Annotated in this window: 36 protein-coding genes and 1 pseudogene (2 of these 37 cut by a window edge); 18 read left to right on the top strand and 19 right to left on the bottom strand. The window is 68.9% G+C overall.

Going from position 1 to position 57671, the window contains the following annotated elements; genetic code table 11:
* Both NS4_RS06385 and dinB read right to left on the bottom strand, forming a co-directional pair.
* Positions 1-165: the 5' end (the start) of a neutral/alkaline ceramidase gene (locus NS4_RS06385; RefSeq protein WP_063058555.1), read on the bottom strand. 1941 nt of this gene lie to the left of the window's left edge; the window shows 165 of its 2106 coding nt (coding positions 1-165); it begins with the start codon at positions 163-165; the stop codon falls past the left edge of the window.
* A gap of 275 nt (positions 166-440) precedes the next feature.
* Positions 441-1730, bottom strand: coding sequence for a DNA polymerase IV (dinB, locus tag NS4_RS06380; protein ID WP_084486915.1), 1290 nt, complete (start codon positions 1728-1730; stop codon positions 441-443).
* 447 nt (positions 1731-2177) lie between these two features.
* Here dinB and NS4_RS06375 point away from each other — a divergent pair, with 447 nt between their 5' ends.
* A complete protein-coding gene (locus NS4_RS06375; RefSeq protein WP_063058554.1) occupies positions 2178-3131 on the top strand; it encodes an oxygenase MpaB family protein in 954 nt (317 codons plus the stop codon).
* Between the two features lie 151 nt (positions 3132-3282).
* Here the strand turns inward: NS4_RS06375 and NS4_RS06370 are convergent, their stop codons facing one another.
* Positions 3283-3864 carry an Rv1733c family protein gene (locus tag NS4_RS06370; RefSeq protein WP_063058553.1) on the bottom strand — a complete coding sequence of 194 codons (582 nt, stop codon included), beginning with the start codon at positions 3862-3864 and terminating at the stop codon, positions 3283-3285.
* A gap of 433 nt (positions 3865-4297) precedes the next feature.
* Here NS4_RS06370 and NS4_RS06365 point away from each other — a divergent pair, with 433 nt between their 5' ends.
* Complete coding sequence (locus tag NS4_RS06365; RefSeq protein ID WP_063058552.1) at positions 4298-5350, top strand: alpha/beta hydrolase; 1053 nt, start codon at positions 4298-4300, stop codon at positions 5348-5350.
* A gap of 209 nt (positions 5351-5559) precedes the next feature.
* Here the strand turns inward: NS4_RS06365 and NS4_RS06360 are convergent, their stop codons facing one another.
* The 8 genes from NS4_RS06360 to NS4_RS32595 all read right to left on the bottom strand — a co-directional run bounded on the left by NS4_RS06360 (position 5560) and on the right by NS4_RS32595 (position 12880).
* Positions 5560-6840: an amidohydrolase family protein gene (locus tag NS4_RS06360; RefSeq protein ID WP_169811734.1), complete on the bottom strand. Its 1281-nt coding sequence runs from the start codon at positions 6838-6840 to the stop codon at positions 5560-5562.
* Between the two features lie 95 nt (positions 6841-6935).
* Entirely contained in the window at positions 6936-7751 is an 816-nt protein-coding gene (locus NS4_RS06355; RefSeq protein WP_063058551.1) for an energy-coupling factor transporter transmembrane component T family protein, read from the bottom strand.
* Positions 7751-8311 carry an ECF transporter S component gene (locus tag NS4_RS06350; RefSeq protein WP_169811733.1) on the bottom strand — a complete coding sequence of 187 codons (561 nt, stop codon included), beginning with the start codon at positions 8309-8311 and terminating at the stop codon, positions 7751-7753. Before NS4_RS06350 ends, NS4_RS06355 begins: the two co-directional genes overlap by 1 nt.
* The gene (locus NS4_RS06345) at positions 8298-10004 is read right to left on the bottom strand and encodes an ABC transporter ATP-binding protein (protein WP_063058549.1); all 1707 of its coding nucleotides are present in this window, start codon (positions 10002-10004) and stop codon (positions 8298-8300) included. Before NS4_RS06345 ends, NS4_RS06350 begins: the two co-directional genes overlap by 14 nt.
* A complete protein-coding gene (locus tag NS4_RS06340; protein ID WP_063058548.1) occupies positions 10001-11218 on the bottom strand; it encodes an adenosylhomocysteinase in 1218 nt (405 codons plus the stop codon). Before NS4_RS06340 ends, NS4_RS06345 begins: the two co-directional genes overlap by 4 nt.
* Positions 11215-11988 (bottom strand): hypothetical protein, encoded by a 774-nt coding sequence (locus NS4_RS06335; RefSeq protein WP_063058547.1) that lies wholly within the window; start codon positions 11986-11988, stop codon positions 11215-11217. Before NS4_RS06335 ends, NS4_RS06340 begins: the two co-directional genes overlap by 4 nt.
* 116 nt (positions 11989-12104) lie before the next feature.
* The gene (locus NS4_RS06330) at positions 12105-12584 is read right to left on the bottom strand and encodes a hypothetical protein (RefSeq protein WP_063058664.1); all 480 of its coding nucleotides are present in this window, start codon (positions 12582-12584) and stop codon (positions 12105-12107) included.
* Positions 12585-12724: 140 nt separating this feature from the next.
* Complete coding sequence (locus NS4_RS32595; protein WP_169811732.1) at positions 12725-12880, bottom strand: hypothetical protein; 156 nt, start codon at positions 12878-12880, stop codon at positions 12725-12727.
* Positions 12881-13860: 980 nt separating this feature from the next.
* On the opposite strand from NS4_RS32595, the pseudogene NS4_RS06325 reads away from it, so the two are divergent.
* From NS4_RS06325 to NS4_RS06305, 5 genes and pseudogenes are all read left to right on the top strand, one after another.
* A pseudogene (locus NS4_RS06325) lies at positions 13861-15095 on the top strand (ABC transporter substrate-binding protein).
* Positions 15092-15892: an ABC transporter ATP-binding protein gene (locus NS4_RS06320; protein WP_063058546.1), complete on the top strand. Its 801-nt coding sequence runs from the start codon at positions 15092-15094 to the stop codon at positions 15890-15892. The pseudogene NS4_RS06325 and the gene NS4_RS06320 overlap by 4 nt, the downstream one beginning before the upstream one ends.
* On the top strand, positions 15889-16596 hold the full coding sequence (locus NS4_RS06315) for an ABC transporter ATP-binding protein (RefSeq protein ID WP_063058545.1): 708 nt from the start codon (positions 15889-15891) through the stop codon (positions 16594-16596). The genes NS4_RS06320 and NS4_RS06315 overlap by 4 nt, the downstream gene beginning before the upstream one ends.
* Positions 16597-16613: 17 nt before the next feature.
* The gene (locus tag NS4_RS06310) at positions 16614-17498 is read left to right on the top strand and encodes a branched-chain amino acid ABC transporter permease (RefSeq protein WP_063058663.1); all 885 of its coding nucleotides are present in this window, start codon (positions 16614-16616) and stop codon (positions 17496-17498) included.
* The gene (locus NS4_RS06305; RefSeq protein WP_084486911.1) at positions 17495-18601 is read left to right on the top strand and encodes a branched-chain amino acid ABC transporter permease; all 1107 of its coding nucleotides are present in this window, start codon (positions 17495-17497) and stop codon (positions 18599-18601) included. The genes NS4_RS06310 and NS4_RS06305 overlap by 4 nt, the downstream gene beginning before the upstream one ends.
* A 134-nt stretch (positions 18602-18735) precedes the next feature.
* Here NS4_RS06305 and NS4_RS06300 read toward each other — a convergent pair whose 3' ends face one another.
* The gene (locus NS4_RS06300) at positions 18736-20118 is read right to left on the bottom strand and encodes a lipase family protein (protein WP_084486909.1); all 1383 of its coding nucleotides are present in this window, start codon (positions 20116-20118) and stop codon (positions 18736-18738) included.
* A gap of 359 nt (positions 20119-20477) precedes the next feature.
* Between NS4_RS06300 and NS4_RS31285 the strand changes: the two genes are divergently transcribed.
* The gene (locus NS4_RS31285; RefSeq protein WP_245665126.1) at positions 20478-20690 is read left to right on the top strand and encodes a hypothetical protein; all 213 of its coding nucleotides are present in this window, start codon (positions 20478-20480) and stop codon (positions 20688-20690) included.
* A 105-nt stretch (positions 20691-20795) separates the two neighbouring features.
* On the opposite strand, the gene NS4_RS06290 is transcribed toward NS4_RS31285, so the two are convergent.
* From NS4_RS06290 to NS4_RS06275, 4 genes are all read right to left on the bottom strand, one after another.
* Positions 20796-21137 (bottom strand): ArsR/SmtB family transcription factor, encoded by a 342-nt coding sequence (locus NS4_RS06290; RefSeq protein ID WP_063058544.1) that lies wholly within the window; start codon positions 21135-21137, stop codon positions 20796-20798.
* The gene (locus NS4_RS06285) at positions 21127-21558 is read right to left on the bottom strand and encodes an SRPBCC domain-containing protein (protein ID WP_063058543.1); all 432 of its coding nucleotides are present in this window, start codon (positions 21556-21558) and stop codon (positions 21127-21129) included. Before NS4_RS06285 ends, NS4_RS06290 begins: the two co-directional genes overlap by 11 nt.
* A 189-nt stretch (positions 21559-21747) precedes the next feature.
* A complete protein-coding gene (locus NS4_RS06280; RefSeq protein ID WP_063058542.1) occupies positions 21748-22272 on the bottom strand; it encodes a hypothetical protein in 525 nt (174 codons plus the stop codon).
* Positions 22269-22694 carry a hypothetical protein gene (locus tag NS4_RS06275; RefSeq protein WP_218020311.1) on the bottom strand — a complete coding sequence of 142 codons (426 nt, stop codon included), beginning with the start codon at positions 22692-22694 and terminating at the stop codon, positions 22269-22271. The genes NS4_RS06280 and NS4_RS06275 overlap by 4 nt, the downstream gene beginning before the upstream one ends.
* A gap of 155 nt (positions 22695-22849) precedes the next feature.
* On the opposite strand from NS4_RS06275, the gene NS4_RS06270 reads away from it, so the two are divergent.
* From NS4_RS06270 to NS4_RS06225, 10 genes are all read left to right on the top strand, one after another.
* Positions 22850-24022 carry a sensor histidine kinase gene (locus tag NS4_RS06270; RefSeq protein ID WP_157105916.1) on the top strand — a complete coding sequence of 391 codons (1173 nt, stop codon included), beginning with the start codon at positions 22850-22852 and terminating at the stop codon, positions 24020-24022.
* Positions 24019-24687 carry a response regulator transcription factor gene (locus tag NS4_RS06265; protein WP_063058539.1) on the top strand — a complete coding sequence of 223 codons (669 nt, stop codon included), beginning with the start codon at positions 24019-24021 and terminating at the stop codon, positions 24685-24687. The genes NS4_RS06270 and NS4_RS06265 overlap by 4 nt, the downstream gene beginning before the upstream one ends.
* Positions 24688-25105: 418 nt before the next feature.
* Positions 25106-25324, top strand: coding sequence for a ferredoxin (locus NS4_RS06260; protein WP_063058538.1), 219 nt, complete (start codon positions 25106-25108; stop codon positions 25322-25324).
* A complete protein-coding gene (locus NS4_RS06255; RefSeq protein ID WP_063058537.1) occupies positions 25321-26712 on the top strand; it encodes an NAD(P)/FAD-dependent oxidoreductase in 1392 nt (463 codons plus the stop codon). Before NS4_RS06260 ends, NS4_RS06255 begins: the two co-directional genes overlap by 4 nt.
* 14 nt (positions 26713-26726) lie before the next feature.
* Positions 26727-28028, top strand: a complete 1302-nt coding sequence (locus NS4_RS06250; protein ID WP_063058536.1) for a cytochrome P450 — start codon at positions 26727-26729, stop codon at positions 28026-28028.
* Positions 28029-28176: 148 nt separating this feature from the next.
* Positions 28177-32892, top strand: a complete 4716-nt coding sequence (locus tag NS4_RS06245) for a cation-translocating P-type ATPase (RefSeq protein ID WP_063058535.1) — start codon at positions 28177-28179, stop codon at positions 32890-32892.
* An 84-nt stretch (positions 32893-32976) separates the two neighbouring features.
* Positions 32977-33363, top strand: a complete 387-nt coding sequence (locus NS4_RS06240; protein WP_063058534.1) for a hypothetical protein — start codon at positions 32977-32979, stop codon at positions 33361-33363.
* An 806-nt stretch (positions 33364-34169) separates the two neighbouring features.
* Positions 34170-35390, top strand: coding sequence for a cytochrome P450 family protein (locus NS4_RS06235; protein ID WP_169811731.1), 1221 nt, complete (start codon positions 34170-34172; stop codon positions 35388-35390).
* 67 nt (positions 35391-35457) lie between these two features.
* Positions 35458-36402: an AraC family transcriptional regulator gene (locus NS4_RS06230; protein WP_169811730.1), complete on the top strand. Its 945-nt coding sequence runs from the start codon at positions 35458-35460 to the stop codon at positions 36400-36402.
* Between the two features lie 269 nt (positions 36403-36671).
* Complete coding sequence (locus NS4_RS06225; protein WP_063058531.1) at positions 36672-37577, top strand: class I SAM-dependent methyltransferase; 906 nt, start codon at positions 36672-36674, stop codon at positions 37575-37577.
* Between the two features lie 48 nt (positions 37578-37625).
* Here NS4_RS06225 and NS4_RS06220 read toward each other — a convergent pair whose 3' ends face one another.
* The 3 genes from NS4_RS06220 to NS4_RS06210 form a co-directional block, all read right to left on the bottom strand.
* The gene (locus NS4_RS06220) at positions 37626-38348 is read right to left on the bottom strand and encodes a DUF6875 domain-containing protein (RefSeq protein WP_063058530.1); all 723 of its coding nucleotides are present in this window, start codon (positions 38346-38348) and stop codon (positions 37626-37628) included.
* Positions 38323-55572, bottom strand: coding sequence for a non-ribosomal peptide synthetase (locus NS4_RS06215; RefSeq protein ID WP_084486905.1), 17250 nt, complete (start codon positions 55570-55572; stop codon positions 38323-38325). Before NS4_RS06215 ends, NS4_RS06220 begins: the two co-directional genes overlap by 26 nt.
* A 595-nt stretch (positions 55573-56167) precedes the next feature.
* On the bottom strand, positions 56168-57671 hold the 3' portion of the coding sequence (locus NS4_RS06210; RefSeq protein WP_245665124.1) for an alkyl/aryl-sulfatase. 560 nt of this gene lie beyond the right edge of the window; 1504 of the gene's 2064 nt are visible here — the last part of the coding sequence; its start codon lies off the right edge, out of view; it ends in the stop codon at positions 56168-56170.

Here is a 57671-nt window from a genome sequence, read left to right as displayed (position 1 = left end):
CGCGGTGGCGGCGAGCCGCCCGCCGAGACCCGGCGCGGTCGCGGTGAGCGCGCCCAGCGCGAATGTGCCGGCGGCCGCTCCTGCCAGTACCGTGCGCCGGGGAAGCGCCGGCTGTTCGGAATCCGTGGGCCGCGCCGCGGCACGTGGTTGGGAGGTTGCCACCATCGAGATGTCCTTCCTGCTCGACTGGCAGCGAACCATACTGTTGAACAAACGTCCAGATGTGGCCCGGTCCGGGCGGGCGCCCGGTCGCGACCTCGAATGCGCGCCGCGCCCGCTGCTCTCGGCCAGGCGCGAATTGCAGTGGTGTCGCGTCGGGCCGACCGACGATCTCCTGGACCATGGAGCAGTGCGCGGTCGCGACCGGATCGGCGTGGCGCAGGTCTACCACCGAGGCCAGGCGAGCCGGCCGTCTCGTCGGCGTATCGGCTACGCACGGATCAGTCCGGGAGTAAGGGCACCGACAGACCTTCACCGTGCCGCAGCAGCGCGGCGCGGGTGATCGCCCCGGAGCCGAACCGGGTGCGCAGGGCGTCCAGGGTCGTGTCCAGCGCCGGGGTGGGCCCGTCGCCGAACGGCAGGATGAGCTGCCTTGGGTCGGCGTTCTCCAGATTCGTCAACGCCAGCCCGATCAGGGTGAGGCCGCGTGCGGTGATCAGCGGCATCGCCTCCGCCAGCAGGCCCCGGGCGGCCCGCAGGATCGTCCCGGTGTGGTCGGTGGCCGCAGGCAGGGTGTGCGACCGGGTGGCGCGGGTGAAGTCGTCGAAACGCAGGCGCAGCACCACGGTGCGGCAGCACCGTTGGGCGGCCCGTAACCGGCGGCCGAGCCGGTCGGTGAGGCCGTGTAGATATGCCTCGATCTCCGCGGGTGGGTACGGTCGGCGGCCCAGTGCGCGCTGCGCGCCGAGGGACCGTCGCCGCCGCCCCGTCTCCACCCGGCGTGGGTCGCGGGCCCAGGAGAGGGCGTGCAGATGCCGGGCCGCGGCCGTGCCGACGATCGGCCGCAGCCCCGCTTCGCCCAGCTCGGCCAACTGCCCGATCCGCTCGATACCGTGCGCATGCAGGGCGCGTTCGGTCACCGGGCCCACGCCCCACAGCCGGTGTACCGGCAACGGATGCAGGAACCCGAGCTCGTCGGCCGGCTCCACCCGCAGCAACCCTTCCGGTTTCGCGACCGCGCTGGCCACCTTGGCCAGGAATTTCGTCCCCGCGATACCGACCGAGATCGGCAGGCCGACCTCCCGCCGCACCCGTTCCCGCAGGTCTGTGGCGATGGCCCGCGGTTCGCCCGCGATGCGCCGCAGTCCCGCGACATCGAGAAATGCCTCGTCGATCGATATCCCCTCCACGATCGGGGTGATATCGGCGAAGATTTCGAACACCGACCGGCTGGCTTCGGCATAGACCGGCATCCGCGGCGGGACCACCGTCGCGTCCGGGCACAGACTCAACGCCTTGCCGATGTTCATCGGCGTCCGGACACCCACGGCCTTGGCCTCGTAGCTGGCGGCCAGTACGACGCCGCCGCCCACCAGGACCGGCCTGCCGCGCAGCCGCGGTTGATCCCGCTGCTCCACCGAGGCGTAGAAGGAATCCAGGTCCGCGTGCAGGATCGAGGCGTGATCCCGGGCGGGGATCCGCGGCTGCCGAGTGGGCCGTGGGGGCGCCGCGTTCCCCGCCGGGCCCTCATGCCTCCCTGCGTCGGGGAGGTCCCGGTCGCCTTCGAACATATGTTCACACTAACAGGGTGGCCGTTCGACTCGCGAAACGGGCGACAACACCGCGAGAACAGGAATTAGTTGCCGGCGCCACCGGTTCGCGACGGGCCGGTATGCCGAAACCTCACCGCCGATGCCCGAAACCATCTATGGCTCGGCAGATCACTGGGCTCACCGAGAACGGATTGGACAATGCTGTCGCTCGCCGTGACGAGGTGAGCGGCTGCGTTCTGTATACCCAGACTGTGTAGCCGGTTTGGTTCCAGGAGTTCGGTCCACGCACTTGTCGGTGGGTTGGTTCGGCCGTCGAGCTGAAATTTCCGGTTCCGTCCACCCACTGTTTCGCCACCGGATCCGGGCGTTCTCGGGCGGCCGCAGGCGTAGTGCTGTGAGAATTGCGGTGTTAAAATCGAGCGGAAAATCATTTCTTCTTCCTGTCCGAGGTGACGAGGTGACGAAATGACGACCCACGCGACTTCGCGCCCCGACGAGTCCGCTGATTCTCATATCCGGTCCGAAGTGCTGCAAGAGTTCCGCAAGCATTCCGGCAGTGTCCTGGCCGGCGCCTTTGCCGGCGCCGCGTTCGACGAGGTGGCGCTGGTCCCGGTCGCCGCCGCGGTGGACCGGACCGGCCGGTTCGATGAGAATTTCACTGATCGCACTGCCCGCGGTGGCGCGTCCTCGATGATCGCGCTATGGGGTGATTCCGACGACCGCCGGGCCGAATCCGAATGGCTGAAATTGCGGCATCGTGATGTGCACGGTGCCGGTTCGGCAAAATTCGGCGGGGTGGAATACAGTGCGCTGAGCCCGTATACCTGGAAGTGGGTCGCGCTCAGTGGAGTATTCATGGTGCTCAATACCTTCACCTACTGCACCGGCACGGAGATGCGTCCGGATGAGGAAGAAGCCGCCTACCAGATGCTACGCGGGACCTTCGCGGACCTCGAATTGCCCAGCGCGGCCGGTAAGTTCCCGGCGGATCTGGCCGCGGCACGCGAGTACTACGACACCATGGCGACCGGGGAACTGGCCGAGAACCCGTTTATCGTAGAGAAATTCGCCGGCCTCACCAAGTTACCGTTGCCGACATTGAGATTATCGCGGCGGGCTCGCCGAATCTTGACTCCGCTATGGCTGGTGATCCGTCCGGTGGTCGGGCATGTGATCCAGGTGTGTTCGCTGAAGGCCATGCATCCGGCGGTGCAGGAACTGACCGGTTTCGATTTGAAGCCGCGGCACGAACGGGAGTTCGCGGTCTATGTGCGGCTGCTGCAGTGGGCATGGCGCCACCTGCCCGACCGGCTGCTGTTACAACCGCTGGCCTACAACCGGTTCCAGTACGAGAAGCTCATACACGACTTGCGTGGGTTCAAGCTGGAGTCGTTCGCGGTTCCCGAATGCCGGCGCTGAACGGGCGGGGCGAGGTCGTGCCCACGGGCATCGCCGCGGTGCCGGTGACGCGCCCCTGATATGGCCGGCCGCCGTCGCTGACGCGCTTTCTCTCCGCGTCGCGGACTACTGTCCCCGTGTGCGCCAGGGCGTCGGTATGGTGCTACGTAATTCAGAACCCGGCGTGGAGTCGAGCCCACTCGATATCCCACTGCTCCATTCGACGTAACCGGAGTCGCTGGGCGGTCGCGACTGTCGGAAGGCAGCAGAGCAGAACCGGCGCACTCCAGGCGAACAGTCCGACGAGGGCCGAGTCGAACAGGACCGACGAATCGTTCGGAGGTGCCGTGGTGTGCCTACCGTCGCGCTCCACCCAGATCTCGACGATTTCACCTCGGCGATAACCGGCCGGGGCGTACACATCGCCGGTGTGCTGTGCGCCCGCGGCGAACCAGGTGGCCGGGGTCGTGGGGTACAGATCGTATTCGCTGGGGGTGGGCGCGGAGTCTCGGAGCGTCGCGGGCACGCGGTGCCGTTCGGCCGCCGCTGCGGCAGCCGACTCGCTCAGGACTCGATGGGTGTGGATTCCGACCGCTGCCGCTATCGGGATCGACGATCCGGCGACGAGGAGCACGCCGCATACGAGCCAGGCGAGGAGCCGGTCCTCGCGGCGTAGCAGCGGGCTGTGGCGCCACGGACGCAGGTTCCACAGCCGTGTCGCGGCGGTGGGGTATCCGATCGGTGGGGGGATCATTTGTTCTGTCCGGGAGAGGAATCGGGTCGTATCGCTTCCTTCCGATCATCTCAGGCTCTCTGCGGAATACCGGTGTCGGGCGCCTGTGATACACCTCATGGATCGCCGCTCGCCGCGAACCGCATCGCTCGCCGATGCCGCACTCGGAGTCGCCCCGGCGGGCGGATCGTCTCACCGTCGATACCCGCGTGGTCGCCGGTCGAGTAGCCCGGCAGCGGCATCGCCGTGGCCGGGTGCCGTGGCGCCGGGCCGGCTTCACGTGGCCGGGATCATGGGAACGGTTCGCCTCGGTACGCGGGTCCACCACTGGTTCTTCGGCGCCGGATCGGCCGGGAATGGTTGCCCCACAGCGGCGTCGGGTAGATTGCCAATCCCGACCGGCGCACCGTCTGTCGTGAGTCGAGACCTGGGGTTCGATGTGAGACGCCGACGTATGAGGCCCGCACTGCTCATCGCTGTTGCCGCTGCGCTGTTCGCCGCGTCCGTCACGGTGTTCGGCGCCGGGAACGGCTCCGCCGACAGTGGTGATCCGATCGTCGACTCCGAACAGCTGCTCGCCGAACCGGTCTCGCCGAACGGCTCGCGAATCGTCGCGAGCAGAGTCGATGGCCGCAGCCTGACCATGCTGGTCCACTCCGCGGCGATGGACGAGAACATCACCGTCCGGGTGCAGCGTCCCCGCGACGCCTCACAACCCCGGCCGGTGCTCTACCTCGTCAACGGGGCGGGCGGTGGTACCGATGCGGCGACCTGGTGGGCCAATACCGATGTCGGCGATTTCCTGGCCACCAAGGACGTCAATGTCGTGATGCCGGTCGGTGGCGCGTTCGCCTACTACACCGACTGGAAACGCGACGATCCGGTGCTCGGCCGCAACAAATGGCGCACCTTCTTCCTCGAGGAGCTGCCGCCCCTGGTCGACGGAGCACTGGGCACCAACGGGATCAATGCCATCGCCGCGAACTCGATGACCGCCACCGCGATTCTGCAGATGGCCGAGGCCGCGCCCGGCTTCTACCGGAGCGTCGCCGGGTACAGCGGATGCGCCCAGATCGCGGACCCCATCGGGCGCCAGTTCACCAAACTGGTCGTCGAACTCTACGGTGGCGGCGATGTCCGCAATATGTACGGCGAAGACGACGATCCGGCGTGGGTCGCCAACGATCCGGTGGTGAACGCCGAGGCGCTGCGCGGTACGAGGTTGTTCGTGTCGACCGGCAACGGGCTGCCCGGGCAGTGGGACACCGTCGACGGCGACTACGCGCTGCCGGGCCCCCAGGGCTTGGCCAATCAGCTCCTGGTCGGCGGCGTCATCGAGGCCGCCACCGGTTGGTGCACCCGCAATCTCCAGGACCGGCTCGTTCGGCTCGGGATCCCGGCCACCTTCGACTACGCGCCGTCGGGCACGCACTCCTGGGGTTACTGGCGTGACGCGTTCTATCGGTCCTGGCCGCTCCTCGCCGCGGGGCTCGGGATACCCGCATAGGACGCGCTGTACAGCCCGCGCCACGCAGTGACGGCAGGCCGCGCACACCACCGGGACAGCCCCGCTGCTACCGCGGGCCTGGCGACCGGCCGCGCCGGCCGGCACGACACCCGACCTCTGACGGGGACGCCACCGGGCACTCCGGTGCGAGAAGCGGTTCGAGCCCGAACGGACCCGCACCGATCCGACGGCTGTACCGACATACCGCGTCAGCGGACGCGATCGGTATGGGCAACCGCGTTCAGCGAATCGGGCGTGCCGGCACCGGCGGCCGTCGCTGTAGCGGTTCGACGCCGCGCGCGCCGGAACCGTATTTCGCCGGCCACTATCGTCGCCGCGGTCATACCGCCGCCGCCCTCGACGATCGCGGCGCATATGTCGTGTGCTCGTGCCGCATCGACGTCGATCACCGCCAGATCGGCCGACCGTCCCGGCTCCAGCCTGCCGATACGGTCGGCCAGTCCCATGGCCTCGGCGCCACCCGCGGTCACGGCGTGGAACAGCCGGCAATGTAGATCACGCTGGTGATAGCCCTGGCGACGGGCGATCCGGTACAACTCCGCGGTATCGGCCAGGACATCCAGCGAGGGGCTGGACGACAGGGAGTCCGTGCCGACAGCGATGTGGTTCCCCTCGCGGAGGTAGTCGGCCACCGGGGCGTCGTCGAGGCCGAGTACCGCATTCGAGCGAGGGCACAGGGCAACGACCGTTCCTGTGCTGCGCAGGATTTCGCGATCGTCACCGTCGACGTAGACGCCGTGCGCGATATGCGTGAACGAATCCAGCGCGCCGGCCGACGCGGCGTAGGCGATCGGACTCGTCCCGGCCCCGCCTTGGCGGAGTAGCGAGAAATCGCCATATCCGCGGTTACGCCAGAAGTCGGCCAACGGCCCCGCTGCCCGGACCACGTACTCGTATTCGGCAGGTGATTCGGCCAGATGGATATGACTGCGCTGGCGCCGGGCGCGCGAGAGCGCACTCACCTCGGCGAGTACCCGGCCGTCCAGCGAATACGGCGCGTGCGGCGAGAGTCCGACAGCGCCGTGGCTGCTCGCGGCCGCGCTGTCGAGAATCTCGACCGTTCGTTGCCGGCCGCGATCGATCCAATCGGTGTAGCGCATGCCGATCACCTCCCAGAAGGCGATACCGTGCAGGCCGCCCGCCCAGAGCACGTCGAGGGCCTCGACGTGGGTGACCACATCGCCGACCGCTGTGGTGCCGGCGCGTAGTACCGCGTCCAGGCCGCGCTCCGCGGACTGCCGCCATTCACTTCGGTTCGCGTAGTCGGCGGCGAAAACCTTCGACCAGGCCTCGAAACTGGGGTAGGAACGGGTGCCCAGACCCGACATATCGGTGTACTGCAGATGGGTGTGGGCGTTCACGAGCCCCGGAATAAGTGCTCCGGACCATTCGACGACAGTGCATCCGGCACTCAGATCCCGACGCACATCGTCGAGCCGGCCCACCTGCACGATATTCCCGTGAGCCACCGCAACGGCCCCGTGGCGGAATGCGAGATCGCTTCCGGCGAGAACCCACGGGGCGGTATGTATCGTCGGTTCCGCGGCACCCGTTGCGGCCGGTGTCACCACAACCACAGCCCCGGCATGGCTCCGCTGATATTCGCCGCCGTGGCGGCGGCCGCTACAGCGACGAATATCGCCAGCACAGTTCGGTCGGCGGTGTCGAACCGGAGGGCACGGAGCCAGGTCCGCCGACCGTTGGCGAACCCGCGTAGCTCCAGGGCGTCGGCGACGTCCTCGGCGTCGACGAACGCACCCACGGTCACTGGAACGATCAACGGCTGGAGCCGACGGATCCGCCGGATCGGATTGCGGGTCGGCGCGGGTTCGTAGCCGCGTAACCGCTGCGCGGCGATTGTTTCCCGCAGATTGGCGGAGGTGGTCGGAAGAAAGCGGAACGTCAGGTCGATCGCGTAGGCGAAGCGGGCGGGGACGCCCAGCCGGGCGAAAGCGACCGAGAGGTCTCCCGGCCGCACGGCGAAAGCCAGTGGGAAACCGGTCATCGCGATCGCCAGGAAGCGTGTCGCCATATTGAGCGTGTACGAGATGGACGCCGTCGAAATACTCACGTCGATGACCGGTATCTGGAACAGTTCGGTCGATGTGTGATCGTATTTTCTGGCGCCGACGATGATGCCGTTGATACTCGCGAAGATCAATACGAAAAAGCCGACGAAGAACCAATTGGAACGGACGGCATGAAAGGGTATCCGGGCGGACGCGTAGAAGACGAACGCGAGGACCGCCGCCGCTGCCATGAGCCGGAAATCCCGGATCTGTGTCACGAGGACAACGGTGAGGGCGGGAACGACGATCAGGACCCGCGGGTCCCTGCGGCCGAGAAAAGAATTTCCGGCGAGATAACGAACAGCCTCCACTATCGCCCCGCACGGTTCGCCAGCGGCTGCCACGCCCGGTCCAGCACGGGCACCAGGAGCAGGGACACCGTAGCCGTCGTGGCGACGGCCGGGAGGTAGGCACCGGTGAACCAGTAGACGAAAGTATGTCCGAGGAGAACCTCGGTGATGGTGAACGCCAGACCGGCCGCTACCGCGACGAAGGTCAGTCCCGCCAGGCGAACGGCCTGGAGCGATTTGCCTTTCGCCGCGGGGAGGTAGTGGGAGAGCAGGCTCGCGATCACACCTATCAGGCCGTTGGCCAGGCTCCAGTTCCAGAAGGTCAGAAAACCGAATCCTTGGATCTGATCGGTGATCGCGGTTCCCACCACACCGGTGAAGAAACCGGCAACCGGCCCGAACCTGATACCGACGAAGGGCACGAGAGCCAGCGCCGGGCGGATGGCGACATTCGCCGTGCCCGGCAGGATGAAGCTGAATATCCCGAGCGCACCGTAGAGTGCCGCGCCGACCGCTCCGAACACCACGGTTCGAGAATCGACATGCCAGGGCCGGGTGATCACATCTCTAACCGCGGTCATGCGCGGTGCTCCTCTTCGTCTGTGCGGAACTTCCCGCGGGAATGGTTTCTTCTGCCGAACGAGCCGAGCCGAGTTCTCGGGCGAGGATGTTCGGGGGCGGAATCGGACCCGGTGCCGAACGAGAGCTACGCGCGGCCCGGACATAATCGGTTTCGCGGAGTACCGCGCGCTCGGTGGCGGGGCTACCGCTGTGCCACAGCGACGTGTCGTGAACGATTTCGTACGGAGTACCGTCGGCGAGGATCCGGCCGCCCGCGACGACGAGCAGTCGGTCCGAGCGCCACAGGGCGAGGTCTATGTCGTGGGTGATCAGATAGATGCTGTCCACATCGGGCAGGGTCGAAATGGCATCGAGAAAGCGGGCCGCCGAGCGCAGGTCCTGTCCCGCGGTGGGTTCGTCGAGTATCAGGGTGCGGGGACGCAGGGTCAGTGCCAGGGCGAGCGCGAGTCTGCGTTGCTGACCGAACGACAGCGTTCGCGGAGGTCTGTTCAGAATGTCGGGCTCATCGGCCAGACCGACCATTTCCAGCACTTGCCCCGAGATCTTCTCTATTTCCCCGGCCTCCACACCCAGGTTTCGGGGGCCGAAGGCCAGTTCGTCGGCGACGGTGGCGGCGAAGAAGGCCAGCGCGGGATTCTGGAACAGGTATCCGCTCGCGGCGGCCAGCTGTGTTGCCGGGTAGCTGTCGACGGGGCGGCCGTCCAATTCCACGGCACCGGCCGATACCTCCACCAACCCCACCGCGGCGCGCAGCAGCGTCGATTTTCCCGCGCCGTTGTGCCCCAGGACGGCGATACGCTCCCCGGCCGCCAGATCGGCGGTGACGCCGTCGAAAACAGCGGTGGTCCCGTAACCCAACCGGGCGTTCGTGTACCGCACGCGCGACTCGCCGGTGGGTCGCCGGCCCGGCCGGTGCTGGGGGCCGAGGGCGTCGGCGCGCGCGATCAGGGTTTCGAACGGTAACCGCACCACCTCGGGATCGGCTGTGCGCAGAAATCCCGGGACGTCGCCGGAGTAGGTGATCCGGCCGCGATCGAGAAACACCACGCGATCCGGTTCCACCGGGAGAACCTCGTCCACCCGGTGTTCGATCACCACACCGGCGCCACCGCGATCGACATACTCGCGCAGGGCACGCAGGACCTGTACTGCCGCATCGGGGTCCAGATTGGCCAGCGGCTCGTCCACGATGATGACGCGCGGCTCCAGTACGAGAATGCCGGCGAACGCGACAAGTTGCAGTTGGCCGCCGGATAATTCGTGTGTTCCCGCGGCGAGCAGCTCCGCGGACAAACCGAGTGTTTCCGCGACCCGTTGTACGCGTGCTCGTATCTCGCCCGGATCCAGCCGGCGGTTCTCCGGCCCGAAAGCGATATCGGCGGTCACCGAATGGCCCACCACCTGTTTCGCCGGATCCTGGAGTACCGTGCCCACGGTTTCGGAGATCTGCCCGACGCTCAGCGTCGAGGCGGGCGTACCGGCCACGGTGACCGCACCGGTGACCTCGGCGTTGTAGGCACGGGGGACCAAACCGTTGATCACGCGCATCAAGGTGCTCTTGCCGCATCCGGACGGGCCGGTGATCAAGACCAACTCGCCCGGATCGATCCGGAAACTCACTCCGTACAGCGCGGGTACCGCGGACGAGGAGTATGTGACGGTGACATCGTCGAGAGCGATCAGCGCGGTCATCGAACCGCCTCCTCGGTGTCTATCCGGACCCCCGCGCCGCGGAGCTTGGCGTGGGCCACCCGGGCATCGACCGAGGCCGGGAGCGCATGGACCTCGGCGGCGAGTCCGCCGCCTTCGATGGCCAGGTATTCGACCGCCAGTAACTGGACACCGAACGAGAGATCCATTATCTCGATCGGATTGCCCTCACCCGCCGTGCAGTTGATGCAACCACCGTTGTCGAGGACGAGGACGGTGCGTCCGTTGGGCAGGGATACTTCATCGATGCGATCGCCGGTGCGCCGCGTCGACGCCCCCGCCTCGAATGCGGCCTCGAGGGCTATTTCCTGGTCGACACCGCCGGCCACCGCGACCGCCGCGCCATCCGGGAGCGCCGAGAGATGCTCGACATCCACGGTATGGGCGAAGCCGGTCGCGGAGATCAGTATGTCGGCGTCGGCCGCGGCCTCCACAAGCGGCGCGACCCGATAGCCGGCGTGCAGCGCCTCGAGTGCCCGGATCGGGTCGATCTCGGCCACGGTGGTCCGCGCGCCGAGGGCGCGCGCCGAACGCGCCACACCGCGTCCCACGTAGCCGTAGCCCGCAACAACGACCGATTTTCCGGTCAGCACCGTGCCTAGGAGATCGGCGATGGTGAGAACTGTCGACTGCCCGGTGCCGTGATCGTTGTCGAACAGGGTTTTGCTGCGTGCGTCATTGGCCGCGACCACCGGAAACCGCAACCGTCCCGCTTCGGCCATCGCTCGCAGGGGGCGCAGACCACTGGTTGTCTCTTCGGACGCGCCACGGAGGGCCGCGAGGACATCGTCGGATGCCGAATGCGCCAGGCGGATCGAGCGCGCGCCGTCGTCGACGAGTATGTGCTGGCGGCGCTCGAGGAACTCGGTCCGGAGGAGCTGCTCGGTCGCGGCGGATGCGTCGGATCGAGCGAAAACGGCGATACCCGCCCGGTCCAGGGCGGCTGCCACATCGTCACGAGTGTTCACCGCGCGACACACCACCGACACATCGGCGCCGGCCTCGGCCAACCGCACTGCCAGGTTGGCGGTTTTGGGTTCCAGGACCAGCGATAACCCCACCCGTAGCCCGGCGAGGGTCCGTGCGCGAAGGAGTTCGTCGGCGAGAGTTTCGGTCACCGGCATGAACCGACGTGCCCAGTCGATCTTCTCTTGCCCGTGCCGCCACGCACCGGGCGTCTGTACGGCCGAGTTCATGCCAGCAACACCTCCGCCAAGGCGACGTCGGCGTCGCCCGGCTCCAGGGCGGACCGTAATACCGCGTAGAGAGCCCTGATATCCGCGCCGACACTGCCCAGGGCGGCGGGCGACGGCCGCGGCACCACGAAGATGGGCCGCGCCCCGGATAATTCGGTCAGACCCCGCACCGTACCGACCGTTTCACCGACAGCGGTGTAACCGTCCGTAGGCCCCGGAGCGGTGGCATCGACGGCCACGAGCGGTCGTTGCGTCGGCGTGATCGCCTCTCGAACCAACGGGGGGTGATTTCGTCCGGTGGCCAGGACGATATCGATACCGCTCGAGACGATTTCCCCGTCCGTGACGGTCCATACCGGAACGCCGTGACGGCCCGCGATATCGATCAGTCCGACGGGGTCCTGGGCAGCGACTTCGAGCCGACCGCCGAAGCGCGCGATCGCACTCGCCAGCGCATCGGCGAGAGTGCCGGTACCCAGCAGCAGAATGCGGGTGCCGGGCAGCAGTAGGTTCGTCTCCCGGGCAAGGGAACTCAGTATCAGATCGGCCCAGGCCCACGTTTCGAACCGGCCGAGCACCACAGAGAAAGCGAAGATCTCGTTCCCGACGGGAAACTCCTCCGTATGTCCGGGTGCGGTCGGCGCACCCGAGTGCGTCAGTTGGGACCACAGCGCCTCGATCGAGGCCGCGGTGGAGGCATCGACCGAGGCAGCGGCGACCGGATATCGCAAACGTTCGGCAAGCTCCTTGCGGTCTGCGAGGCGCGTCACTGCCCGGTGGAGACTTGGGGCACGAAATCGGTTTCCTGGCACAAGGATTCGTTATATCCCTCGGTGAAAACCTGAAGCGATGGTTAAGCTCAGGTTGACCGGAACCGTACGGCCGGTCATTCGTATGCTCGGCGGGCGGCCGCGACGCCGTCGTCGTAGCTGTCGACGACGGTTCCGCTGCCCGGTTCGTATCTCGAGCCGAGACGATCGGGGTCGTAGGTCATGAAGACGACGTCGGGCCGCCCCCCGTTGTACCGGCTGTAGGTGTCGTAATCCCACCCCTCCGGCGCATAGCGGTCGTCCCATGGCAAGCGTGCGACCGGCTTGAAGCCACAAAAGGAGTACAGGTCGGGTAGTACGGTGTCGAAACAGTTGAGGATCCGTCCGCCCAGGGACACGCGAAGGCCCAGCAGAGCGCTCGATACATGTGGGTGTGCACCGTCCTTGTGTGCCCACAGTGACAACAGTTCGTCACCCCGTAGCGCGCCACCGGCCTTCCCGTCGTCGGTGACGAACAGCCGCATATTGCGGTATTCCTCCAGACTGTGCACATTGACCGAGGCGGAATAGCGACTGCTGTCCTTCAGCGCCTGCATCTGACTACGGAAATAATCGGCATCGGCGGGATCCAATTCGTACAGCTTCGGCGTGCTCCGGCCGTGTTCACGAAGAAATGCGGCGTAATCATCCGGGAGGGTGTGTTCCGCAATGGGACGGATCTCGCGGTCGCCGAAATTCAGAACCCGTAGAACTTCGCCATGTGAATCGCCTCGTCCGTCCAGCGCTCCTCGATCAGCCGGCGTTCCGGCTCCGGGAGATCCGGTTTCCAGCCCAGGGTTCTCCAGAACTCCTCGCGCTCCGGTCGCGCCAGTTCCGGAATCGGGTCGTTCATGTGAAATCCCCTTACTCGCGTTCGAGTCCGTATCATCGGCAATATGATTTACCCCGCCGCGGACTTTACCACTGGTGTCCTTTGTCGCTTTGCTCGCGCCCGCTCCGATGCTTCGGGCGGCGTCGACCATTCGCTGGAGTAGCGCCTTACGCAGACCATCAAGAGGGTTGTCCACCTTAGCCTTTCGCTCGCGCCGCCGTCTTCTTCCGACGTTGTGGCGTCCGTTTTCCGGCGCCGCGAGAAGCAGGAACTGCGCAATTCGACGCCGACAGTGCGGGTTTTCGCTCCGTGTCATCGATCGGGGCGCAAGTAGTCAGAAACAGTCTTCGCTGTTACGACATAAAGGCGGCGGGAGCGTCGGGTTCCGCATGGTCGAAGGCAGGCAACAGGTAGTCATTGTTCTTTCTGGGCGCAGGATGGGTTGCTGTCACGTGAATACTGCACGCTCGGGATTTTGCAGTTCGACTTCGTCCCCCGAAACGCAATGATCATCATAGGGTCGAGTCCGGTGTTGGTCGCAGATAACAATCAGTCCGAGCCAAATGGAACATTCTCGGCCCACGCCGCGCGCGGAACTCCGATTCCGTGGGGAATGCGGACGGTCTGCCCGGGAGCGTGCCGACCGGGGAGTGGGCGCCGATGCCGCGGCCGGGCTGGATCTCGGTGCTCTCCGGCGCGGTCGCCGCCGGACCGGCCGTTGAGGGGCGCCATTGTTCTGTTCGGCCTGATAGGTCCGGTGGCGATCGCCCGGGTGGTTGACAGGTCTCGTGTTGCCGGTCACACTTCCACAAGTTGACATGACTGTCACGTCAGAAAACGGAAGTGCCGAGGAGGCAGCATGACCGCATCCGTAACCGATAGGTGCGAACCGGGGATCGATCCGCGCGCCTGATCACGACCCGTTCCGATCCCTCGCCGCCGCAACCCACGCTGCGGCGACCTCTCCTGCTTTCCGCCCCCTTCGCACCCTGGGAACGACCATGAAACGTACTCTCGCCGTGGGCCTGACAGCTCTGTGCGCCACCGCCGCCCTCACCGCCTGCTCGGGTCGCGACACCGCGACCGCGTCGGGCGATTGCGATCCCGGCATCACCGATACCGAGATCAGGTTCGGTACCAGCCTCATGCAATCCGTCGCCGGTGCGCAGGCCACCGCGGCGACCGCGCTGTTCGACGAGATCAACGCCGCGGGCGGAGTCGCGATGGGCGACGGCAAATCCCGCGAGATCGTGTACACCGCGATGGACGACGGCTACGACCCCGCGCGCACCGTCGGCAATGTGCGGTCACTGGTCGAGCAGGACCAGGTGTTCGCCATCCAGAATCTGATCGGTACCGCCTCGACCCTCGCCGTCGTCGATTACCTGACCCAGAAGAACGTGCCGCTGGTGTTCCCGATGACCGGTACCGACGAACTCCTCACCACGCACGACAAGCGCCCCGTCGTCGCCGGAGCGGTGAATCCGCAGACCGGATGGGAGGTCTCGGAACGAGCCCGACAGATCCGGCGCGACCATCCGCAGGCGAAGATCGCGGTGCTCTACCCGAACGACAGCCTCGGTGTCGGGAGCCTCGACGCACTGAAGTCCGCCCTCGAAGTAGTGGGACCCGGATCGTCGCCGAGCAGTCGTACGAGCAGACGACGCCGTCGGTGGACTCGCAGATCGTCAACCTCGCGAGTTCCGGCGCCGACGTCTTCGTCAACTTCGCGACCGCGAGCTTCGTGACCCAGTCGCTGAAGAAGGCGAACGAGCTGAGCTGGAAGCCCGACACCTACATCTACTCGGGCGCGACCGACACCAACTTCGTGCTCGCGCCGGCCGGTCCCGGAGCCGCGGAAGGTATCCACTCCTTCTACTGGATCTACGACGTCAGCAGCACCGAGCACGACGCCCATCCGGGCGTGCAGAACTGGCGCGCGTTCGCCGAGCGCAACGCGGGCAAGGTGAAAACCACCGACACCATCGCGGCCACCGGCTACAACACCGCGCAGCTGCTCGTCACCGCTCTCGAACGAATGAAGGGTTGCACGCGCGCCGACCTCCTCGACGCGGTCGGGAACATGCGGGGTGTCACCACCGACCTGTCCATCGAAGGCGTCACCTTCGACACCACGCCGGACTACCCGTACGTGATCACCTCCATGGCACCGATGACATTCCGCGACGGCAGCTGGCACTACGACGCTGTGGTCACGCGCGGCACCGAGGGATGACGACCGTGCCCGACGCAGCTGCCGCCGGAGCGGTACCCGCACTGCGCGTCGAGGAGGTGCGCCTGCGCTTCGGGGGCGTCGTCGCGCTCGACGGGCCCTCCTTCACGATCGAGCCCGGCCGCATCGTCGGGCTCATCGGCCCCAACGGTGCCGGCAAGACGACACTGTTCAACTGCATCAGCCGGCTCTACCAACCGGATTCGGGACGTATCACCTTCGGCGATACCGATCTGCTGGCCCTGCCCGCGGCCGGGATCGCCGACGCCGGGATCGCGCGCACCTTCCAGAACATCGGGCTGTTCCCGACGATGTCGGTGGTGGAGAACGTGCTCACCGGTGCGTACTCGCGCACCCGGGCCGGGTTCGTCCGCACCGCCCTCGGCCTGCCGGCGACCCGGCGGGAGGAGCGTCGCGAACGCGAACAGGCGTGGTCGCTGCTCGATTCGATGCAACTCGCCCACGTCGGACTGGAGCCGGCGGGAAACCTGCCCTACGGCACCCTCAAACGGATCGAGCTCGCCCGGGCACTGATGCAGCAACCGAGGCTGCTCATGCTCGACGAACCGGCGAACGGGCTCATCCACGAGGAGGTGCTCGAACTCGCCGCCACGGTCCGCGCCCTGTGTGACGAACGGGGATTCTCGGTGCTGCTCGTCGAGCACCACATGGCCATGGTGATGTCGATCTCGGACCGGGTGGTGGTGCTCAACTTCGGTCAGAAGGTCACCGAGGGCGAACCCGCCGAGGTGGCAACGCATCCCGAGGTTGTCGAAGCGTACCTGGGAGGTGCGGCGTGAACCTGCTCGACGTCGAGGGGCTGCATGCTCGCTACGGCAGCGCGGAAGTACTGCACGGCATCGACTTCGCGGTGCCCGCCGGTGAGGTGACGGTGGTGCTCGGCGCGAACGGGGCCGGGAAGACCACGATCTTGCGGTCGATCTGCGCGATGGTGCACACCACCGGGCGGATCGTGTTCGACGGGCGCGATATCTCCGGACTGCGCACGGATCGGATCGCTCGCCTCGGCGTCGCGCACGTGCCGCAGGGACGTGGAACATTCGGCGACCTGACCGTTGAGGAGAACCTGCGGATCGGCGGATACACGACCTCCACCGCGGCCACCGAGCGGGCGATCGATCAGTGGTACGACTTCTTCCCGCGGCTGCGGGAGCGGCGGCGCCGGCCCGCGGCCGGGCTCAGCGGCGGCGAGCAGCAGATGCTCGCCATCGCCCGCGCCCTGGTGGCCGGCCCGCGGCTGCTGCTGCTGGACGAGCCTTCGCTCGGATTGGCGCCCCGCATCACCCAGGAGGTGTTCCGGGCGCTCGCCCGGATCAACGAGGACACCGGCACCACGATTCTCGTCGTCGAGCAGAACGCCCACCTCGCACTCGATATCGGCACGTCGGCGGTACTCGTCGACGCCGGTCGCGTCGTCGCCCAGCGCCCGGCGGAGAGCCTCGCCCGCGACGAATCGGTGCGGCGCGCCTACCTCGGTTATTGACCACAGGAGATCTGTTCATGCAAGTGTTCGCGCAACAAGTGGTGGACGGGCTGACGTGGGGCGCGCTGTACGCCGCGTTCGCGCTCAGCATCGTCCTGGTCTACCGGGCGTCCGGGATCGTCAACTTCGCCCAGGGCGAGATGGCCATGTTCTCGGCGTTCTTCGCGTGGCAGTTCCACCAGTGGGGTGCCCCGCTGTACCTTGCGATTCCGGGTGCGATGGTGGTGGCATTCCTCGCCGGCGCCGCGACCGAGCGAGTGCTGATCCGGCCGCTCGCCGGGTCGCCGGATCATATGCCGCTGGTCATCATCACGCTCGGGCTGATGCTCGTGCTCAACAGTGCCGCCGGCTGGATCTGGGGAGTGCAGAGCAGGGAATTCCCGGCGATGGTGTCGGGGCCGGTGATCACGCTGGGCCCGGTCGTGATGTCCCGGCAGTCCGTGGTGATCGTCGGCGCGGTCGTGGTGATCGCCGCCCTGCTGTTCGTGCTGTTCCAGCGGACGCGGGTGGGGCTGGCCATGCGGGCGGCCGCCGGTAACCCGGACTCCGCGCAATTGATCGGCGTGCCGGTCGGCCGGATGTTGATGATCGGCTGGGGGCTGGCCGCCGCCATCGGCGCGCTCGCCGCGTCCCTGGCGGCGCCGCAGCTGTTCCTGCAGCCGAATATGCTCGTGGCGTCGCTGATCTACTCGCTCGCGGCCGCGGTCCTGGGCGGGCTCGACAGCCCGGTCGGTGCGATCGTCGGTGGCCTGTGCGTGGGGGTGGCCGAAAACCTCGCCGGTACCTATATCTCCTGGATCGGCCACGATTTCAAGCAGGCGGTCGCGCTCGTCCTCATTCTCGGTGTGCTGTTGCTGAAGCCGGAAGGTTTGTTCGGCGTCCGGAAGGTGGCACGGGTATGAGGATCTTCGAGCTACTCCGCCGCCCCCGTGCCGAACTCGACGCGCCGGTGTGGCTCTCGCGCGCGACCATGATCCTGGTCGTGCTCGTCGCCGCGGTGGCGCCGCTGGTGTCCGCGCCGTATGTGAACTTCGATCGCTCGATGGTGCTGGTGTACATCGTCGTCGGGCTCGGACTGAACCTGCTGACCGGCAACACCGGCCAGATCTCCCTGGGCCACGGCTTCTTCTTCGCCCTCGGCGCGTACCTGAGCGCCGTGCTGGTGGAAAACCACCGGGTGCCGTATCTGCTACTGATCCCGATCGCGTTCATGGTCGGCTATGTCGTGGGCTATCTGTTCGGCCTGCCGGCACTGCGGTTGCACGGACTCCAGCTGGCGCTCGCCACACTGGGCCTCGCGCTGGTGACGCCCGCGGTGATCAAGCGGTTCGAACACGTCACCGACGGGCAGGCGGGTATCAACATCTTCGGCGCCGAGGCCCCCGAGTTCACCGGACTGGCCCGGGATCAGTGGGTCTACTATCTCTGCCTGGTCGTGGCGCTCGTCGCGTACCTGGTGGTGCGTCGCCTCGCCGCCGGCCGGATCGGGCGTTCGCTGATCGCGATCCGGGACTACGAAGCGGTCGCCACCACCCTCGGTGTACCCGCGACCCGCACCAAAACAACGATTTTCGCGTTCAGCGCCGCGCTCGCCGGGGTGGGAGGTGTGCTCTACAGCTTCGTGGTCCAGTATGTGGGCCCGGAAGCGTTCGGACTGCCGCTCGCGATCGCCTTCATCACGATGATCGTCGTCGGCGGACTCGGCACGGTGCCCGGTGTGGTGTTCGGCGCCTTCTTCGTCGTGTACGTCCCGCAGTGGACCGCCGACATCAACCAGTCGGCCGCCGGAATCACCTACGGCGTGGCGCTGATCCTGTTCATCTTCGTCCTGCCCTACTGGGTGATCAGCCTCGTGCGGCGGGCACTCGGGCCGGTGGTCGCACGCATCCCGGGCCGCCGGCAGGGCGGCCCGGACACAGCGGGCCCCGCGCGACCGGCCGCCCCGGACGGCCGCATCCGGGTCCACGTCGCGGAATCCGCCGCCCCGGGTCGGCGAACGTCATGAGCGAGCTCGCTTCGTCGGCCGCCCGCTCGGTTCCACGCCCGAATCGGCAGTGGACCGAAATGCGCTGTCGGGAGAGCCGCGCCCGCCACCGGCGCGGCTCTCCCGGGCGAAACACCCTGGCGTCGAGAACTGTTCTAGGTGCACTCGTCCGGTGCGGGCTCGCCGCGTAGACGCGCATCGAGCCAATCGAACGCCCCGGGGAATCCCGTGGTCAGACCGCTCACGTGTTCGCCCGGCTCGCTGCGGAAGACCGCGGGGACACCGCGGTCGCACTGTGTGCGATACAGCTGCCGTGCCCCCTCGAGCGGAATCCAGAGGTCGTGGGCGGCGTGGTAGATGTACAGCGGCACCGCCGACGTCCGGTCGCTGAGATCCGTGCGCGCGAAGATTTCGTCGGCGACGGCGCTGTCGAGCGGGTGGGGGATATTCGCGGCGATTTCGAGCGGTATTCCGACCACACCCAGCGGGCCGAGTGCCTCACCGCACACATTGTTGATCGGCGATGTGGCCACCCACTGGGCCAGATGGTTCATGTTGGCGAGTATCTCGGGGTGCTCGCGGGCGTAGGCGAGTACGACCGCCAGCAGCACCCCGGAGGCGAACTTGCCGTCGAAACTGTTCGCGACGACCCTGTTGTCGGTGACGAGGCCGCCCATCGACGCGCCCACCACCGCATCGGCCAGTTCCGGCGCGTACTCGTCGAGCAGCATGGCCGCCGCGTAGGAGGCGATCGCGCCGCCGGAGTATCCGGTCAGCGCGAACCGGCTGGCACCGAACTCGGATCCGGGCAGCGAGCGCACGGCGCGAATGCTGTCGAGGATGACATGTGCGGCGACATTCGGTTCCGCATAGGCCATGAACGGGCCTTCGTGATCGGGAATCAGCACCGCGTACCCACGGTTCACCGCCGACGCGGTCGTCGGTGTCAGCGCGTCGATGGCACTGCTGCTGGTGCCGTCCTCCCCGTGCGCCATCGCATAGCCGGGCGTACATCGCAGGCCGAGGGAATTGATCGGCTTGTTGTCCACCAGGACCGGCCGGCTGCCGGAACCTGTCCACGCCGCCGCCGGAACCACCAGGGTGGCCGTGCCGAAGGAGGGCGCACCCGCCGCGGCCGTCGATCGGAACTTCAGCAGCACGGCACGGCCCACCGGCGCCTCGATCCGCGGCGCGGCGATCGCGGTGATGTCACGCTGTTCGATCACCGCACCGGCGGCCGGCCGGTCCAATCCGGCCGGCCATGTGTCGAAGATCGGGTCACCCGTCCGCGGAGACTGCACCGCGTGCCACAGTGCTGCCAGTTGCGGCGGCAGATCGCCGATGGGCGGCGGGGGTGCGGCGGGCAGTGCCGGCGGGGGAAGGGCATCGTCGATACCGCGCTGCAGGCCGGAGGGGGCCGGCGGGGTCGGCACCTCCTCGGCGACCGCGGACGGCTGTCCCGCAAGGATCAGGCAGCATGCCGTGGTCACACCCGTCAGCGCCCGCGCGAGACCTGTTCGCGCACGGACCCAATTCATAGAGCTACCTCTCGAGATCGGTGAATATGCCTTCGGGTCATCGCCGTCGAAGACACGCAGAAACCCGCCGTGTGCCCGCAGTTCGTGTCGGTGAAATGCGTTGGTGTGCACGTCGGTCGGGTGACTCGAGGATATATGTTCCGGCTGGTGGCCCCGTCATCGAGCATCAGGTTCGGACTTTTCACCACGGTCTCGCGATGTCGTGTGATCCGCCACAACCACCTCGGTAGGACGGCCGGACCGGTGGGCGGATCAGTCCGGGAGTACTGGCCGGGTCTGTGGAACGGGTGCCAGGAAGCGAGGATCTGCAGGCGCTCGGCCGACGGGGAGCCGGGTTCTGCGGTGTAGATCATGAGGATGTGCCCGGGTTCTGCGGTGATGGCGAGTTCTTCGTAGGCGACGGCGGGCCCGCCCCGGTACGCCGCTTCCTGCCCGATCTGATCGAACTCATCATGCGCGGTGGGATCGACCCCGGCGCGGTGTTCGACCTCCCTCTGCCCCTCGAGGAGGCCGCCGAGGGCTACCGCGCCATGGACCGGTGCCGCGCCACCAAGGTCCTGCTCACCCTCTGACCTGCCATCCGGGCCGGCGTCGTCGCGGCCGCCGGATACGCGACCCGCGATGCGTCTCCGGTGAGCGCGACCTCGGCAGCACAGCCGAAGGCCCCACTGCGTGCGTTACGCATCGTTCCCACTGTCCAGGTGTCTGCGTAATGCGTCGAGTGGGCCGTCCCAGTCCCGCGCCATCGCCGCCAGGAACCGCTGTGCCACTTGCATGGGTGCGGAATCGAGGCGGTACCGGATGCGCCGCCGCTCCCCGGGTTCGGCGATCACCAGGCCCGCATCCGAAAGCAGAGCAAGGTGTTTGGCGATCGCCTGCCGAGTGATGGGCAGTCGGTCGGCGAGATCGGTCGCGGTGGCCGGGCCGCCCGCGGCGAGGGCGGCGAGGATCGATCGCCTGCTCGGGTCGGCGAGTGCGACGAAGACCTGTTCTGCGGTGGTTTCCTGGTCAGGCTGCATCGAGATACTGGACGAGTTCGGCGAGTTCGCTGGTCCAGCCGTCGGTATTGCCACCGAAGGCGATCCGGTGCTCGTCCTCGGGGAGTTGCGCGAAACCTGTCTCCACCACGGTGAGCCGCGTGCCCGAGTCGTCGGGTTCGAGGGTGAACTCGACATAGGTGCGTCGCGGGTCGTCCTCGGGCAATCCGTAGATCTGCCAGGTGAAACCGAAGACGCTCGGCTCCTCCACCCGCTCCACCCGCAGATTCGCGGTGTGCCCACCCTCCCATGTCATCCGCGCCGCGCCACCGGGACGCAGGTCGATCGTCGCCGTGTTGCCGAACCAGGAAGCGAGCCCCTCGGCGGTGGTGATCGCGGCCCAGATCTTGGCGGGCGGGTGTGCGAGTTCGATAGTGCGGACGATCTGATCGGGGAATCCCATGGCGTACTCCTTTATCGCAACCGATTGATTGCCATAGACAGTATTGCAACTAATCGGTTGCGTCAAGAGTGGCGCGGTCTCACGGGGCCATCCAGTACGCGAGGGCGCCCGGGGCTCTCGATACCCCGCCGTGCGCACCGTGCGGAGCCGCCGGACCGCTGCGACCGGCCGGCGGGCGCAGCGGTGTGTTCAGGCGGACACAGTCCCGGCAAGAAGGTGCGCGGTCAGCCGTGCTCGGTAGCATTCCAGCGCGGCGAGTACCGCGAACACCGCCGCCAGCCCGGCCGCGGCGATCCGGAAATACTGACCGACCTCGAATTCGGTTGCGGCCCGTTCGATCTCGGCGAGTGTGTGTTCGTTGCGGCCGTCGAACAGGATTGTGGCGCGGGGCCACAGGTAGCTCACCGAGAGCAGGAACTGGCCACTGACCAGAGCGGCCAGTGAGCAGGCGAGCCACCGGCGGGCGATGCGATACCGGACCGTGACCGCGCCGGCGATCAATGCGGTGCCCAGCATCGCGGCGCCGAGCGGACGCATGACATCACCGACCGCGACGACGCTCATGAATTCCTGGCTCAGCTCGAGCGATGCGGGCACATCACGGAAGATATTGGGATACAGCAACCATGTCTCGGCCGCGGTGGCGGCGAAGACGAAGAACGCGACGACGGCGTAGCCACCGAGAACCACCGCCGCAACAGTGAAGCGCTTCACGGTGTCCCCCCGGTGTTATCGCGGCGGGCTCGCCGGATCATCAGCGCGACCGCGCCGGCGATCAGCCCCCAGACGGCGTTCACGATCAGTATCGGAACGATGGTGAGGGGCCGGGAGAGGGGACCTTCGAGATGGCCGAGCAGGAGTGGGGAGAGGACCGCGCTGAGCACGATGGACAGCACTCCGTAGGTCAACCCGGCGTACAGGAGCGTTGTCAGGGGGTCCCGCACGCGGGTGAGCACGGCGGCGGCTGTCCAGACGACGGTGACGGCGATCGTCGCCGCGATCGGTGCCGCGGGCGAGAGGTCGAGACCGGCCCGGTCTTCGACGATGCGGATCGCGGGACGGACGAGCGCGAAGGCGCCGAGGCCGAGCGCCAGGGGCCAGTCGGCGGTTTTCGGGGAAGCGATACGGGCGTTCACGCCCTCGACGTTATGGATCGCGCCGGGCCCCGGGCATCCGTCCGGGCGCTCGACTCATCTCGCGTTCCCGCGACAGCCGGGTACGTCGAGAGGCGACAGGCGTTGTCGCCTCCGGACCCATGCGGCGCTCGGCCGGGTCTTCGTAGGATCGTGTCATGAGGGTCTGGGCCGACTTTCGTGGCGACACTGTGCGGCGGTGGTCGCACGACGCCCTGCTCGGGGCCGCTGTCGCGGGCGCGCTCGCATTGGTGATCTCGCTCGGCCGCGACGGTTACCGGACTCCGGAGGCGCCGGCGTATCTGTTCGCGATCGCTTTCGGCGCCCTCATGCTAGTGCGCCGCCGCGCTCCGCACACCATGCTGGTCGCCACGGTGCTCGGCACTTTCGGCTACTACACCCTCGACTATCCGCCGATCGGCGTGGCGGTGCCGCTGGTCGCCGCGCTCTTCGCCACGGCCGACGCGGGTTCGGCGTGGTGGGCCGGGGTGGCCGGGACGCTGGTCTTCGCTGTCGCACTGGCCTTCCGCATCCACGAGGGCGAATCCGCGGCGTACCTGATCGGGTACGAAGGTGTGGCGAACGCGGCCCTCATCATGACCGCGATCGCGCTCGGCTGTGCCGTGCGCTCACGACGGGACCGGCTGGCGCAGCAGGCGGAGATCATGCGGTTGCTCGCGGAACAGTCTGCGCGGCAGACCGAATCGCGCATCCGGGACGAACGGACCGACCTGTCGCGGGATCTGCACGATTCGGTCGGTCACGCGATGTCGGTGATTTCGCTGCAGGCCGGGGTGGCCGCCGAGGCCGTGGGCCACGACGACGAAGCGGCGCGGCTGGCGATCGGCCATATCGCGGATACGAGCAGGCAATCGCTGCGCGATGTCGGGTCGATGGTCCGGCTGCTGCGCGGCGAAGAGGAGGGGCCGGCGCGCGTGCTGTCGCTGGCCGAGGTACCCGATCTGATCCGGACCGCCCGCGACGTGGGTATCGATACGAAGTGCGTACTTCCGGCGGTGCCGGACCGGCTGCCGCCACAGCTCGACGCGACCGCGTATCGCGTGGTGCAGGAGGCGCTCACCAATGTGATCTGCCACGCCCGGGCCACGCGGGCCGATGTCGCTGTCGAAATCGAAGATGCCGTACTGCGGGTCACGATCAGGGACAACGGCACAGTCGCGGCAGAGGCACCGGCCGGCGGCGGCCGCGGTCACGGGCTGGCCGGAATGCGGGAACGGGTACGGCTGCTCGGCGGTACCCTCACCGCCGGTCCGGACACCGACTCCGGCTTCTGTGTCGAGGCCCGCATCCCGATCGAGGTGAGCCGATGATCCGCGTGGTGGTCGTCGACGATCAGGAACTCGTACGCACCGGTCTACGGGCGCTGGCCGAACGGGACGGCGATATCGGCATCGTCGCCGAGGCGGCGACGGGCACGGACGGAGTGGCCGCGGTGCGCCACCACCGGCCCGATGTGGTGCTGATGGATATCCGAATGCCCGTATCGGACGGCATCCGGGCCACCCGGCAGATCGCCGCCGATACCGCGCTGCACGGTGTGCGAGTGGTGATGCTGACGACCTTCGACGAGGACGACAATATCGTCGCGGCGATCCGGGCGGGCGCCGTCGGCTATCTGCTCAAGGATATCGGTCCCGCCGAACTGCGCGCCGCGATCCGCACCGTTGCCGCCGGTGACTCACTGCTCTCCCCGTCGATCACCCGCACCCTCGTCGACCGTGTGGCCCGGGATCTCGGCGCGACCCGTCCCGAGCTCATCGCCGGGCTGACCGAACGGGAACGAGAGGTACTCGCGCGCGTCGGTATGGGGGAGAGCAACAGCGAGATCGGTGCGAGTCTGCATCTGAGCCCGGCCACGGCCCGCACCTATGTGAGCCGTCTGCTGGCGGCGCTGGGCGCCCGGGATCGCGCACAGCTCGTCGTCCTCGCCTACGAGTCCGGGCTGCTCACCCCCGGAAAGTATCCGGCCCGCTGAACCGGCGAGCTCCGGTACCGGCCGGTCGCCGCCCACGTCGCGAGGGCTACGCCACCAGCGCTCGGCCGGCTCCTCGTCGCAGCGGCGTCGCGGGTGGTCCGGCCCGCCGCCGCGCCGTCGCGTGTTGTCTCCTTCCCGCATCACCGCGGTGTGCACCTGCGATCGGGACAACTGGAAAGGCGGCATCGAACAGCGCGGTGTGTGGGAGACTGTAGACAGCGGGTGGTTGCCGGTCGGCGGATCGACAGGGCCGCGGTATCGGGTGTTCGAACGCTCGGTGAGGTGTCCATCCGGCACTGATATTCGGGCGTGACCGTCCACCGGACGTGCACGTCGTTTCGGCGGGCGTGCGCATTTCCTACCGCCCGCGGCGTTTCCGAGGGCCATATCGGGACACGGCTCGGATGAGAGCTCGATCATGCGCATCGTCGTCGACCTGAACCGGTGCCAGGGGTACGCGCAATGTGTTCCGCTGGCGCCGGAGGTATTCGAACTGCTGGGTGAAGAGGCGCTGTCCTACGATCCCAACCCGGATGACGCGCAGCGTCTCCGCGTACTGCGGGCGGCCGCGGCGTGCCCGGTACAGGCGATCCTGGTGGAAAGCTACACCCCCGGCGGGCAGGGGCCGGCGCCGTGAGCGCCGCGTCGCTGGTCACCGACCTGGTCAGGGCGTTTCGGGCCGAGGGTCGCATTGTGATCGTGGGGGCCTCACTGGCCGGGCTCCGCGCCGCGGAGGCTTTGCGGGAGCGAGGTTTCCGCGGGCCGTTGACCCTCATCGGTGACGAACCGCACCAGCCCTACGACCGGCCGCCGTTGTCCAAACAAGTCCTCGGGGGCCGGGTCCGCGCCGATCACACCGAACTGCCCCGGATGCGTGCTGTCGATGCCGACTGGCGGCTGGGTGTGGCCGCGACCGGCCTGGACCGGGTGAACCGGCAGGTCCTGCTGGCCACCGGAGACACGGTGCCCTACGACCGGCTGCTGATCGCCACCGGCGTCCGGGCACGGCCTTGGCCGGACCCGGACGAGGGCGCGCTGCAGGGGGTATTCACCCTGCGCACTTGCGATGACGCGGCCCGATTACAGGCGGCGTTGCGTGAGGGCCCGAAGCGGGTGCTCGTCGTCGGCTCGGGATTCGTCGGCTCGGAGATCGCCTCGGTGTGCTGTGCGCTGGGGCTTCCGGTGACCGTCACCGAACGCGGCGGCGGCCCGCTGGCCGGACCGCTGGGCGGGGTCGTCGCCGATATCACCGGGCGGATGCAGCGCGACGCAGGCGTCGACCTCCGTACCGGAGTATCGGTGCAGGCGCTGGACGGCGACGCCGACGGGCAGGTGCGCTGTGCCCGGCTGTCGGACGGGACCACGGTGGAAGCCGATGTGGTGGTGGCGTCGCTGGGGTCGATCCGCAATGTCGAATGGCTGGCGGGGGCCCGGTTGGCCGCCGGTTTCTGGGGAGTCGGTTGCGACGCGGGCTGTCGGGCCTTCGATATCAACGGGGTGGTGACCGACAACATCTTCGTCGCCGGGGACGTCGCGCGCCAGCCACATGTTTTGTACGAGTACCAGTTCATCTCGATGGAACACTGGGACAACGCCGTGTGCGGCGCACAGGTCGCGGCGAACAATATGCTCAGCCTCGAGACCGAGCGGCGACCGCATCTGCCGCTGCCCTCATACTGGTCGGCCCAATTCGGAGTCAACATCAAGGGAGTCGGGGTGTGCTCCTTCGCCGATGAGATCGTGTTCACCCAGGGTTGTCCCGGCGACTATCGTTTCGCCGCGGTCTACGGCCACCGGGGCCGGACCGTCGGGGCGGTGACCTTCGATCACGGTAAGTGGCTGCAGTACTACGCGGCGATGATCGAACGCTCAGCGCCCTTCCCGCCGCCGGCACCGGGCTACGACCGGGCCTCCGACCCGATCCCGGTACCGGCCCGCTTCCCCGATCCGCGCGTGCCGACCGAAATCCCCGATGTGGTGCTGACCGGCCACGACCCCACCTCCCGGTGCGCCGAGTTCCATTGACCAAGGGAGCAGGCATGACTGCCGCAACTGCCTGGGCAGAGGCGATGAGATACGAACACCGCGCCGACCCGTATCCGTTTTTCGACCAACTGCGCCGGACCCCGGTCGCGCGAGTGGCCGACGATCAGTACGTGGTGACCGGCTATTGGGAAGTGCTGGCCCTGGCGCACGACCCCAGGGTCAGCTCCGATATCTCCCGCAGCCCCCTGGGCGCTGCCCTCGCGGCGGGCCCCGGTCCGGAGCCCGGCGCCCGGGACGAGCCGGCGTACGACCAGGTACCGAGCATCATCGTGACCGATCCCCCCGAGCACGGTCGGGCGCGCCGCCAGGTGATGCGCCACTTCGGGCCACCGCACGCACCCGATGTCATCCCGGGCGCGGAACCCGGCATCGTCGGGCTGTGCAACGAACTGCTCGACGGTATCGCCGCCGGTGGCCGGACCCGGCTGGACGTGGTCGACGACTACGCCTACCCGGTGCCGGTGACGGTGATCTGCGAGATCCTCGGGATCCCGATCGCCGACGAGCCCACCTTCCATGTCTGGATCCACGACATGCTGACCGGTACGGATCTGGGTCCGGACGCATCCACCGCCGAAGGCAGAATTCGCGCCGAAAAGGCGCGCGCCGGCCGTGTCGCGCTCACGCGATATCTGACCGATCTGATCGAGCGCATGCGGCGCGAGCCCCGGCCGGGTCTGTTGTCCGCGATGATCCACGACGACGGCCCCGGCGGTCCCATGCCCATCGAGCGGGTGTTGTCCAACGCGAGGTTGCTGCTCGTCGCCGGCCACGACTCGACGGTCAACACGATCTCCAACTGTGTGCTGACCCTGCTGCGCAATCCGGGGGCCTACGAGCGTGTACGCAGCCGGCCGGAGCTGATCCCGCGCGCGATCGAAGAGGTCCAGCGGTTACAGGCGGCCGTGCAGTTCTTCCCCAGCCGCAGCACCACCGCCGATATCGATATCGCCGGCATCACCATCCCGAAGGGGGCCGCGGTGCACCTGGTCTACGCTGCCGCCAACCGCGACCCGGCCCGCTTCGCCGACCCGGACCGCTTCGATATGCAACGCCCCGACAACGAGCACTTCGGTTGGGGCAGCGGCATCCACACCTGTATCGGCGGTCCGCTCGCCCGACTCGAGGTCAACCTCGCACTGGAAACTCTCGTACGCCGCATGGTCGCTCCCGGCCTGGTCGTCGATCCGCCGCCATACCGGCGCAGCCAGATCTTCCGCGGACCCCGGCACCTGCTCGTCCACTTCGACCACATCACCGACCGGAACGGTTCGGGGCCGCGGCCCGGGGGGTGAGACGACTCGGCGCCGATCAGTGATCCGCGCGCTGTGCGCACAGTTGGGTTCCGATACCGCAACGTGCGGCGCGCGCCACCTGGACGGCCCTTTCCCCCGCCTACACTCGCCCGAATGCATCGACCGATCACTCGGGAAGCCTGAGCGCATGCGGGGAATCGATCTCGGTGGGTTCGCGCGGCTCGCGGCAGGGGCGATGGCGTCGACCGTCCGTATCGGATCCGCTACGGCGCTGGTCGCGCCGGCGCTCGTGGGTCCGGCGGTCGGGCCGGTCCGCGATTGGGCCCGCGTGGTACTCGGCGGTCCACCGCGCGGTGGCACGGACGAGGCGGGTGTCGCGCCGGTGTGGGCGTCCGGACGCAGACTGCACATCGATCTCGACCGGGTCCTGCCGGGGGCGAACGGCGCCGAGGACGCCGCGGAGCTCGAACGGCTCGTCGCCGCCGGGCCCGGTGTCGTGTCCGCGCACGTCGAGGACATACTCGGGCGATTGGTGATCGAACTGGCGGAGGCCGCTGATCCGGACGAGATCCGCCGGATGATCCGCCCCGCCACCGGCCTGCCGAGTGCCGGGCAGGAGCCGAGAGCGCAATACCGCGGGCCGGCAACCGATCCCGGGGACCCCATGGCGGTCGCCGTTCCGGTGGTGGCCGCGGTGGCCGATGTCCTGGCGATCGGTACCTCGGTGATCGGATGGCTGGGCCGGTTTCCCCGGGCGCCGCGGGCCGCCCGGGCCGCCGCGGCGGTGATCAACCATCAGCCGCGGATCGTCGCACTGCTGGAGTCCAAGCTCGGACGAGCCGGCACCGATCTGCTGACGACCATGTTCTCCGCCACCGCGCACGGGCTCGGTCTGGCGCCCGCCGCGCCACTGCTGGATCTCGTCGCGCGAACCGCCCAGATCTCCGAGGCGCTGGCGCGCCGGCGGGCCTGGTGCGAGCGTGAACCCGGGCTCGCGGCCGCCACCCGGCCGCGCGGCCCGGCTCCCGCCGCGCTCTTCGCGGCGGAGCAGGCCGGCGCGGATCTCCGCCCCGCGGCCGAGGACACGGTCGCCACCGGGGCGACCGGCCCGGTCGAGGAGTACGCCGATCAAGCCGCGAACGGATCGCTCGTGGCGGCCGCGGGCACCCTGCTCGGGGGCGGTACGGCCGACGATATCGCCGATACGCTGCTGGCCGGCATTCCGAAGGCGGCGCATATGGGCCGGGAGGCCTACGCTCTCGTGCTCGGCCGGGGATTGGCCAAGGCGGGCTCATTGGTGCTGGACCCGGGGGTGCTGCGTCGACTCGACCAGGTCCGGGTGGTTGTCATCGACGGCGCGGCACTGCGTGGCGAAACCAGGGCCGTGCTCGAGGTCGAGGTCTCGGCGCCGGGGTGGCGACGGGGACGGATCTTCGAGATCGCCGATGCCCTGCTGCACGGTGAGCATATCCCCGCGTCCGCCGACGAGACCGGTTTCGACACCGCCGGCCTGCGGTGGCACGAACCTGCGGGTTCCACGGTGCCGGGGACCGACCGTGCCGACCTGCTGGCCGACGGCGCGGTGGTCGCCACCGTGACGATCGGGTGGGAGCTCGACCCCTGCGCCGTTCCGCTGATCGAGACCGCCCGGCGTACCGGTGCGCGGGTGGTGCTGCGCAATGTGGCCGGCACCGAGGAACTGGGCGCCTCCGTCACCGCCGCCTACGACCCGGGTACCGGTCTGCTCGACCTCGTCCGGGAACTGCGTGCCGACCGTGGCCCGGTGCTGCTGATCTCGTCGTTGCATCCGGACGCCGACGCGGTGGATACCCTGGCCGCCCTGGCGCTCGCCGATATCGGCGTCGCCGTCGACGATCGCGCGGCAGCGGCACCGTGGACCGCCGACCTCGTCACCGGCGCGGACCTCGCCGACGCTGTCCGGGTGCTCGCGGCGGTCGTGGCCGCGCGCCCGGCGGTCGACACCGCGGTGCGCCTGGCCAAGGCGGGTAGCACTCTGGCGGGCCTGCTCGTGGTGACCGGGGAAACCGGCCGGCGGAGCCGGCTCGGGCCGGGACGGTGGCTGGCTCCGGTCGACGCCGCGGGTGCGACCGCCTGGATCCTGTGCGGGCTGGCCGCGCAGCGGGTGGTGCGGTCACCGGACCCGCCCCCGCAACCGCTCACCCCCTGGCACGCACTCGATCCCGCGATCGTGTACGCGCGAGTCCTCCGTGGCCGTCGGGCACCGATTCCGAACCCCGCGCCGGGTTGGCGCCGGAGGGTCTCCGTCCTGTCGCACAGCGTGGTGGGCGAACGACTGCGCGTCCCCACAGCACTGCTGGGCCGGCTGGCCGGGGCGGCACGCCGGGAACTGAGCGATCCGCTCACTCCGGTCCTCGCCATCGGGGCCGCGGCCGCCGCGATCCTGGGCAGCAATGTGGATGCGCTGCTGGTCGCGGGCGTGATGAGCGTCAACGCGCTGGTCAGCGGTATCCAGCGGCTACGCGCCGAGGACGCCGCGGCGGCCCTGTTCGCCGAACAGGAACAGGCCGTCCGCCGGGTCGTCGTTCCGAAAGCGGCCACGGAGAACCGATTGGAAGCGGCGCGGACCTCCGACCGGTTCAGTGTCGTCCCCGCGACCCGGCTGCGGCCCGGTGATGTTCTCGAGCTGCGGGCGCCGGATGTGGTGCCGGCCGATGCCCGGCTGCTGGTCGCCGACGATCTCGAGGTCGACGAGTCGTCGATGACCGGCGAGTCGGTGCCGGTGCTCAAACATGTCGAACCGGTGGCAGGCCACGCCGCGGAACGCGCCAGCATGCTGTTCCAGGGCAGCACGATAGTCGCCGGGCGGGCCCGCGCGATCGTCGTGGCCACCGGTCCGGCCACGGTGGCCAATCGCGCGATCTCCACGGTGTCCGGCGTGGCACCGGCGACCGGGGTCCAGGGCAGGCTGCGCGATCTCACCGGCCGGGTGCTGCCGCTCACGCTGGCCGGCGGCGCGGTGGTCACCGGTTTGTCGCTGGTGCGTCGTGGACCGCTGCGCCGGGCGGTGGCCGACGGGGTGGCAATCGCGGTGGCAGCCGTTCCGGAAGGGCTACCGCTGGTGGCGACCATGGCCCAGCTGGCAGCCGCCCGCCGGTTGTCGAAACTGGGGGTGCTGGTCCGGGCGCCCCGGGCACTGGAGGCCATCGGCCGGGTCGACACCGTCTGCTTCGACAAGACGGGCACGTTGACACTGAACCGGCTCGCCGTCGTGACGGCGGTGCCACCGGATTTCTTGCCGGGTGCCGGCTATCCGGAGATCACCGACCCGGCGGCGGCCGCGGTGGTGCGGGCCGCCGGGCGGGCGTGCCCCCGTCCGCACACGGGGGAGGGGCATACCCATGCCACGGACGAGGCAGTCCTCACCGCGGCCGCCCGCTTGCCGGAGAACGGTCCCGAGCCGACCGTGATCGCGGAGCTGCCCTTCGAATCGTGCCGCGGCTACGCGGCGGCCGTCATCGTCGATGGCGACGGCGGACCGGGCACCTCGGCCCGGTTGGTGCTCAAGGGCGCCCCGGAGGTGATCGTGCCACGCTGCCGGTTCGACAGCGGATCCTCCGGCCGGGACGCAGCGGATGCGCTCGTCCACCACCTGGCGGATCAGGGCCTGCGGGTGCTCGCCGTCGCCGAGTGCGAACTCGACTCGATCGGGAACGGGACGCGTTTCGATCAGGACCGGATCGAGGAACTGGCGACCGATCTGACCATCGCGGGGTACGTCGGTCTCGCCGATACCGTCCGCGATTCGGCGCGCCCCCTCCTGCAGCAGTTGGCCACCGCTCACTGCGCCGTCGCGCTGATCACCGGGGATCACCCCGTCACCGCCCGCGCCATCGCACGCCAACTCGGTTTCCCGGCCGACGCCCGGGTCGTCACCGGCGCCGAACTGGCCGCCGCAGACGAGAACGGCCGCGCCGAACTGGCGGCCTCGGCGCAGGTTTTCGCGCGGGTCGGCCCGGAGCAGAAGGTGCAGGTGATCGCGGCCCTGCAACAGTGCGGGCGGGTGGTCGCCATGGTCGGCGACGGCGCCAACGACGCCGCCGCGATCCGGATGGCCGATGCCGGTATCGGGGTGACCGGGCGCGGTTCCTCGCCCGCCCGCGAGGCCGCCGATATGGTTCTGACCGGCGAGAACCTCACCGCCCTGCTCGACGCTCTCGTCGAAGGCCGCAATATGTGGATCGGTGTCCGCGATGCCCTGACCCTGTTGCTCGGCGGCAATGCGGGCGAAGTGGTGTTCACCATCCTCGGCACCGCACTCGGCCGCGGCGGCGCCCCGGTCAGTACCCGGCAACTCCTGCTGGTCAACCTGCTCACGGATATGTTCCCGGCGCTCGCCATCGCTGTGTCACCGCCGAGTCCCGCGGCCGCGGCGGGGACGGCCGCGTCCGGTACGGGCTATCCGGATGCGGTTCTGTCCACACCCGCTCCTTCGCTCGGCCGCCCATTGGTCGAGGCGATAGTCCGTCGTGGTGCGGCGACCGCCGCCGCGGCGACCGCCGCGTGGGCGATCGGTCGATGGACGCCGGGTACCCGGCGGCGGTCCGCGACCATGGGGTTGACGGCACTGGTCGGCGCCCAACTCGCCCAGACGCTGGTACTGCGGCACGATGATCCGCTTGTGGTGGCCACGGCGGTCGGTAGTGCGGCCGTGCTCGTGGCCGTCGTCGAGATACCCGGCGTCAGCCAGTTCTTCGGGTGCACGCCGCTGGGGCCGGTGGCCTGGGCCGGTGTGCTCACGGCGGTCACCGCCGCCACCGCGATGGTCGTGCTCTCCCCGGCGTGGTTCGCCCGGCGCACCGAGGAGTTGATCGATCGTGTCGATCGGTTGCCTTCCGCCCCACCGGAGCGCGATCATCGATGACGTTCACGCTCGCTGTCACACCTCTCCGGCGCGCGCCGGGGAGGCCGGAACCGGTAGTTCTCGACGACGAGAGGATCGTGTCCCGTGCCCTCACAAGGTAAAACGAACAGTACCGGCCGGGCCGCCGCGGCCGACGCCGGCGGATCGACCAGCGAGAAGACCTCCGGGTCCCGGGAGAAACCGCCCGGGCAGCCCACCACCGAGGCCGCACCCGCGGCCACACTGGCCCTGCCCTTCTTCGACGCAAAGGTCGCGATTCCCGGCCAGGGCATCAAGATGAAGGCGGGGCCGGTCGAGCTGTCCCTGCCCACCCGCTATCTCTACTACGGCGGGCTCGGTGCGCTCACCATCGCGGGAGCGGTCGAGTGGCCCATCGCCGGTGCGCTCGCGGCGACCGGATTCATCGTCGGCCGTTTGCGGAAACCCGCCTCGCGGCCCGAGACCGTGGGCGCCGGCGCGGCCGCGACATAGCGGCGACCCGCGTGGCGCGCCACGTCGAGTCTTCCGCGAGGTCACCGCGGCGGTGCCGGGCGTCCCGGTGTCGGTGCCGGCCGATATCTCCGCCGGGGTCGAGCCGGTCGTGATCACCGAACGGCACCGATCCATCGGTACGGCAGAGTTGTCGAGGAAACGGCACTTCGTGCCTCATGCCTTGTCGAGGCGTGGAAAAAGCACCTCCTGGGCGATCAGGTGCAGGGCGGCCGCGACGGGGATGGCCACCAACGCGCCGACCAGTCCGAGCAGTGCCCCGCCGATCAGGACCGCGAGCAGCGTGCTCAGGGGGGACCTTCACCGACCTCCCTATGATCTCGAGGACGAGTAGGCAGCGGCCGTCCTCGCTCGCGTCCGGTACGCGACGCGGGCTCTATCAGCAGTAGCTCGACACGGTCGACCGCGGCCACATGTGGAGCATAGAGCCGCACTACATCGCCGAACAGGGTCGGTCCCGCGATGATCTCCCGGCCGGGAGACCGCTCGTCCGGCCGGTGACGGCGTCCTGACCGGCCCCGGACCGAACCCTCGGCCGGACGAGGCGGTGGGTGGTAACGGCCGGGAGCCGGTGCTCGCACAGCCGGTGGCGCGCTCACTCGTGTTCCGTTGCGGGTAGCCGGCCCGGCCCGGGCGGTATCCATCTCGGCGGCAGGTATTTCGGGTTATCGACCACCTTCTTCGGGTTCGGGGCACAGTCGGGCCGCGCGGTCGTCGGCCGGGGCGCCGGAGCGCGATACTCCTCGGCGAGTATCCGGTGACCTCCGGGCCTGTCGAAAGGAATGCACGTGTCGACCACACTTCCCGCTTTCCCCGCTGCGAACGAGAATCCGCTCGAGACGTGCCGTCGGTTGCGCGAGACCGCGCCCGTCGTCGAGGTCGAATTCCCCGGCGGCGTACCCGGCTACCTGGCGCTGACCTACGCGGCCGTACGCGAAGTCCTCGCCGGTGACAACACCACGTTCGCCCGGGATCCCAAGCATTGGCCCGCCCTGCACAACGGAGCGATTCCCCAGGACTGGCCGTTGCGCGCGGTGGTCCAGGGCGAACATCTGTCCACCAAGGACGGCGGTGACCATCGCCGGCTGCGCGGTTTGATCGGTAAGGCGTTCACGCCGGGCCGGGTGCTGGCGCTGGAGCCGCGGATCCAGGCGATCATCGATGAACTCCTCGACGGGGTGATCGCCGCCGGCGACGGGGTCGATCTGGTGCCCGCCTTCACCGAAGCGCTGCCGATGGCGGTGATCTGCGAACTGTTCGGTGTCCCCGAACAGGATCGCGGCCGTTTGCGTGGCTGGACGGCAACTCTGCTGGCGCACAACAGTTCTCCGGAGGAGGCCTTCGCGGCGCAGAACGGGCTGCAGGCCTATCTGTACGACCTGGTCGAGCGCAAGGAGCGGGAACCGGGGACCGATCTCACCTCGGGTCTGGTACAGGCGCGGGAGCGCGACGACAGGCTCACCACCGAGGAGTTGGTGGCGGTCCTGTGGATCATGCTCGTCGCAGGTCACGAGACCACCGTTCACATGCTGGGGTATGCGATTCTCGCGCTGGCCCGGGATCCCGAGCAGCTCCGCCTGGCGAAAGCGGGTGATCGGTGGGCCGATGTCGTGGAAGAGACAGTGCGCTACCGCCATTCGGTGATGATGACCAGTTGGCGGTTCACCCTGACAGATGTGACCATTGCGGGTGTGGCGATTCCGAAGGGCAACGCGGTGGGCGTGGTGTACCAGGCGTGCGGAATCGATCCCGCGGAGTACGGCGAAACGGCCGACCGGTTCGATATCACCCGTGCCCAGCGGGCCGGGCATCTGGGCTTCGGGCATGGTCCGCGCTACTGCATCGGTGCGGGGCTCGCCCGGCTCGAGGGGCGGCTGGCGCTGGCATCGCTGTATCGGCGGCTGCCGGATCTGCGACTCGCCATCGACCCGGACGAGGTACCCTACACCCCATCGTTTTTCACCATCGGGCCGCTGTCCATACCGGTCTCGCTCGGCGAGCCGCGGTGACCGCAGCCCACCGGCCGGCCGGTCCCGCCGGAGCATTGTCGAGGACGGGACTGTGGAGTTCTACAGTGTGACTGCGCGGAGTTCGGCATCGTGGACCACCATCGCCGACAACCTGATGCCGATGGACCACGAGTACCACGAACCCGACCGGTGGAGCGCGACGATGTCGGTGCAGGAGAGCGCCGGCTACCGGCTACTGCGCTGGGATCAACGCGGGTCGCGGACCTCGAGCCGGACCCGGCCACATATCCGCCGGGTCGCGGGCGACGATTTCTACTGGGTCGTCGTTCCCGAGCAAGGAACCTACACGGTCCGGTACCGAGACGGCAGTGTCACCGGTGCCGGTCCCGGTCGGGGCGCCGTCACCATACTCGATACGGTGTGTCATCTCCACATCCCGCGATCGTCCGCCTACGCGTTCCAGGTGTCGCGCGAGGAAATAGAAGACCGCACAGGTTCTTTCGTGACGCGCAACGCGGAGCTCGATATGTCCTCGGGGCTCGGCCGGATCACCCGGACGCTCATCCGCAGCACCCACGCGGAGCAGGCGGCGCTGTCGGAGGGCGAGTTCGACGCGGTGTGCCGTCGTATCGGGGAACTGCTGTGCATGCTGTCGGTCGGTGAGGTGAGCCCGCAGCGGGGCCAGCACGGTGAGGTGACCGAACAGGTGCGGCGATATGTGCGCACCCATATCGGCCACCGGGACGTCCGACTGCCCGCCGTCGCCGCGGCGCTGGGTTGGTCGCCCCGCCAGGTGCGCGCCATCCTGGCCCGCAGTGGGATCACCTTCCGTGATCTGCGGCGCGAAGAGGCCCTGCGTGCCGCGTGCTCGTTCCTCTCGGATCCCGCCTGCTCCGAGGTGCCGATCGGTGATCTGGCCGCCCGGTGCGGGTTCAACGCCTCGTGGTTCTCCACCGCGTTCAAAGAGGCGACGGGAGAGACGCCGCGGGAGTACCGGCAGCGCCGGCGCGGCGAACTCACCGCGCGGGCCGTCGGCGACAAGGGTCGATGATCGTCTGCTGTCCTGGAGCTATCCAGCGCCCCGCGGGCCGGGCATCGCGCCCGGCCCCGAACAGCGCGCGACGTTCCTGGCCGGGGCGTGCCGGGCCACGCCGTCGTATTCCCGGCCGGACGGCCGGACCTCCTTTCCGGACGTAGAATCGTCGGTGGCCGGTCTCATCCGCCCGCGGTTCCGCTTCGGGCCCGCGGCAGAAATGATGTGCTCTTCTCGCGCGTAATTCGTCGTGTCCGTATCCACCGATTCGATCGGGAGGTTTCGTCGTGCGCACCGAAGGAGATAGGTGGGATATCGTCACCGGTGTAGGGCTCACCGCGTTGGGGGTGGCGACATTCCGAGCGCTGGAATCGGCTCTGCCGGATCCGCTCATTCGCGACGATTACGCGGAATTGTTCGTCCGCGCCGCCGGTGAGCCACACTTCCTGGACATACTGGCGGATCCGCCGACCCTTGCCGGTGCCCCGCTCGTACCGGGATTCATGGGGTTGCGGACCAAATTCTTCGACGATTTCTTCCTGTCGGCCGCCGAGAGCGGAATCGCACAGGTGGTGATACTCGCCGCCGGGTTGGACGCACGAGCCTATCGGCTCGAGTGGCCCCCTCGAACCGTGGTCTACGAGATCGATCAACCCGAAGTGCTCGAGTTCAAGAACCGGGTGCTGGCCGAACACGGGGCGATACCGCGCGCCGAACGCCGTACGGTGGCCGTGGACCTGCGCGCCGACTGGCCGGCCGCGCTGACGGCAGCCGGAGCGGATCCCGCCGCGCCCACGGCATGGTCGGCCGAAGGGCTGCTGCCGTACCTGCCCGGGGCGGCTCAGGACGCACTGTTCACGCATATCGGTGGACTGAGCGCGGCCGGTAGCCGGATCGCGGTGGAGAGCGTCCCTGCCGGGTCGGCGAGCGGCAATTTCGCCCGCATCGAAACGAAGTATCTCGACAAGAATCCGTTCGGCGATATCGACCCGGCCGAACTGTTCTACTCCGACGACAGGGCCGACCCGCAACAGTGGCTGAGCGGGCACGGCTGGTCGGTGCAGGCCGCGGCACCCGCCGATCTGGCCGCCACCTATGGTCTGGTGCTTCCCGATCTCCCCGAAGAGCTCGAGCAGCACTTGGAACAACCGCGGTACCTTTCCGCAGTGTGGAACGGGGCGCGGCCGGTGTAGTGGGGGTGCCGGCCGCGCATAGGCCGGCGGTGCGGACGGGCCCGGTGATCACGGCGGCCGCGGCGCACCGTTGTGCGCGCCGACCGGTTTCGAGGTGAGCGGATCGGCTTCCGGGACAGCGGGGTCGTGCACGAGCCGGTCGGCCATGGCCGAAGTGATGAATTCGGGAATGGCCGGGGCGAAGATCCGGAGGTATATGTCGATCCATTCATGGCTGGTGTCGAGGAAAAGGAAGTCGGTGGACACCATGTGTCGGACGGCGAGCAGGGGGAGTGGCGAATCGAGGGCCGGGAAAGCCGGATTGTGCAGCCCGGCGACAGTGCAGCCCGGATAGAACTGCCCGAGCATCAGGCCCTCGTGTACGAAACGGGTCTTCTGGTCGCGTTGGACGGCCTCGATACCGGTGTAATCGGTGAGATCGGGGAAGACCGCGAGGATGGCTTTGAAGCGGGCGTCCGGCTCTTTCGTGGGCTGCAGGGTGGGGAACAGTTCGTAGAGATCGTCGACGATGCCGGCGATACGTTCGATATCGATCCGGGGACCGTCGAAGAACGCCGCCCAGATGAACCGGCGCTCGACGGCGTGGCTCATATACGGACAGACGGGGCCGTGGCGGCCGAGGTCCGGATGAGGTCGGCACAGGTAATCGATGGTCCACCGCCGGAGTTCGGTGGTGCGGGGGTGTTCGATGGCGGCGCTCACCGGATCGGGCGCGAACAGGCTGGCGGGTTCGATTCCGGAGCGTCTACCTATGGCTCGGTCGGTGGTCATGATCGGTGTCCTTGCTGGTGTCGGGGCCGGGCGACGAAGAAGTCCGGACGGAGTGGAAGTGCTGGGTCAGGACCAGTCCGATTGCGCGCAGTGCGTCAGGGGCGGTCATCTGTTCGTGCCGGATCGGAATACGGTGTTCGGTGATCCGGCCGGTGATGTGGTCGGTCCACGCGAGTGCCGGTGCGACGCCGTCGTTCGTGTCTTCCGGCGCGGCGCTGAAATAGATCAGGTCACCGTCGAAGAGGCCGGGCCGATGGTGCCAGGTCAGGTCGACCAGCCGGGTGTAGTCGCGGTGCAGTCGGATGAGGTGCTCTTCGGTCAGGAGGGTGCCGAGTCCCCCGTGCCGGTGCAGCAGTTCGGCCGCGGCCGCCATCGTGAGTTCGGCGGAGTCCGGCTCGGCGGCGCCGGCCTCGGTCAACATCTCTCCGATGGTCGGCGTGGGCGCGCGGACGCTGTCGGCGGTGACGACGCGGGTGTCCATCATGGCCAGCGTCGCCACCTGCTCGCCGTCCCGGCGCAACCGGACGGCGATCGCGTGGGCGATGGTGCCGCCGAGCGAATAGCCGAGCAGGTGATACGGACCGTGTGGCTGGACGGCCCTGATCTCCCGGACATAGCGGGCCGCGAGCCGGTCCAGGGTGGCGAACTGCGTATCGGGTTCGGTGAGCGCCGGAGATTGCAGCCCGAAGACGGGGCCCTCGGAATCGAGATAGTGCACCAGCCCGCTGAAGCCCCAGGCCAGGCCGATGGCGGGGTGTACACAGAACAGCGGGGGGCCGTGCCCGGTGCCGCGCAGCGCAAGCAATACCGCGAGCGCGTTCTCGGGTGCCGGCTCGTCGTCGTCACCGCGGTGGCGGAGCTCGATGCGACGGGCCAGCGCCTGTGGAGTCGGATCGGTGAACACCCAGTGCAGCGGCACGTCGGCAGCGGTCGTTTCGCTCAATCGCGCCGCCAGCCGAGCCGCCTCCAATGAGTTGCCGCCGAGGTCGAAGAAGTTGTCGTCGGCACCGGCCCGTTCCCGCTCGAGGATGCCGGCGAAGGCCTCGCACACCGTGGCCTCGAGTGGCGTGTCCGGCGGCCGGTACACCGCGGACGGCCGGGCGGGCGCGGGGAGTGCCCGGTAGTCCAGCTTGCCGGTGGCGGTGAGCGGGAGCCGGTCGAGGGCGATCACGGCGGCCGGGATCATGTGGGTGGGCAGCCGCGTCGCGAGATAGTTGGTCAGGGCCGGGATATCCGGTGTGGTGCCGGGGTCGGGAACGACGTATCCGACGAGCCTGCCGGTGCCGTCACCCCGGTCGTGGACCGTGACGGCGGCCTGGGCGATATCCGTGCCGCTACGCAGGGCGGCCTCGACCTCACCGGGTTCGACGCGATTGCCCGCGATCTCGAGCTGCCGGTCGCTACGACCCACGTACCGCAGTGACCCGTCGGCATTCCAGGCGACCAGGTCGCCGGTCCGGTACATCCGGGTGCCGGGCGGTCCGTACGGATCCGGGACGAAGCAGGCGGCAGTGGTGGCAGGGCGCCGGTGGTAATCCCGGGCGAGACCCGGTCCGGACAGGTACAGTTCGCCGACCGCTCCGGTCGGCACTGGACGCAGGCCGCGATCGAGCACGACGGCGGTGAAGCCCCGTATCGGGCCGCCGATCGGAAGGGGAGCCGCCGGCGCGGTGCGCAGCGGCGCGGCGGCGCAGCTCATGATCGTGGTCTCGGTGGCCCCGTAGGTGTTGATCAGGGTATGACCCGTGGTCCATCGGGCTGCCAGCTCGGGTGGGCACGTCTCCCCGCCGAGAACCAGGGTCTCGAGCGTGCCGAGCGTGCCGGGGTCCAGCGAGGCGAGCACGGTCGGCGTGAGCGCCGCATGGGTGATGTGTCCGGCCTCGATCGCCGCGGCCAGTTCGGCGCCCGCGACCACTCGGGCGGGTGCGAGGACCGCGGTGGCTCCCGCGGCGGCGGCGCCGAGCCATTCCAGAATCGAGACATCGAAACCGGGGGAGGCGGCGGCCAGTACCCGGGCCGCGGAGGTGAGACCGAACCGCTCCCGGGCTTCGGCGGCCAGATTCGCAATGCCGGCATGGGTGACCACCACGCCTTTCGGGGTTCCGGTGGAGCCCGAGGTGTAGATCAGATACGCCGGGTGCTGCGGGCGCAGCGCTGTCGTGCGCTCGGAATCGGTGATCGCGGCCGGTGATGCCGCGGCTGTCGCCGTCGCGAAGGCCGGGCTGTCGAGGGTGAGCCATTCGATCGTGTCCGGCAGCCGGTGCCGCACGTCGGCCGAGGTGAGCCCGGTGGCGGCGCCGGAATCGGTGAGGATCCGGGTGATCCGGTCGTCCGGATCGGCGGGGTCGAGTTGTACGAACGCGCCGCCGGTTTTCGCGACTGCCCATACGGCGACGACGGCGTCCACCGAACGCGGCAGCACCAATGCCACGAACGACTCCGGCCCGACTCCGATGTCCAGCAGTTCCCGTGCCCATCGGTTCGAGAGCTCGTCGAGTTCGCGATAGGTCAGGGATACGCCGTCGCCGGCCACTGCTTCGGCGCCGGGTGCCATCGCCGAGGTGAGCACCCGCGGTAGCACCGACGGCGCCGCACCGGTCCGGCCCCGGACGGGGACCAGGGCGGCCTCCTCGGCCGGCGACAGCAGCCGGAGCCGGGTGAGTGGTAGGTCGACACATTCTGCGACGGCGTGCAGTACTCGCAGTACTCGGTCGGCGAGTGCTTCGATCCGCTCCGCGGGGATGAGTTCGGGGAGGTACTCGAAGCCCAGGCGCAGCCGGGTGCCGTGTTCGACGATCAGGCCGAGCGGATAGTGCGCGGCGTCGTGTCCGTGGATGCCCAGGACACGCAACCCGGCGATATCGGCGGATTCGGACAGCCCGGTCCGGTCGATCGGGTAGGACTCGAAGACGGTCACGGTATCGAAGATCGCGCCCGGGCCTGCCACATCCTGGATCCGGGCGAGCCCGAGGTGGTGATGGTCGAGCAACGCGGTCTGCTCGGTCCGGATACGCCGCAGCAGCCGGGCGAGGGTGTCCTCGGGGACGAGGCGTACCCGCACGGGCACCGTGTCGACGAACAACCCGACCATCGATTCGATGCCCTCGAGCTGCGGAGGTCGGCCGGAAACGGTGGCGCCGAACACCACGTCCTCGCGGCCGGTCTCGGTCGCGAGCACTATCGCCCAGGCGGCTTGGACGATGGTGTTGAGCGTGATCTCCTGTTGCCGGGCCACCGCGACCAGTGCCGCGGTGCGGTCTTCGCTCAGCTCCCGGTGGACCTCGCTCCCGGCCGCGGTCTGCCGGCGGCCGCGGTCGGCGGGCGCCAGCAGGGTCGGCTCGACCGCGCCGTCGAAGGCCCGGGCCCACGCGTCGGCCGCCGCGTCCCGGTCCTGTGCCCGCAACCAGGACAGATAGTCGCGGTAGGGGCGTACCGGGGCCGGTAGCAGGGCGGGATCGCCGTCGCCGACGTAGAGCTGCAGCAGTTCCCGGATCAGTAGAGGTGTAGACCAGCCGTCGATCAGGATGTGGTGCATGCTCACCAGCAGTCGATACCGCTGCGGGGCGAGGTCGATCAGCGTCAGTCGCAGCAGTGGCGGGGTGGCCGGGTCGAAGCCGGCGCGGCGGTCGGCCGCTGTGATCTGTTCGAGTTCGATCGCCGCCTCATCCTGTCCCGGCAGCCCGATCCGGGTGAAGGGTACGTCGACGTGCCGGTGCACCACCTGGACCGGCACCCCGGCGCTGTCGCGGTCGAAGGCGGTCCGCAGGTTCGGATGCCGCCCGAGGAGATCCCGCACGGCGCGCCGGAGACGATCCGCGTCGACGGATCCGCCGAGCTCCAGGCAGAGCTGCACCACGTAGGCGTCGAGGTCGCCGGCCGCCAGCTGGGCGTGGAAAAGCAACCCCGCCTGCAAGGGGGTGAGTGGCCAGATATCGCTCAGTCCCGGCTGCCGGGCCTCCAGCCGGTCGATCGCGGCCTGATCCAGGTCGAGGAGATCGAGGTCGGACGGGGTGAGTCCGCCGCTGCCCGGCCGGGCCGCGTGCGCGGCCAGTGCGGTCACCGCGTCGCGCCACAGTTCCATGAGCTCGGTGACTTCGACCGGGTCGAGAATGCCGGTGGGGTACTCCCAGGCGGCGGTGAGCGCCGGCCCGGCGGGTGTGTTCGTGGTGGCCGCGTTGATCCCGAGCAGGGCGGCTACGGGTGCGTCCGGATTCTGCGCGCCGCCGGCGGCTCTCGCCCCGGCCGGCATCCACTCGGCGCCCTGTACTGCCGCGGGCAGTGTGTCGAATCGGCCGAGATAGTTGAAGCTCACCTGCGGGGTGGGCAGTGCCTGCAGCACCCGGACGGTATCGCTGTCGAGATAGCGCAGCAATCCGAAGCCGATTCCGTGGCGGGGCACCTGCCTGAGCTGTTCTTTGACCGACTTGACCGCCGCTGCGGCGGCGGCTCCGGCGGCGAACGCATCGTCGATATCGATACCGGCCAGGTCGAGCCGCACCGGATAGGTGGTGGTGAACCACCCGACAGTGCGGGTGAGGTCGGCCCCGGGAAGTACGGTGTCGTGGCGGCCGTGGCTCTCCAGGGTGAGCAGTGCGTCGGTGCCGACGACGCCGCGGCGGTGCCGCCACCGGGTCAGTGCCAGCGCGAGCCCGGTCAGGAGCGCATCGTCGACGTTTCCGTGGAAGGCCCCGGGAAGCGTGGTGAGCACATCGTGGGTGATCGCGGGGGACAGCGTGATCTGGGCGGTGGCGAGTGTGGCCTGCACATCCACGGCCGGGTCGATCGACCGGTGGCCCAGCGGTGGATCCCCGGGGCCCAATGTGGAGCGCCACCAGTCGAGTTCGCTGTGATCACCGGCGGCGGTGTGCAGGGCGTCCGCCCAGCGGCGCATCGAGGTACCGACGGGCGCGAGGCGCGGCCGTTGCCCGGCCCGCACCTGGGCCCAGGCGGCGGCGAGGTCCGGGACGAGGATCTGCCACGACACGCTGTCGACCACCAGGTGGTGTGCGACGACGAGCAACCGGCCCGGCCGGCCTGCCGGATCCAGCCAGACCAACTGCAGCACCACGCCCGCGGCGGGATCGAGGCGGCCGGCCGCCGCGTCCGCCTCGGCCTCGGTGAGCGCGGCGACCTCGCTGCTGCCGAGGTCGGAGTCCACCGGCACGTGCCGGATGAGTGCGGCGGCCGATACCGCGGCCGGTTCCACGCGCAGCGCCCAGCCCGACGGGTGACCCGGTTCGCGGTACAGCCGGGCCCGCAGGATGTCGTGGTGATCGAGTACCGCCTGGACGGTGGCGCCGATACCGGCGGCGTCGATACCGGCCGGCAGGGTCAGCTCGACCCATTGGCAGAAGCGGTCGAAGCTGCCGCGTTCGAACATCCAGCACATGATCGGGGTGAGTGGCACCGGGCCCACGCCCCCACCCGGGAGCTCGGCCGGAAGCGCCGGTGCCGTGGCACCGCTGTCGGGCACCGCGACCCGGGCCAGCCCGGCGACCGTGCGGTGGTCGAACACCGCGCCCGCCGAGAACACCAGTCCCGCCGCCCTGGCGCGGGTCACCAGCTGGATGGCCATGATGCTGTCGCCGCCGAGCGCGAAGAACGAATCGTCTGCACCGACCTCGTCGAGTCCGAGTACCTCCTCGAACAGTCGCGCCAGCGTCTTCTCCGCCCCGGTGACCGGGGCCCGGGATACGGTCCGGGCCGCGGCGAAGTCCGGCGCGGGGAGCGCGGCGCGGTCGAGTTTGCCGGTCGCGGTCAGCGGTAGCGCGTCGAGCACCATCGCGTGCGCGGGCACCATATGGGAGGCCAACCGCTCGCCGGCATGAGCGAGAGTCGCCGCCGGATCTATCTCGGCGCCGGGTTCGGGGACCAGATATCCGATCAACCGGTCTCCGGTGGCGGGGTCACGGTGTACGGCCGTCGCGGCGCGGGCCACGCCCGGACAGGCCCGCAGCACCGATTCGACCTCGCCGAGTTCGATGCGGAACCCACGGATCTTCACCTGCGAATCCGCCCGGCCGACATACTCGAGTGCCAGGCTCCCATCGGGGTTTCGCGCCCATTTCACCAGGTCGCCGGTCCGGTACATCCGCTGCCCCGGTTCCGCGAACGGGTCGGCGACGAACCGCGCCGCGGTGGTACCCGTCCGGTTGCGATAGCCGCGGGCCAGTCCCGGACCGGACAGGTACAACTCGCCCACGATCCCGACCGGCACCGGGCGCAGCCAGGTGTCGAGGACGACCTGCCCGACCCCGCGGATCGGCCCGCCGATCGTCACCGCCGTGTCCGCCCCGAGTGGCGCGGTGGCATCGGTTTCGACCGTGGCCTCCGCGGGACCGTAGGTGTTGACCAGGGTCCGGCCGGGTGCCCATTGCGACACCAGTTCCGGCGGCGGCACCTCGCCGCCCAGCGCGACGGTGTGCAGACACTCCAGCCCGGCCGGGTCGATCGTGCCCAGCACCGTGGGGGTGAGCGCGGCATGGGACACGCGCTCGCGGCGCAGAATACGGGACAGTTCGGCGCCGCCGTAGGCGTCGGGGGGTGCTATCACGAGCTGTCCGCCCGAAGCGAACGCGCAAAGCTGTTCGAGGACCGCCGCGTCGAAACTCGGCGAGGCCGCATGCAGAACTCGGGTGGCCGGCCCGATACCGAAACGCGACTGTTGTTCGGCGACCAGATTCGCCAAGCCTCGATGCGATACGACCACACCCTTGGGCACCCCGGTCGAGCCGGACGTGTAGATCACATACGCCACCTGATCGGCCCGCACCGGCAGTGTTCGCTCCGCATCGGTCACCTGCGTCGCCGTCGTGGCCGCGACTTCCGCGGCCGTCGCCGGTTCGTCGAGGACCAGCCGGCGTACCCGGCCGGGCAGCCGATCCTGCCACTGGCCCGAGGTGATCCCCACCGCGACACCGGAATCGGTGAGCATGTGTTCGATCCGGCCCGCGGGGTAGGCGGGGTCGACCGGAACGAACGCAGCCCCCGTTTTGGCCACCGCCCAGATCGCCAGCACCGACTCGACCGACCGTGGCAATGCCACCGCGACACCGGTCTCCGGTCCGGCGCCCCGGGCGATCAGGCACCGTGCGAGCCGATTCGATTCCGCGTCGAGTTCGCGGTAGGTCCACCGGCGATCTCCGCACACCACCGCGACCGCCTCCGGGTCCCGGCCGGCGGCCAGCAGGTCCGGGAGGACTCGCTCGGTCACCGCCGGATCACCCGATACCGAGAGCAGCTCCCGGTACTCCGCCGGGAAGAGCAGATCCAGCCGGCCCAGCGGCCGATCCGGTTCTGCGACAGCGAGGTCCAGTACGCGCAGTATCCGGTGCAGTATCGCGGTCGCCGCGTCGTGGTCGAAGAGTCCGGGCAGATACTTGACGCGCAGGTGTAGCCGGGTATCGAGATGGGCGACCACGCCCAGCGGATAGTGGGCGGCGTCGGTACCGGTCACGTCGGCGACCCGCAGGCCGGCGATATCGGTTTCCGCGGTCACCCCGCCGCGGTCGACCGGATAGGACTCGAACACCGTCATCGTGTCGAACACCGCCCCCGGCCCGGCGGCATGTTCGATATCGGTCAGGCCCACGTGGTGGTGATCGAGCAGACCCGCCTGCTCCGCCTGGATCCGTTCCAGCAGGTGTCCCGCGCTCTCGGCGGGGTCGAGCCGGACCCGCACCGGCAGTGTGTTGACGAACAACCCGATCATCGCTTCGATACCCGGTATCTGCGGGGGACGCCCGGAGACCGTGGACCCGAATGTCACATCGTCGCGGGATGTCAACACGCTCAGGACGATCGCCCACACCCCCTGGATCACCGTATTGAGGGTGACCCCCCGGGCCTGTGCGAGACCGGCCAGTCGCGTGGTCTGCTCCTCGGTCAGTTCGGCGGTCACGTCACGGGATCCGGTGTAGTCGCGCCCGGGGTCCGCCGGAGCCACCAGGGTCGGTTCGTCGGCGCCGTCGAATACGCGGGCCCAGGCCTCGAGCGCGGCGGTCCGGTCCTGCGCGCCGAGCCACGCCAGGAAATCCCGGTAGGGCCGGACCGGGGGTAGCACCTCGACGGCACCGTCGGTGGCGTAGAGCACCAGCAACTCGCGGAGGAGCAGCGGGGTGGACCAGCCGTCGAGCAGCAGGTGATGCTGGGTCAGCACCAGCCGGTAACTGCCCGGCCCCGTGGTGACCAGCATCCAACGCAACAGCGGGGGGCGTGCCGGGTCGAACCTGGTCGCCCGGTCCGCGGCCGTCAGCAACTCCCAGTCGCGCGCTCGGGCGTCGTCGTCCAACCCGGACAGGTCGAGCTCCGACCAGGGCGCCGCCACACCGCTGTCGACCACCTGGACCGGTCCGATATCGGTGACGAAGGCGGTGCGCAGATTCGCATGCCGGTCGAGCAGCAGCTGTCCGGCTCGCCGCAGCCGCTCCGGATCGACCCGGCCCCGGAGTTCGAGGACCAACTGCACCACATACGCGTCCCTCGATTCCTCGGCGGCCAGCGCGTGGAACAGCAGACCTTCCTGCAGTGGGGTCAACGGCCAGATATCCTGCACCGCCGGATATCTGGCTTCGAGCCGCTCGATCTCGGACTGCCCCAGCCGGACCAGATCCAGATCCGACGGCGTCCATCCCCCGGCCCCGGGGCCCCGGGCATACGCCGCCAGCGCGGTCAGCACGTCCGACCACAAGTGCGCGATCCGGCGGACCTGCTCGGCGTCCAGCACTCCGGCGGGATACGACCAGATCGCCCGCAGGCGCTGCCGGACCCCGTCATCGACGAGCCGGGCGGTGATATCGAGCACCGCCGTCACCGGCATATCCGGATTCAACGCACGGGCGAGTTCGGCGCCGGAGAAGTCGCCGCCGTCGTCCACCGGCTGCCATGCCTGCGCCTGCCCGCGGGGCCCGGCGACGATGCGACCGAGATAGTTGAACCCGATCTGCGGCGTGGGCAGGGCGCGCAGTAGCGGCGCGGTGTCCTCGTTCAGATATCGCAGCAGGCCGTAGCCGATGCCGTGGTCCGGGACGGCGCGCAACTGCTCCTTGACGGCTTTGACCGCTGCGCCGATCGCCGGCCCGCCCGCGCACGCGGCGTCGACGTCGATATCCGAAAGGTCGAGTCGTACCGGGAAACTCGTGGTGAACCAGCCGACCGTCCGCGTCAGGTCCGCGCCCGGGACCACCTGTTCCTCGCGGCCGTGACCCTCGAGGCCGATGACCGCCGCCGCGGGCCGGCTGCCGGTGGTGCTCGCGGGCTCGCGCTCGCGGCGCCACTTCGTCGTCGCCAGCGCCAGCGCGGCCAGCAGGCCGTCGGCCACGGTGCCGTGGAACGCGGCGGGTACCTCGGTCGACAGCGCCGCGGTGACCTCGGCCGAGAGCTCGACCTCGACCGTGCGCACCGTGTCGGCCACATCGACCGCGGGGTCGAGGGGACGGGACCCGATCACCGGATCGGGTTCGGCGGCCACGGCCTGCCATCGACCGAGTTCCGCGGTCCGCTCCCGGCGATGGGCTGCCTCGACCAGTCCGTGCGCCCAGCCGCGCATCGATGTCCCCACCGGAGCGAGATCGGGCGGTTCGCCGGACTCCGTCCGCGCCCACGCGATCGCGAGATCCGGTACCAGCACCCGCCAGGAGACACCGTCGATCGCCGAGTGGTGCACCAGCATCAGCATCCGGTCGGGCACCGCGGGATCCACCGGATCGAACCAGACCACCTGCACCACGATGCCCGCACCCGGATCGAGCCGTTTCGCCGCGGCCGCGGATTCCGTGGCGGTCACGGCGCGGAACCCGGGGGTACCCGGCTCCGCCTCCGTGACCACCCGGTGGATGATGTCGTCGGATCCGATCGCGCCGACCGGTAATGTCTCCCAGGACCAGCTCCCGTCGTCGGCCGGGAGCAACCGGGAGCGCAGCATATCGTGCCGATCGAGGACCGCCTGCACGGTCTCGGCCAGCCGCTGCCGTCGGGTTCCGGTGGGCAGAGCCAGCATTACGGCCTGGGCGAGGCGGCCTGTTCCGGAACGCGTGTGCTCGGTGAACCAGTGCATGATCGGCGTGAGCGGGATCGGTCCCACACCTGCGCCGGGCAACTCCACCGAAGCGCGGGCCTTCGCGGCCTCGTCGTCACGGACGGCGACCCGGGCCAGACCGGCGACCGTGCGGTGGTCGAACACCTCGCGCGCGGAGAACAGTACCCCCGCCGACCTGGCCCGGGTCACCAGCATGATCGACATGATGCTGTCGCCGCCGAGCGCGAAGAACGAATCGTCGAGTCCGACGGTGTCGATACCCAGGACGTCGGCGAATGCCCCGGCGATAATGCGCTCGAGCGGCGTCTGCGGTGCCCGGAAGGGCGTGCTGTCCGCGCGGACCGGTTCCGGCAGCGCCTTACGGTCCAGTTTGCCCGCCGGCGTGAGCGGAATCTGTTCGAGAACTGTGATCGAAGGCGGGATCATATAGGAGGGCAGGCGGCTGCCGAGATATTCGATCAGCTGTGTGACATCTACCGATCGACTCGGTGCGGGAACGACATACGAGGCCAGCGCCATGGCGCCGGTAGCGGTGGGGCGGCCGACGGTGGTGGCGAATCCGACGGACTCGTGCGCGCCGAGTACCGCGTCGATTTCCCCGAGTTCGATGCGCAGACCGCGAATCTTGACCTGGAAATCCGACCGGCCCAGATACTGGATGGTTCCGTTCGCGGTCCACCGGGCCATATCCCCGGTGCGGTACATCCGCCGACCGGTTTTCCAGGGGCAGGCGACAAAGCGTTCGGCGGTCGTGCCCGGGCGGTGGTGGTAGCCGCGCGCGAGCGGCGCGCCCGCGACGTACAGTTCACCCCTGACCCCGGCGGGGACGGGTTGCAGCCGCTGGTCCAGAATCCACGCGGTGACACCGCGCATCGGACCACCGATGGTCACCGGTTCGCCCGCCACCATGGGGGTGGGTCGCGTCGCGGCGACCGTGACCTCGGTGGGCCCGTAAGTGTTGAACACCTCGTGACCGTGGCTCCAGCGCTGAACCAATCCGGTCCCGTAGCCCTCACCGCCGACCATCAGCGTGCGCAGATGCGGTAGCGGCCATCGGTCGGCGTCGACGGTGGACAGCGCGGAGGGGGTGATGAGGATGTGACCGACCCGCTCGCGGTCGAGCAGTTCGCCGAGCGCGTCGCCGCCGTTGACGTCATCGGGCGCGATCACCAGAGTCGCACCCACGACCAGTGCCGACATCAGTTCCAGTATCGAGACGTCGAAGCTCGGCGAGGACAGATTCAGGACGCGCGAACCGGGTCCGATGTGCAGACCGTCGTGGTGCTCGCTCGCGCAGCCGGCCAGCCCGCGGTGCCCTACCGCGACTGCTTTGGGCAGGCCGGTCGATCCGGAGGTGTAGATGACGTAGGCGAGATCGTCCGGACGCAGGGGGCGCACCCGGTCGGCGTCGGAGATCGGTCCGGTGTCGCCGTCCTGGTCCGGGGTGCCGATGGTGTCCGGGGTCTGCCAGTCGATGGTGTCGGGCAGCCGGTCGCGTACCGAGGCGATCGTCAGACCGAGTACGGCGCCGGAATCGGTGATCATATGGGTGATCCGGGCGATCGGATACGTCGGGTCGATCGGCAGGAACGCGGCACCGGAGGCGGCCACCGCGCAGACAGCGAGCACGAAATCCGCGGATCGTGGCATCGCCACCGCGACGATGTCCTCGGGACCGACGCCCCGCCGGATGAGCATCCTGGCCACTCGGCCGGCGCGTTCGCCCAGTTCCCGGTAATCGATGCGGTCGCCGTCGAAGACGAGCGCGGTCGCCGTGGGATCCCGTGCGGCGCCGGCGGCCAGCAGGTCGGCCAAGGTGCGGGGTGCGACACCGCGCGGCCCGGAACGCGTCAGCAGATCGGCACGTTCGGCGGGTTCGAGCACCTCGATCGATCCCACGGGGACCGCCGGATCGATGGCTACCGTGTCCAGTATCCGAACCCAGCGGCGCACCAGGGATTCGACCGTGCTCGCATCGAACAGCTCCGTCGAGTAGGTGACCGTTACCGCCAGCCCGCCGCTGTCGTCGTCGGCCAGCATCAGTTGCAGATCGAACCGGGAGACGTCTTCGGGCAGGTCGAGCACCGTTACGTCCAGTCCGGGCAGTTCCAGATCGGCCCGGGCCAGATTCTGGAAGGCCAGCAGCACCTGGAACAGCGGATGCCGCGACTGGGAGCGCTCCGGAGCGAGTTCGTCCACCAACTGTTCGAAAGGCACGTCGGCATTCCCGAAAGCGGCCAGATCGATCCGCTCGACCCGGTCGAGGAAGGCGGTGAACGACTCGCCGAGGTCGACGTCCGTGCGTAGGACCACCGTGTTGACGAACATTCCGATCACGTCGTCGAGGACGGCGGCGCCCCGACCGGCGACCGGTGTTCCGATCGCGATATCGCCGGATCCGCTCGACCGGGCCAGAGTTGCCGCGAGCGCGGCGTGGATCACCATGAACAACGACGAGCTGCGGTCACGGGCGAATGCGCGCAGCTTCGCCACCAGATCGGCGCCCAGTCCGAACCGGTGACTCGAACCCCGGTTCGACCGCACCGCCGGTCGCGGCCGATCGAACGGCAGGCCCAACTCCTCCGGCAGTCCGGCCAGTGTTTCCGTCCAGTGCCTGATCTGCCGGGCGCTCAGTGATCCGGGGTCGCCCGGGTCGCCCAGGGCAGCGCGCTGCCACAGGGCGTAGTCGGCGTACTGGATGGGCAGCGGTGGCCACGACGGTGCCTCGCCATGAGCGCGGGCGGCATACGCGGTCGCCACGTCGCGGGCCAGTGGCGCCATGGAGAAGCCGTCCGCGGCGATATGGTGCACCACCACGGCCAGCACGTATTCGGGGTCGGCACCGCCGGTCACCCGGAACAACCGGGTACGCACCGGTACCCGGACGCTCACATCGAAGCCTTCGTGGACGAACTCCGAGATCGCGCCGATCACCCGGTCCGGCGCCACCGGTACCGGACTCAACTCACGATCGACGGCGTCGACCGGTTCGACCACCTGGGTCAGCGTTCCCTTCCGTTCCGGATAACGCGTCCGCAGCGACTCGTGCCTGTCCAGGACGTCGGTCATCGCCGCGCGCAGGGCGCCGAGGTCGAGTTCGCCCCGCAGCCGGACCGCGATCGGCATGTTGTAGGCACCGGAGGCGGTGTCGTACTGGTTGAAGAACCACATGCGCTGCTGGGCGGGTGCCAAGGGTACGAGGTCGGGCCGGGGTCCGGCGATCAGCGGCGGGCGTTGCCGTCCCGTGCGCATCTGCTCCTCCACGTGGACGGCCAGCGCCGAAACCTGTGGTGCCTCGAACAACAACCGCACCGGGATCTCGGCACCCAGCGCCGTCCCGAGCCGGGCGGCGACCCGGGTCGCCGTCAGGCTGTCGCCGCCGAGTGCGAAGAACGAATCGTCGAGACCTACGGTGCCGACGCCGAGCACCTCGGCGAAAATTCGCGCGACGGTCCGTTCGACCGGTGTCCCGGGCGGCCGGAACGGCGCGGTGCCGGTGACGACGGGGTCCGGTAGCGCCTTGCGGTCCAGTTTGCCTGCCGGGGTGAGCGGAATATGCTCGAGCACCGTGATCGAGGGCGGGACCATATAGGAGGGCAGCAGGCCGCGCAGGTGTTCGGTAAGGAACGCGATATCTATCGAATGACCGGGCGCGGGTACCACGTAGGAGGCCAGTGCGGCGGTACCGGAGCCGGTGGGGTGGCCGATGGTGACGGCGAATCCGACCGACTCGCAGGCCGCCAGGGCGGCATCTATCTCGCCGAGTTCGATACGCACGCCCCGGACCTCGACCTGGAAATCCGACCGGCCCAGATACTCGAGGGTTCCCTCGGCGGTCCAGCGGACCGTATCGCCGGTGCGATACATCCGCCGACCGGGCTGCCACGGACAGGCGACGAAGCGCGCGGCGGTCGATCCCGGGCGGTGGTGGTAGCCGCGGGCGAGCAGCGCGCCCGCGATGTACAACTCACCGGCCACACCCGCCGGGACGGGTTCCAGCCGCCGGTCCAGTACCCACTCCGTGGCACCACGGATCGGGCCGCCGATGGTGACCGGGTCTCCCGGCGCCAACGCAGCGCTGTGGTTCGCCATGATGGTGACCTCGGTCGGGCCGTAGGCATCGAAGAACTCGCGTCCCCCGACGGCCCAGCGTCGCACCAGCTCCGGCGGGCAGGCGTCACCGGCGGCGACGACGACGCGCAGACTGTCCAGCCCGGCCGGATCCACCGAGGCCAATGCTGCCGGGGTCGCCACCGCATGCGTGACCCGGTCGCGGCGGACCAGATCGGCGAACTCCGCGCCGCCGTAGGTTCCGGGCTCGGCGATGACCATCGTGGCGCCGGCGCCCACCGCGAGCACTAGTTCCCAGACCGAGGCGTCGAAGCTCGGGGAGGCGAGATGCAGGGTGCGCGAATCCCCGGTCACCGTATAGCGTTCACGTTGTTCGGCGGCGAGGGACGCCAGCCCGGTATGGGTCACGGTCACGCCTTTGGGTGTGCCCGTGGAACCCGAGGTGTAGATCAGGTAGGCCGGATGTCCGGGCCGCAGCACCGTGGTCCGCTCGCGGTCGGTGATCGGTCGGGCATCGCCGTGCGGGTCGTGGTCGCCCGGTAGCAGCCATTCGACGGTGCCGGGTAGTTTCTCCCGCACCGCGCCGACCGTGAGTCCGAGCGTGGCCCCGGAGTCGGTGACCATATGGGTGATCCGGGCAGCCGGATACGACGGATCGATCGGCAGGAAAGCGGCGCCGGACTTCGCCACCGCCCACAGGGCCAGAACCGAATCGCAGGAGCGCGGTATCGCCACGGCGACGGTGCTTTCTGGCCCTGCGCCCCGTGCGACGAGTGTCCTGGCCAATCGGTTGGAGCGCTCGTCGAGCTCTCGGTAGTCGATCTGTGTACCGCCGCATACGAGCGCCGGAGCGCAGGGGTCCCGGGCGGCGGCCGCGGTCAGTAGTTCGGCGAGGGTTCGGGGAGCCGTGGTGCGGGGGCCGGACCGGGTCAGCAACTCCGCGCGTTCGGCGGGATCGAGTATGTCTATCGATCCCACCGCGACTCCCGGCTCTGCGGCCACCGATTCCAGGATCCGAATCCATCGGCGCATCAGCGAGTCGACTGTGTCCCCATCGAACACTTCCGCCGAGTAGTCCACTGTGACGGTCGCTCCGTCGGTATCGGCCTCGGATACCGCGACCCGCAGATCGAGCCCGGGTGCGTCGGGAAGGTCCGTCTCCGCCGCGTCCGGACCGCTCGGGTCCGCCGCCGCGTACGCCGGGGGCCCGCAGGCCACCATCACCTGGAACAGCGGATGCCGTGACGGCGACCGGAGGGGCCGCAACTCCTCGACCAGCCGCGCGAACGGGATACCGGCGTGATCGAAGGCGGTCGAATCGACCCGCGATACGCGGTCGACAAGCCCGGTGAATGATTCGCCGAGGTCGATTCCGGTCCGCAATACCACCGCATCGGCGAATTCCGGGGCCGCCCCGCCCGCTGTGGTGGCGCCGCGCCGGGCCACGGGAGCGCCGACCGCGATATCGCCGGAACCGCTCAGCCGTGCGAGCAGGACCGCCATTGCCGCATGGACCACCGTGAACAACGAGGTGCCACGTGCGCGTGCGAATCCGTCCAGCGCGCCGACCAGGTCCGCGTCCAATCCGAACCGGCGGTTCCCGCGCCGGTCCGATGCCACCGCCGGCCGCGGCCGATCGAACGGGAGCGGCAGTTCTTCCGGCAGATCGGCGAGCGTGGCCTGCCAGAACGCCAGGTTTTCGCGGCGGCGCCGGATCCGGGCGCCGGCCCGGGCACTCTCGGGATGGACCCGCTCGAGGCCGGAATCCGGTCCGGCGGCCGCGAACGCATCCAGGAACTGCGCGAATCGGATCCGATGCGCTGCCAGTTCGGCCGGGGTGTAGAGATCGGGGTTGGCCATGAAGTGCAGGATCGTCCGCGGGGGATCGCCGGTCTGGTACAGATCGACCAGCAGATCGTCGACCGGTCCGGAACTGAGAATGTGGAATTCCCCGGTGACCGGCCCGAGCCGGATCTCCTGGGGGAAGAACATGACGTTGACCATCGGGCCGGCGTAACGACGCTGTCCGTTGGTTCCGGCGGCGGCGCGGATATCGTAGAGGCCGCAGCGCTGATGTCGCAGGGCGCCGATCAGGTCGGACTGCACACGCCGCACGAGCGTCGCCACCGTTTCTCCGCTGCCGAGCTCGATCGGGAACGGTGCGACATTGACGAACACCCCTCCGGAGCGCCGGAGTACCGCGGTGGTGCGCCCCGAGACCGGGATATCGACCAGCACGTCGTCCCGGCCGGTCATCCGGGCCAGATAGCACCCGAAGGCGGCGATCACCACGGCGGCCGGACTCGCGGCCAGCGCTGTCGCGGTCCGGTCTATCCGGGCCACCGTCTCCGGTGCCAGTTCGCCGAGCACGGTCACACTTTCCGCGCACGCGGGCGCGTAACCGGTCGCGAGAGTCGATCCCTCCCCGACACCGGCGAGCCTGTTCAGCCAATACGCCTGGTCGTCGGTGAACCTCTTCGACTCCCGATAGCTGCGGTCCGCTTCGTAGAGAGTGCGCAGATCCGCCGCCCGGCACGGCTCCGCCGGGGCGTCGCTCTCCGCGGTCCCGTCCCGCACCGCCGCGGTGTACAGCGCCGCGACCCGGTTCACCATGGTCATCGCGCCAAAACCGTCGAGCGCTACATGGTGAACCCGGTTGTACCACAGGTAATGCCTGTCGCCGACCTGCAACAGTGCCCCGGCGAACAGGCGGTCCCGGACGATATCGAGCGGTGCCGTGTATTCGCGTCGCATCCACTGCAGACCCGCCGCCATCGGATCCGGTTCGCCGCGCATATCGAGGACCGGCCCCGTCGACGCCAGATACGGGTCGTACAACTGTTGCGGTTCACCGTCGTTCTCCACCAGGCGCAGATACCCGGATTGGAATTCGTGGCCGGCTCGAAGCAGACAACGGCGCAGCAGCTCGATATCCAGGTCCCCGTGTAGTTCGATGTACTGCGCCTCGGATATCGGAATATCCGGGCGTAGCTGCTGCGCGAGCCACAATCCCCGCTGCCCGGCGGACAGGGGAACGGGATTCCCGACCGTATTCCCGGATCGGGCCGGCCCGCTTCCTCCCGATCCTGGCTCAAAATTGGGGTCCGAGCGTTCCATAGCTCTCCTCCATAACCGGCCGCCCTCAGTGTAAGCAGAGGTTTTTGCCCGAGTACAGACCGAAACTTCGCTTCGCGCCCAGGATTCTTTGCCGGAAACCCGAAATCGGCAGAGTGTGCCGTAACCTGATCCAGTCTTCCGGGTATCGACCGTGTCGAGGTTCGCACATAATATCGGCGGACGTCACGTTCCGATAAACAACAACAGAGGAATTCGTTACACCTTGCCAACAGTTCGCGCACCGAAATCCGGTAAGCGTGTGTCAGAAAGAGAGTTCTCGTAACGGATTTCCGACTCGGTCGGCCGGATGTTTCCGAGTGTCGACGTCGAGGTGTTTATCCGTACCGGCGATACTTCTTCTTCATCCGCCCGGGCGGGGGTGTCGTCGAAGGAATGCCATCGTCGGGAGCGGGGGTGCGCTCCTCGGCGGACAAGGAATCGCGGCGACTGTTGCGCACCCCGGAATGCGGCTACTGCGCACGGTCTGCAGTATCGGGCGCGCCCGAAATACGCATATAGTTCCTATTGTCCGATTTGCCGGGTGTCGCTCTATCGGCAGTGACGAAGAGCCCGCGCGTACCCGGCCACGGTCGGGTCAGGGGGTGACGATGGGAAAGTTGCGGTCGGGAGTGGTGAGCAATTCCTTCAACTGGGCCAGCACCCCTGGGTTCCCGGTAACACCGATACTCCCGGCCCGGACGGCGTCGGCGACATCCCGGCCCGCCAGCAGCACCCCGAGCAACATCGCCCTGGTGAGTGCGAACGAGGCGTCGGGCGCGGGGCCTCGGTGTCCGGTGGGCAGATCGTAATGGACGAGGACACCGTTGCGCAGTTCCATCCGGTGCGTGCGCTGTTCGTCGCTGATCCGCCAATCCACGATCATCCGCCGATCCCAGGCCTTGGGGCCGTCGAGACGGACGGCGAGCGCGTCGAAGACCATATCGACGGTCAGGGCCGCGCGCAGCCCCGCGTTGTCCGAGGTGGTCGGCGTGCCGAACGGTCCGTTTCGTAGTTCCTCCGCTCCGGAGAGGTAGAAATTGCGCCAGGTGGCATTCTCGGCACCGTAGCCGAGTTGTTCGAAAGCCGCGGCCTGCAACTGTTTCGCCGCGATATTCGCCGGGTCGGCGAAAAGGACGTAGTCCACCAGTTGGGCCACCCAGCGGTAGTCACCCTCCGCGTAGGCACGGCGGCCTTTCCTCAAAACCTCCTCCACGCCGCCCATGGCCGCGACGTGCCGCGTGGCCGATTCGACCGGGGGATGCTCCCACAGATGCGCCGGGTTTCCGTCGAACCACCCCATATAGCGCTGGTATACGGCTTTGACGTTGTGGCTCACCGAGCCGTAGTAGCCGCGGGTGTGCCAGGCGGCGCGCAGGGCGGGCGGGAGCTGCAGCATCTCGGCGATCTCGCTGCCCACGTAGCCCTGATTGATCAGGCGGAGCGTCTGATCATGTAGGTAGGCGTACAGATCACGCTGCAGCGCAAGGAATTCGACGACCCGCTCCGCGCCCCAGGTCGGCCAGTGATGCGAGGCGAACGCGACGTCGGCCGATCCACCGAAGAGGTTGATCGCCTCGGTCAGATACGCGGCCCACATGCGCGGATCACGTACCGGTGCGCCGCGCAGGGTGAGCAGATTGTGCATGGTGTGGGTGGCGTTCTCGGCCGTGCACAGCGCCCGGTGTGCGGGGAAGTAGAAGTTCATCTCGGCGGGCGCCTCGGTGCCGGGGGTCAGCTGGAACACCATGTGCACACCGTCGACGGTCTCCTCCTGCCCGGTGTGCGTGATATCGCGGGTGGGCGGGATGAGGCCGATGGCGCCGGTCGAGGTGGTCTGGCCCAGGCCGGAGCCCACCTGCCCGCGTGGGCCCCGGTCCAGCGCGGCGCCGTACATGTATGCGGACCGCCGGGCCATGGCCGGGCCCGCGTAGACGTTCTCGGCCACGGCGTGTTCGAGGAAACCGGCCGGCGCGAGTACCGGACAGCGGCCCGACCGGACATCGTCGGGTGTCGTCACGCCGAGCGCGCCGCCGAAATGGTCGACGTGCGGATGGGTGTAGATCAACCCTGTCACCGGGCGGTCGCCGCGATGCGCCCGG

It is taken from the genome of Nocardia sienata NBRC 100364, assembly GCF_001613205.1.
In the GTDB taxonomy this organism is placed as follows: domain Bacteria; phylum Actinomycetota; class Actinomycetes; order Mycobacteriales; family Mycobacteriaceae; genus Nocardia; species Nocardia sienata.
Note: the sequence above shows the minus strand (reverse complement) of the source record. Positions and strands in the feature narration are given on the sequence as shown.

Coding starts and splice junctions, on each gene's coding strand:
- dinB (WP_084486915.1), bottom strand. CDS start 1,730: ATGTTCGAAGGCGACCGGGACCTCCCCGACGCAGGGAGGCATGAGGGC.
- NS4_RS06375 (WP_063058554.1), top strand. CDS start 2,178: ATGACGACCCACGCGACTTCGCGCCCCGACGAGTCCGCTGATTCTCAT.
- NS4_RS06370 (WP_063058553.1), bottom strand. CDS start 3,864: ATGATCCCCCCACCGATCGGATACCCCACCGCCGCGACACGGCTGTGG.
- NS4_RS06365 (WP_063058552.1), top strand. CDS start 4,298: ATGAGGCCCGCACTGCTCATCGCTGTTGCCGCTGCGCTGTTCGCCGCG.
- NS4_RS06350 (WP_169811733.1), bottom strand. CDS start 8,311: ATGACCGCGGTTAGAGATGTGATCACCCGGCCCTGGCATGTCGATTCT.
- NS4_RS06345 (WP_063058549.1), bottom strand. CDS start 10,004: ATGACCGCGCTGATCGCTCTCGACGATGTCACCGTCACATACTCCTCG.
- NS4_RS06340 (WP_063058548.1), bottom strand. CDS start 11,218: ATGAACTCGGCCGTACAGACGCCCGGTGCGTGGCGGCACGGGCAAGAG.
- NS4_RS06330 (WP_063058664.1), bottom strand. CDS start 12,584: ATGCAGGCGCTGAAGGACAGCAGTCGCTATTCCGCCTCGGTCAATGTG.
- NS4_RS32595 (WP_169811732.1), bottom strand. CDS start 12,880: ATGAACGACCCGATTCCGGAACTGGCGCGACCGGAGCGCGAGGAGTTC.
- NS4_RS06320 (WP_063058546.1), top strand. CDS start 15,092: ATGACGACCGTGCCCGACGCAGCTGCCGCCGGAGCGGTACCCGCACTG.
- NS4_RS06310 (WP_063058663.1), top strand. CDS start 16,614: ATGCAAGTGTTCGCGCAACAAGTGGTGGACGGGCTGACGTGGGGCGCG.
- NS4_RS06305 (WP_084486911.1), top strand. CDS start 17,495: ATGAGGATCTTCGAGCTACTCCGCCGCCCCCGTGCCGAACTCGACGCG.
- NS4_RS06300 (WP_084486909.1), bottom strand. CDS start 20,118: ATGAATTGGGTCCGTGCGCGAACAGGTCTCGCGCGGGCGCTGACGGGT.
- NS4_RS06290 (WP_063058544.1), bottom strand. CDS start 21,137: ATGCAGCCTGACCAGGAAACCACCGCAGAACAGGTCTTCGTCGCACTC.
- NS4_RS06285 (WP_063058543.1), bottom strand. CDS start 21,558: ATGGGATTCCCCGATCAGATCGTCCGCACTATCGAACTCGCACACCCG.
- NS4_RS06270 (WP_157105916.1), top strand. CDS start 22,850: ATGAGGGTCTGGGCCGACTTTCGTGGCGACACTGTGCGGCGGTGGTCG.
- NS4_RS06265 (WP_063058539.1), top strand. CDS start 24,019: ATGATCCGCGTGGTGGTCGTCGACGATCAGGAACTCGTACGCACCGGT.
- NS4_RS06260 (WP_063058538.1), top strand. CDS start 25,106: ATGCGCATCGTCGTCGACCTGAACCGGTGCCAGGGGTACGCGCAATGT.
- NS4_RS06250 (WP_063058536.1), top strand. CDS start 26,727: ATGACTGCCGCAACTGCCTGGGCAGAGGCGATGAGATACGAACACCGC.
- NS4_RS06245 (WP_063058535.1), top strand. CDS start 28,177: ATGCGGGGAATCGATCTCGGTGGGTTCGCGCGGCTCGCGGCAGGGGCG.
- NS4_RS06220 (WP_063058530.1), bottom strand. CDS start 38,348: ATGACCACCGACCGAGCCATAGGTAGACGCTCCGGAATCGAACCCGCC.
- NS4_RS06215 (WP_084486905.1), bottom strand. CDS start 55,572: ATGGAACGCTCGGACCCCAATTTTGAGCCAGGATCGGGAGGAAGCGGG.